Source organism: Phenylobacterium aquaticum, from assembly GCF_022695515.1.
Lineage (GTDB): Bacteria > Pseudomonadota > Alphaproteobacteria > Caulobacterales > Caulobacteraceae > Phenylobacterium > Phenylobacterium aquaticum.
In genome coordinates, this window is record NZ_JALDPT010000001.1 from 56,476 (window position 1) to 114,146 (window position 57,671).

Sequence of the window (57,671 nt, forward strand, 5' to 3'; positions counted from 1 at the left end):
GCCGGCGCGCGGCGCGCAGCGACTTCAGCTCGTGCTCGAGCGCGAGGCCGTAGCCGGACTTGATCTCGACGGTAGTGACGCCCTCGGCGATCAGCGCGTCCAGGCGAGGTAGGGCCTGGGCGACCAACTGGTCCTCGGTGACCGCGCGCGTCGAGGCCATGGTGGAGACGATGCCGCCCCCGGCGCGGGCGATCTCTTCGTAGCTGGCGCCGGCCAGCCGCAGCTCGAATTCCTGCGCGCGGTCGCCGCCATGGACGAGGTGGGTGTGGGGGTCGATCAGGCCCGGGGTGATCCAGCGGCCCTGGCAATCCACGGTGTCCGCGGCGTCGAGTTGCGGGGCGCCGGCCTCCGGACCCGCATATAGAATCCGGCCGTCTGCGGCGGCGACCACGCCGCGGTCGATTTCGCCGAGTAACGGCCGGTCCGGCGCGAGAGTCGCGAGCCGGGCGTTGCGCCAAAGCCGATCGCAGCGCACGGAATCCTCCCTCAAGCCCCGCCTGCGCCAGTCGTAGCCGGGCGTCGTTATATTGTATAGACATAAGCTTGGTGGGTAAGTGTATTTTCAGGCCCGCAGGCGCAGGGGATCCAGGGTGACGACGTTGTGGTTCGAGACGGCCCTGCTGGCCGATGGGTGGGCGAGGGCCGTACGCCTGTCCCTGGCTGGTGGCCGGATCGAGACAGTCGTAGTGGGCGCCGATCCGACGGCCGATGACCAGCGTGGCGGCGTCGCCCTGCCGGGACTGCCGAACCTGCACAGCCACGCGTTCCAGCGCGCGATGGCCGGACTGACCGAGGCGAGGGGACCGACCGCCGACAGCTTCTGGAGTTGGCGCGAGCTGATGTACCGCTTCGTCGGTCGACTGGAGCCGGACGACATCGAAGCTATCGCCGCCCTGGCGTTTATGGAGATGCTGGAGACCGGCTTCACGCGGGTGGGGGAGTTCCACTACCTGCATCATGACCGGGACGGCCGGGCCTATGCGAACCCCGCCGAGATGGGCGAGCGGATCGCCGCCGCCGCCGCCGAGAGCGGGATCGGCTTAACCCTGCTGCCGGTGTTCTACGCCCATGCCGGATTTGGCGAAGCGCCGCCCACCGACGGGCAGCGGCGGTTCGTGACCGATGCCGACGGCTATGCCCGCCTGCTGGAGGCGAGTCGCGCCGCGGTGGCCGGCTTGCCCGACGCGGTCGTCGGCGCCGCGCCGCACAGCCTGCGGGCGGTGACCCGCTCGGAACTAGCCGCGGTCAGTGGCGGCGCGGGTCCGGTGCACATCCACATCGCCGAGCAACTGCGGGAAGTGGACGATTGCCTGGCCTGGTCCGGCGCGCGCCCCGTCGACTGGCTGATGGACAATGCTGCGGTCGACGCCCGCTGGTGCCTGGTTCACGCCACGCACATGACCGCCGATGAGACGGCGCGGCTGGCGCGGAGCGGCGCCGTGGCCGGCCTTTGTCCGATCACCGAGGCCAACCTTGGCGACGGGCTCTTCCCCGCAGCGGCCTTCCTCGACGCCGGCGGCGCGATCGGCGTGGGTTCCGATTCCAATGTGCGGATCGATGCGGCCGAGGAGTTGCGGCTGCTGGAATACGGGCAGCGGCTGAGCGCCCGCGCCCGCAACGTCCTGGCGGGGGGAGCGGGGGCCTCCACCGGCGCGGCGCTCTATCGCCGGTCCCTGGCCGGCGGCGCCCAGGCGCTGGGCCAGCCGACTGGGCTCTCGGAGGGTGCGCCTGCCGATCTGGTAACGCTCGACGCCGGACATCCGGACCTCGCCGGCCGCACCGGGGACGCGATCTTGGACGGCTATGTGTTCGCGGGCGGGTCGCGGCTGGTGAAGGACGTCTGGCGTGCGGGGCGGAAGGTGGTCGAAGATGGGCGCCTTTATGCGCGCGACCGAATCGTCGCCCGCTATCGCCTGACCCTGGAGCGCCTGTTGAGCGCATGACCGAGACGAAGGACGCAACTCTGCACAAGCGAATACGCGCCGAGATTTCGGAGCGTATTCTTTCGGGAACATGGCCGCCGGGCTACCGCATCCCCTTCGAGCACGAGCTGATGGCCGAATACGGCTGCTCGAGGATGACGGTGAACAAGGCGCTCGCGCCATTGGCCGAGTCTGGGCTGATCATCCGCCGGCGCAAGGCGGGCTCTTTCGTCTCGCGACCGCGAATCCACTCCGTGGTGCTGGATATCCCGGACATCCCCGCCGAGGTGAAGGCGCGGGGCGAGCCTTATGCCTATGAGTTACAGTCACGAAAAGCGCGGATTGCGAACCGGCGTGACCTCGAAGAACTCGGGTTGGAGCGGCCGGCACGGGTCCTTGCGCTACGCTGCCTTCATATGGCGAGCGGTCGGCCCTTTGCCCTCGAGGAGCGGCTGATCAATCTTGAGACCGTGCCCGAGGCAGAAGACGTCGACTTCGCGCGCGCCGCGCCAGGCAGTTGGCTTCTGGGGCACGTGCCGTGGACCGAGGCCGAACATCGGATCAGCGCCGCTAATGTGACGCGACCGGTGGCCGCACTGCTGGGTATCGAGACTACGGCCGCATGCTTAGTGCTCGAACGCCGCACTTGGCGAGGTGATGACCGTATCACCCATGTGCGCCTGGTCTTCCCGGGCGAAGCCTACGACCTAGTGGCGCGCTTCGCACCGCAGCCGACGCCCCATGGCGATGCGGACGCCTTACGACAGACGCCTTTGGCGTCGAGGCTCAATCCCTGAATTAGCGTCCAGCGCTCCTAAGTGCCGCCTGCCCTAAACTCCGGCCTCTAGGCACGCCGCTCGCAATGCCGCCAGCCCTAGCGGCTTATCGACCACTGGGTAGGGGCAACCCAGCCGCAAATGTTCAGAGTTGCCAGTGATCATTACGGCGGGCAGGGGGCCAAGGGCTCGAACAATGCCAGCAATTGCGTCCAGACCTGTCCCGCCCATGATGCGGAAATCAAGGGTCACCAAGTCCGGCCGCTGCTCACATGCCGCCCGAAGCGCCGCATCGGGGCTATCCGCGTAGTCGAATGACGAATAGCCAAGCTCTCGGAGCTGAGACTCGATTTCCAAGGCGATGACCATTTCGTCTTCGACGATCAGTACATGCCCGCTTGCCGCCCCCATGGCGCGCCTCCAGCCAAGCGTCCCTTCGAATCAGTGCGCGCCGGGAATGTTACTAGACCATTATCGCCACCAAAGTCGGAAGTTGGCAGGCGGCGACCGACGCGACGAAGGGCGAACTCGGAACCGCGGGCGCTTACAGCGCGTGCGGCTCCCTTGCGGCGACGGCTGGCGGATGACTGCGCGAGAGGGCGACGAGATCTCGACGCGCTCCAGTGACCAGGGCGTGGACTTCGGGATGCTCCTCCCGCCAGATCAGACGTTCCACTACGGCCAGTTTCGCGACGACCGAATCCAGGCTGATGGAGCCGGTTACTGAAATCGATTGCAGCAAGGCCTCGCGCTGCTCGAACAGCACGTCTAAGCAGCCGTCGATGTCGCTGAGCTCCTTTGCCCAGGGCAAGGCCTGCTGCTCGACAGGGCTGATCTGCAACCAGGCGTGTTCTCTTACAAGCCAGCTTTCAAGTCTTGCCCAACGAGACTGGAGACGCTCGATCTTGGCGTTCAAGGCCAGCCAATTCGCGCACCGCCTAGCTCCTTCGTCCGAAAAGACCGGCGCGGCGATGGACGTTAAGGCGGCCGCCTCGCCGGGCTTCGCCGCTCCAAAGGCTGCTGCCGATGCTCCCGCCAGAACCGCGCGCCGCGAGAGTTCAGGCAGACGCACGCTTCCGTCGCCCGCCTTTTGACGCGAGCCCATGACCACAGCCTTCTAATCACCTATGATGATTTTATCATCGAACCTGGTCCGGGCGACGTCAACATGAAATCATCTTCTGCGATAATAACATGATCACTTCATGCTGACTGCAGCGCAGATTCGGGCCGCGCGCGCATTGCTCGGTTGGAGTCAGCCCGTCTTGGCGAAGACGTCGGGGGTGTCGCTTCCAACCATCGTCCGCATGGAGGGTCCGGTTGGCCCTGGCCGCAGCTCGGCCGCCAATGTCGACGCCGTGCGACGGGCCCTGGAGAACGCCGGCGTCATGTTCCTGGAAGGCGATGATGCCGGCGCGCTAGGACCTGGCGTACGGCTGCGGCCAAACTCCTAAAGGACCTCGGTTTGCGGCCTTTCGCACATCGTCGAATGGACCAATTTAAGCCCTTCGGCCGATGAATCGAAGAATGCTGCGAGGTCCGCCGGGGGGCCAGCAGGGAGCGCAGTCTCGTTATTTTCTGGAGATTTCGTCCCGAATACGACGGCCGAGAACATCGTCCATCAACGGCTTTTCGATCAGCGGCGCATTGGCCGCCAACGCCCCTCTCCGGCACTCGAGCGTGGGATTGCTGGCGATGATAATGGCCGGGCATTTGAGTCCGCGGCGCCGGAGCGCCCGCAGAAGGGTGATGCCGTCCATCTCCGGCATGGCGTAGTCGATCACCAGGCAATCGGCGCCCGTGATCTTACGACTTCTCAGGGCATCGCGGCCACGCTCAAAGGGGCATACCGCATAGCCTTGGGTCTGAAGCGTAAACTCAAGCGCATCTAGGACCGCGCGGTCATCTTCGATGACGGCGATGAGGCGTGAATGCTTGGGCGAAGGCATGGGCAATCATGCCGTGGCGGAGAGCGGCCCGGCTTTGATCTGAAGCAAACCAGATCGACCTATGCCTCGATGTCGCCAGCCTGCAGCGCCATGCGCACGAGATCGGCGAAGGCGCCCGCTTCCATCTTCTCCATCAGCTTGGCCCGATAGACCTCCACGGTGCGCGCGCTGATCCCCAGTTCCCAGGCCACGGTCTTGTTGGCTTGACCGTTTACAAGACGCTTGAGGACCTGCCGCTCGCGCTGCGACAGTCGAGCGATCCGCTCACGGGCGTCCGACTGTTCCTTGCTGACCGGCCGGCCTGCGTCATATTCAAAGGCGCGTTGCACGCTGGCGAGCAGGCGCGCTTCCTCGAAGGGCTTCTCCAGGAAGTCCTGGGCGCCCGCTCTCATGGCCTCGACAGCCAGAGGAACGTCCCCATGGCCGGTAATGACGATCACCGGGATCTGGACGCCGCGATCCCGAAGGGCGTGCAGCAGATCGAGGCCGCTCATGTCCGGCATTCGTACGTCGGTGACGATGCAGCCAGAGGGCTCCGGTCCAAGCTCTTCCAGGAAGGCGACAGCCGATACATAGCTGCGGACGGGGATCTCAGCGGTCTCGAACACCCACTCCAGCGAGTCCCGCACCGCCTCGTCATCGTCGATCACATGGACCAGAAGTTCAGCCGACATGGGCCAATTCTTCCGCTGACGCCTGCCGCACGGTCAAGTGGAATGCCGTCCCGCCGCCGGAATTGGGCTCGGCCCAGATCTGTCCGCCGTGGGCCTCGACAATGGTGCGACAGATCGAGAGTCCGACCCCCATCCCATTCGCTTTGGTCGTAACGAACGGCTGAAACAATTTCGCGGCCACATCCACGGCGATGCCTGGGCCGGTGTCGACGATGCTGATGTCGACCATGCCGTCTGGCCGCGGGGCGCTGGCCACCGTCAGCTCGCGCCGCGGGCTGTCGGCCATCGCCTCCACGGCGTTGCGGATCAGGTTCAGCACGACCTGTTGGATCTGGACCTTGTCGACGAGCACATGGTCGGCCTGTTCGGCCAGGTCGAACACAACCCGGACGCCCAATTGCCGGGCGCCGACCAAGGCCAGCGCGCTCGCTTCCTCGACCAGCTTGGCCACACTCTCGGCCCGGTGCGCAGTCTCCCCGCGCGCCACGAATTCGCGCAGCCTCCTGATGATCTCGCCAGACCTGAGCGCCTGTTCGACGGCCTTGTTCAGCGCCACGCTGACCCTCTTGGAGGTTGGGTCCTGCTGGCGCGCCAGCAGCCGCTGCGCCCCGGTCAGGTAGTTGGCGATGGCCGAGAGGGGTTGGTTCAATTCGTGCGCCAGGGCGGAGCTCATCTCACCCAGGGCGGTCAGGCGGGAGATATGGACGAGTTCGCTTTGCAATTCGTGCAAGCGCTGCTCGGTAAGCTGGCGCTCCGACAAGTCACGGACGAAGCCGGTGAAGAAGCGGCTCGTGCCGGACTGCATTTCACCCACCGACAACTCCATCGGAAAGGTCGAGCCATCCTTGCGCTCGCCGACGACGACGCGGCCCTTGCCGATGATCCGCCGCTCGCCCGTCCGATTATATCGCTCCAAATAGCCGTCGTGGTTTTCGCGATAGGGCGAGGGCATGAGAAGTTTGATGTTCTTGCCCACGACCTCCGCCGATGAATAGTCGAATAGGCGCTCCGCCGCCTTGCTGAACGACTGGATCAGGCCCTGGCTGTCGATCACGACCATGGCGTCGGGCACGGTCTCCAGGATCGAGCGAAGGTGAGCTTGCTGGGCCGTGAGATCAGCGTTGGTCTTTTCGCCGGCACGGATCGCGATTCGCCGGCGCGCCCCTACCCAGGCCGCGCCGAGACCGATAACCACGAACACCGCCCCCCGGGCGAGCGTTACCGACGGGGGTTCGGATGAATGGACGCTCCCCCAGAGAAGCCCATAGGCGACGCCGACTGCCGTCGCCAGCCCGCCGGGCGCTGCACCGCCGTAGATGCCGGCGATGCCCACGGCCGCCGTCATGAACAGGTAGGTCGCCATTCCTTCAGCCTTCGCGGCGAAGGCCAGCTCGGCGACCGCGGCGGCGCTCACCAAGCCGAGCGCAATCAAGCAGCGCAGGGCCAAGCTCCCTGTCCACTGCTCAGCCGCGAGAAGTTTCCTAAGCTTCACCTCAGCCCGCAAACCACGACCCCGCCCACCTCAGACACCCCAACAAGTTACATCGAATTGCGGAAACTTGGCCTTACGTAGAATCCCCAGTGTGTGATCTCCCGAATTTAGTCCGAGGCCTGGTCCGCCTACCCATGGCTCCAACGTCAACATGCGTCCAGGAGCGAACCGATGCATCTCCAATCTTCCCTCGCCGCGACCCGGACCATCCTTCGCGATGATTTCAAGGGGCGCTCGGCGCTGACCGACCAAGCGTCGGGATCGTCAGCGGACCACCTCGGCGTGGCCGGGGTGCGGATGACCTGGAGGCGCAACGAAGAGATCTTCGGCGAAGGCGAGCCCGCTACCTGCGTCTACCGGGTCCTGAAGGGCGTCGTGCGCACCTACCGGATTCTGGCCGATGGTCGCCGCCAGATCGCCGAGTTCTTCCTGCCGGGCGAGGTATTCGGCTTGCATGCCCGCGCAGTGCATCAGGCGTCCGCCGAGGCGGTGACGGATTGCGAGGTGGTCGCCGTTCGGCGCGGCCAGCTCTCCGAACGGGCCATGACCGACGGCGCAACGGCCCATAAGCTCCTGGCCCTGACGCTGCACCAACTTCTCCGCAGTGAGGAACACATGCTGATCCTCGGCCGCAAGACGGCCTCAGAGCGCCTAGCCTGGTTCCTGATGGATATGGCCGAGCGAATTCCCGCGCCGAACCGGGTCGAGCTGCCGATGTCGCGCCAAGACATCGCCGATTACCTGGGCCTCACCATTGAGACGGTCTCGCGGACGATGACCCAACTGCAGGACGACGGCGTCATCGAGCTTCCGACCCGCCGCCAGGTCGTCCTGCGTGAGCGTCAAACCTTGATGGACCTCGCCGCCTGAGGCTCCCGACGCCTCCGCGCGGGCATCGATGCGGGGGCGGGAGATCGGGCCCATGATCGGTGCGCGTGGACGCCCACGTGGCCCCGCGCATTTGACTCGGATCAAGGCGCGCGCATCGCGTTCTGTTGCACGGGACCTTTCATGCTGAAGACCTATGCGCTCTTCCTTCGCGGCGACGGCGACGAACCGCAGAAATTCCAGGCGGCGACCTGCAAGACCGACGCCGAGGTCCTGCAGAGGGCGCGCGCCTTACTCGTGAACCACCCCGAGTGCGAAGCTGTCGATGTCTTCTTTGGCGACACGGAGCTGTTCCGCGTCAAACAGGAATCGAACCGTTAGTCGGCGCGGCCGCCGGCGCGGGAACCCTCAGGCTAGCCAAGCTCGTCGCATAGCGAAGGTGCAGCTAGGGTCAAGAATCCAGCGCCGCGACCCCGGGCAAGGTCTTTCCCGCCATCCACTCGAGGAAGGCGCCGCCGGCGGTCGAGACGAAGCTGAAGTCATCGGCAAGGCCTGCAGCGCCTAGCGCCGCCGCCGTGTCTCCGCCGCCGGCCACGGCGATCAGCTTGCCCGACTTGGCGAGGGCGGCGGCATGGCGCGCGACCTGCAAGGTTCCGGCGTCGAAGGGCGGAACTTCGAAGACTCCGAGCGGCCCGTTCCAGATCAGGGTCGCCGATTCGTTTATGGCCGCCAGGATCTGCCTGAGGCTGACGGGCCCCAGGTCGAGAATGCGCTCCTGCGGCCGGATCTGGTCGAGCTCAATGACACGCGATGGGGCGCCCGGGTCCAGCGTCTCGGCCACGACCACGTCTGTGGGCAGCAGCACTCGGCAACCTAGGGCCTGGGCCCTGTCGAGGATTTTCAGGGCGATCTCGGCCAGCTCCTTCTCCGCGAGCGAGGCGCCCACGTCATGGCCTTGGGCGAAACGGAAGGTGTTGGCCATGCCCCCGCCGATGGCGAGGTAGTCCAGCTTGCCGACCAGATTGTTCAGGAGGTCGATCTTGGTCGAGACCTTCGCCCCGCCGACCAGAGCGATCACCGGCCGCTTGGGCGAGCCCAGAGCCCTTTCGAGGTGCTCCAGTTCCGTCTGCATGGAGCGGCCGGGGTAGGCGGGCAAAAGGTGCGCGACGCCCTCCGTCGAGGCGTGGGCTCGGTGCGCCGCCGAGAACGCGTCGTTGACGTAGAGATCGGCCAGCGCCGCCAGGGCGCGGGCGAAGGCCGGGTCGTTCGCCTCCTCGCCCGGATGGAAGCGCAGGTTCTCCAGCAGGAGAACGTCGCCATCGCGGAGCTTGTCGACAGCCCCCAAGGCGATCGGCCCGATGCAGTCCTCTGCGAAAGCGACAGGGGCGCCGATCAGCTGGGACAGGATGGGCGCGAGCGGGCGAAGGCTCATAGACGGGACGCGCTGGCCCTCGGGCCGGTCAAAGTGGGAGATCAAAATCACTCGCCCGCGCCTTTTGCGTAGGTCTGCAATGGTGGGAAGCGCCGCCTTCACTCGAGCGTCATCGACAATGCGACCGGCCTCCACGGGGACATTGAAGTCGACCCGGACCAGGATTCGCTTACTCGCGACGTCGGCGTCGCCCAGTGTTCGAAAGCCCACGGTTCTTGCGCGCCTTTACTAGCCAATGCATGTAGCTGGGCAGCTCAAGCTTAAGAGGCCAGGTCGCCCTGCAGGCCTCCGGTGCTTAGGTGAGGAGACGCGTGATCGGTCCAACCCATTACGCCGGGAGGGTTTTCGCGTTGTGGGCCCGTCGGCCCGGACGGGTCGTGGTGCGGCCGATGGGGCGGAGACGCCATGCGGCAAGCAGGAACACTCGCCCATCTAAACCGAACGCCAATGCGTCAGAATCTGGTCGTTCCACTCCCTGGCGGCCCATACTTGATCGGGCTCGGCCTGGTAATACCTGCCAGCTTCAGGGCGTCACCTCCCTAATTGGCCCGTCGAGGTTTCTGGATGTCAGCGAGTCGCAGTGAAGCCCTCATGGCCGCGAGGAAGCGTCTTCGGACGTTCGGCAGCGCGCCTGACCCGAAGAAACAGGCGCGCGAGTTGTATTCCGAACTCGTCCGGGCCGACGGGTGGACCCCGCGTGAGCGCGACGCCATCGAAACCTTTGGAGGGTGGTTAGGGGATTACCCAGCCGCCTCGGAGTTGAGACTGCGTTGCGAGCAGCTGCTTGCCACGTTGGCGGACAATTAGGTCCGGAAATTCAATCGTCTGACCCAGATCCTGAGCGCGGGCGCATCGGGATCGGAGGATCCGGAGCTGTAATCGCGCCGGCGGTGCTGCGTCCGTACCTGCCTGAGCAGCCTCCTCGGCGTCGGCCTCTTACACAAGGACCCACCATGCTCCATCTGACCAGCCTCGGCGGCGCCGGCACCGTCACGGGCTCCAAACACCTGCTCGAGAACGACGGCCGCTCGATCCTGGTGGATTGCGGGCTCTTCCAGGGTCAGAAGGCGCTACGCGAGCAGAATTGGGCGCCGTTCCCGGTCGCTCCGGGCGGCTTGGACGCCGTCGTCCTCACCCACGCCCACCTCGATCACTCCGGCTACCTGCCGAAGCTCGTCAAGGAGGGCTTCCGCAAGCACATCGTCAGCACCCATGCGACGCTGGAACTCAGCGACATCATCCTGCGCGACAGCGGCCACATCCAGGAGAGCGACGCCGAAAATGCGAACCGCCATGGCTATTCAAGGCACAAGCCAGCGCTTCCGCTCTACGGCGTGCGAGACGCCGAGCGGGCCATGGAGTTTTTCTCGCCCGCCGAGGTCCACAAACCCGTCGAGCTGCCCGGCGGAGCGCGCCTGACGCTACGTCGCGCCGGTCACATCCTGGGCGCCGCGACCGCGGAGATCGCTTGGGCCGGCCAGAAGGTGGTCTTCTCCGGCGATCTGGGGCGTTACGATGACGCCATGATGCGCGATCCGGAGGTGGTGCCCGAGGCCGACTACCTGATCGTCGAGTCGACCTACGGGAACCGGCGCCACGAGCGGACCGATCCGACCGATGCCCTGGGCCGCGTGATCGAACGCACCGTTCAACGCGGGGGCACCGTCGTCATCCCGGCCTTCGCGGTCGGACGCGCGCAGTCGCTGCTCTATCACATCTGGAAGTTGAAGCAGGCCGGCCGCATCGGGCTGGTGCCCGTCTACCTCGACAGTCCGATGGCCATCGACGTCAGCGATCTGCTCTGCAGCCACCTGGACGACCACCGGCTCACGCCGGAGGTCTGTCGCGCCGCCTGTGCGGTGGCGACCTATACCCGCGACGTGGAAGCCTCGAAGGAGATCACGCGCAACACCATGCCGAAGGTGATCATCTCCGCCAGCGGCATGGCGACCGGCGGGCGGGTGCTCCACCACATGAAGGCCTACGGCCCGGATCGACGCAACACGATCCTATTCTCCGGCTTCCAGGCGGCGGGCACCCGCGGCGCGGCGCTTCTGGGTGGCGCCAAGGAAGTGAAGATCCACGGCCAATGGATCCGGATCGAGGCGCAGGTCGAGAACCTGCCGATGCTCTCGGCCCACGCCGACGCCGACGAGATCCTGCGCTGGCTGGGCGGCTTCAAGCGGCCGCCCAAGCGCACCTTCATCGTCCACGGCGAACCCGACGCGTCGGAGACGCTGCGCACCCGGATCGAGGGAGAGCTCGGCTGGTCGTGCACCGTGTCGGCGCCGATGGAGAAGTACGAGCTGTGAGCCCATCTCTGGAGCCTGCGGACGCGATCCCCCAGGCGCCGCCACTCAAGGTGCGGCGGCTGGGATTGGTCACTCAGCATGAAGCCATCGTCCTGATGCGCACCGACTGCCACGTCTGTCGGGCCGAAGGGCTGACGGCCCGCGCGCAGGTGACGCTCTCGGCGAACGGGCGGGAGGCCTACGCCACGCTCTACCAGGTCGACGCCGATTGGCTGGGCCACGATGAGGCGGGTCTCTCGGAATCCCTCTGGAGCCTTCTTGGCGTGGAGGAGGGCGCTGCGGTCACGGTCCGGCACGCCCCCGCTTTGGAGTCGCTGTCCAGCATCCGCCGGCGGATCTATGGCCAACGCCTCTCCGCCGAGGCGTTCCAAGAGATTGTCACCGATGTGGTGGCGGGCCGCTACACCGACATTCATCTGGCCGCGTTCCTGACCGCCTCGTCCGCCCTGCCGCTCGATCATGACGAGACAGTCGCCCTGACGCGCGCCATGGTCCACGCTGGAGAGCGCTTGACCTGGTCGGGCGGAATCGTCGTCGACAAGCATTCGGTCGGGGGCCTGCCGGGCAACCGTACGACGCCGATCGTGGTGGCGATCGTCACGGCTTTCGGCCTGACAATGCCCAAGACATCGTCGCGGGCGATTACCTCGCCCGCCGGGACCGCGGACACCATGGAAACCCTGGCTCCGGTCGATCTGGACCTACCGGCGATCCGAAGGGTGGTCGAGCGGGAAGGGGGCTGCATCGTCTGGGGCGGCGCCGTGAAGCTCAGCCCGGCCGATGACGTCTTCATCCGCGTGGAGCGGGTGCTGGACGTCGACACCGAGGGCCAGCTGGTCGCTTCGGTGCTCTCCAAGAAGATCGCGGCGGGCTCAACCCACGTGGTGCTCGATATCCCCGTGGGTCCCACCGCGAAGGTGCGCAGCGAGGCGGCCGGCCTCCGGCTGGCCGAGACGCTTGGTCGCGTGGCCCAGGCGTTCGGCCTCACCACCCAGTGCTTGATCTCCGACGGCAGCCAACCTGTCGGGCGCGGCATCGGCCCGGCTCTCGAAGCCCTGGATGTCCTGGCGGTCTTGCAGGGCGCGGCGGACGCCCCCCGCGACCTGCGCGCGCACGCCTGTGTTCTGGCCGGCGCCGCCCTGGAGTTCGGCGGCCTGGCGAAGCCCGGCGAGGGCGCTGCGCTCGCGGCCCAGGCGCTCGACGACGGCCGGGCGTGGACGAAATTCCAGGCCATCTGCGAGGCCCAGGGCGGACTGCACACCCCGCCATCCGCCGCGCAGACGCAACCGCTCGGCGCCCAGCGCGGCGGGCGCGTGGTGCATGTCAACAATCGCAAAGTCGCCCGGTTGGCCAAGCTGGCCGGCGCACCAGAGGCCAAGGCCGCTGGCGTAGCCATGAAGGTGCGGCTTGGCGACGAGGTGGCGGCGGGGCAGCCGCTGATGATCGTGCACGCCCAGTCTCCGGGCGAACTCGCCTACGCCCTCGACTACGCCAACCACAACGCGGACCTTGTAGAGATCGAACCGTGACCCGCCAGCTGCTGCTCGTCATGCCCGGCAACGAGGCCTTTGGGACGCGCCTGGCCACGGCGCTTGAGATCGAAACCACGCCGCTGGAGACGCGCCGCTTCCCGGACGGTGAGAGTTACCTGCGGTTCACCGGCGACGTTGCTGGCGCCGAGCTGGTCGTGGTTTGTACGCTGGCGGCGCCCGATCCCCAGTTCCTGGGTCTGGTGTTCGCCGCGCGCACCGCGCGCGAACTTGGCGCGGCCAAGCTCACCCTGATCGCGCCCTATCTCGCCTATATGCGCCAGGACAAGCCGTTTCATCCCGGCGAGGCCGTGACCTCCACGCACTTCGCGCGCCTGCTCTCGCAGGAGTTCGACCGCATCATTACGGTGGATCCCCACCTGCACCGGCGCAAGAGCCTGTCAGAGATCTACAGTATCCCCGCCGACGTGGTGCATGCCGCCCCGGCTCTCGCCGCCTGGATCAAGGCGAACGTCGCACAGCCATTGGTCATCGGTCCGGACGTCGAGAGCGAGCAGTGGGTCTCGGAGGTCGCCGAGGGCGCGGGCGCACCAGCGGTGGTGCTTCGCAAGGAGCGCTTCGGGGATCGCGACGTCCGAATCTCCCTGCCGGACCTCCAAGCCTGGCGTGGCCGTACGCCCGTGCTCGTCGACGATATCGTCTCCTCGGGTCGAACCATGATCGAAGCGACACAGGGGTTGATCGCCGCGGGCTTCGTTGCGCCGGTCTGCGTCGGCGTCCACGCCCTCTTCGCCCAGGACGCCTATCAGCGCCTCACCGAGACGGCGCAGCGGGTCGTGTCCACCGATGCGGTTCCCCACCCGAGCAACGAGATCTATCTCGCGGATCTGCTGAGCACGGCGTTGCGCGTCTGAACCCGACCGCCGATCTCACGCGGGCCTGGGGCTCTGGGAGCCCGCTCGCCTCGCTACCGGCCTCGGGCTGCAGACCCCTCTGCTCAGCTCGGCTCTCCCAATTCTGGAGCGTGGGGAGGCCGAAGGGCATCCCAGTGCGTAAGGCTCAGCGGTGTGCGGCGTCGTTGTCGGGAGAGTGCGCCTTCGCCGACCGTGGATGATCGGACCGCACCTAACACCTTGGAGAGACGCCATGGCCTGGCTTTCGCAAAACTGGATATGGATTCTCGCGGGTCTCGCCTTCGTGGCGCTTCACCTGTTCGGGCATGGCGGCCATCAGGGCCGCGGCGGCCATGGCCGCAGTGATCGCGGCGAGGGCGGCGCTCACGTGCACGGCGGCGATAGCCCGGCGCCACCGGCGGATCGCGTCGCATCGGGCGACCCGCGGCGTTGACGTGACACTCGTCTCGGATCTGCGGCGGGCGCATGGCTCCCGCGCTGGACCTGCGGGCGGCAAACCACACCATCGCACGTCCAAACGGTGGGACGCGCTGAACAATCAGCAATGGGAGACGCCTACATGAAACTGTCCAAAATCATGCACCTGATGAGCATTCTCATCGGCATTGTCGGCGCGCTGGCGCTTTTCGGGGCCTGGGCCGCGCAGGAGAACGGGACCTTCCTCGGACTCTCGCAGGGCCACCTCTTCAACGACGCCATCGTGCTCGAGCTGATCGCCATCGCCGCGAGCATCTGCACCCTGGTCCGCATCGAGCTCGAGAAGGCTAACCCGGGATCCTCGCCACTGCTTTAGCGGCGAAGGCCGGTCGAGCCCGAGCGCCGTGTCACGCGCCGCGCCACGAGGGGCGTCTCCACGCTTGTTCGGCGGACGTACAGGACGGGTTCGGCGCGCGCAGCCTCTCCGGTGTGTTCGCCGGATCGCATCTTTATACGCTCTCAGAGAGCCTGCGGTCCGCTCGCCTTCGCAGACCAAATCGCCGGGGGTGAGGACACGACATGGGCTCAGTGCTTTTCACTCAACTGGGACTCGGCACCGTCACCGTGGCCGTTACGGTGCTCACCCATCTGCTCGGCCTGAGCGGCCTCATCGCTCTGATGCGCCTGCACACACAGCGACTGATGACAGCGCAGGCGCGTTTCAACCAGGCAGCGATCTTGGTGGGCGCCGCCTTTGGTCTCTTTGCACTCCATACGCTGGAGATTTGGGGATACGCGGCCCTCTACTGGGTCTTGAAGGCGGTCCCCACCTTTGAGGAGGCGTTGTATTTCTCCACCGTCACCTATGCGACGATCGGATTCGGGGACCTGATCCTGCCGCGCACCTGGCGCATCCTCGGCGCCATCGAAGGTGTAAACGGAGTCATCCTCCTGGGCTGGTCGACCGCCTTCTTCGTCTCGGTTGTGTCTCAGATCCGCGCCCTCGAGCACGACTGGGTGGCGCGCTGAGCCCGAGAACGAAATCGACGCAACCAGGATAGGACGAGCGAGGCGCTGGCCGTCTCCGATGACGGTTTGGGGCGTGGTCTCGATCCGTCGGGGCTCAGTCCCGCTCACGCGCCATGCGGCCCGCCGGAATGAGCGCCAGCCCCAGGGCGAGGCTCGCAGCCCCCCATAGCGCGATCGGGCTGCCGACCGACTGCGACAGGCCCGTCGCCAGGGCGGCGATCAACTGGCCGGCGCTGGCCGCGGCGGCCTGCAGGCCGAGGCCTGCGCCCTGGGCGCCGGATTGAAGGCGCGAGGTCAGGTAGCTCGCCAGAACATTCAGAGCCGCGGCGGCCGAGGCAACGGCGCTGATAGCGAGGGCCTGGAGCCAGAAGCCGGCCAGCAGCGGAGACGCCGCAAGCACCAGCGCAAGAAGGATCAGCAGGGGACGCATCAGGCCGGTCGCGCGCGCCGCCGCGTTGCGTCCGGCGAAGATCACCACCTCGGTCAAGAACATGACGCCGCCGCAGAAGCTCAGCAGCAGAGCGGCCGAGGTTCGACCACCGGCGCTGCCCAGCGGCATCACGGCAAGCTCTTGGGCGACAACCGCCCCCACGGCGATGGCTGAGAGGGCAAGGAGGTAGGTCCGCGCGCCCAGCGGTCCGCGAGCGCGCAACGCCTGACGGGACCGTAGTCCTGGGTCCGGCTCCAGGACGATCATCAGGGCCGCGCCCACCGTCGCCAGCGCCCCCGGCGCGATGACGGGCGCGAGTTTCCCCACCCCCGCCAACACTTCGCCCATCAAAGGTCCCGCGAGATAGCCCGCGAGCACCGAGGCGTTGAGCCAGGCGAATCGCCGCGCACGCGCGTCAGGCGCCGGCCAGCGGTCGGCGAGATATGCCAGGGCCGTCGGCGCAACGGCCGCCGTGAAGCCGCCGTCGAGGCCGCGCGCGATGTAAAGGCCCCCGAGGTTGCCGGCGAGTTCCGTGGCCACGAGCCCGATCGCGAAACCCCCAGCTCCAATCGCCAGGATGCTGCGCCGCCCGAATCGATCGGACAGCCGACCCCAGAGCGGCGCGGCGAGGAGCGCTGAGGCGAAGTAGGTAGCGGTCAGGCCGCCGACATGGCGCGCCAACCACGCCGGCCCACCGGCCCCGGGCAGCGCCTCCAACAACTCCGGTAGACGGGGCAGGGCGATCCCGTAGCCGGTCGCCGCGGCAAAGGCGGCGAGCATGAGGACGGGCAGGGCCCAGGATCGCAGCCTTGACGGCGGCTGGCTCAAGCCGGCCGCACGGCAGGTTGGACAGGCGGCGCAGGCCGCACATGCTGCCGGGCCTGTCCCAACCGAGTCCGCTTGAGCAGCAGCGCGTTGACGGCGACCAGAGCGGAGCTTCCCGACATGGCCAGGGCGGCGATCTCGGGGCTCAGGGTGACCGGGTAGAGAACGCCGGCCGCGAGCGGGAAGGCGACGACATTATAGCCCACCGCCCACCAGAGGTTCTGGTGCATCTTGCGAAGGGTGGCGCGGGACAGCTCGATGGCCTTGACCACGTCCAGGGGGTCGCTCCTCATCAGCACCACGTCGGCGCTCTCGATCGCCACGTCGGTGCCAGCGCCGATGGCGAAGCCGACGTCAGCCTGGGTTAGCGCCGGGGCGTCGTTGACCCCGTCCCCGACCATGCCGACCTTCTCACCTTTCGCCTGCAACGCCTTGATCTTGGCGGCCTTGTCGCCGGGTAGGACGTCGGCGAGCACGATGTCGATACCGAGTTCGTCGCCGATCCGCTTGGCGGTCCCGGCATTGTCCCCAGTGAGCATGGCGACCTTCACCCCCAGAGACTGCAGCTGGCGGATGGTCTCCCCGGCGGTCGGGCGGGCGGCGTCGGCGATGGCGATGAGGCCCATGAGCTGGCCGTCGCGGGCCAGGTGTACGACGGTGCGGCCGGCGCCCTGCAGGCGGGCGGCTTCATCGGTGAGCGGGCCCAGCGCCACCTTGCGCTCATCCATCAGCCGACGGTTCCCGAGGAGGACCATCTGGCCGCCCACGCGCGCTTCAGCGCCGCGGCCTTCCAGCGCCTTGAAGTCGGCGGCGGCGGGCATCGTCAGTTGACCGGCGCGTTCCAGGATCGCCACCGCCAGCGGGTGTTCCGAACCCTTCTCGATGGCGGCGGCGGCGGTCAGCACGGCCGTCTCGTCGAGTCCCTCGGCCGGGACCACCTGGACCACCTTGGGCTGGCCCATGGTGAGAGTGCCGGTCTTGTCGAGCACCACGACGGTGAGCTTGACCGAATTTTCGAGGGCGCCGGCGTCCTTGATCAGGATGCCATGGGCGGCGCCCAGCCCGGTGCCCACCATGACGGCCATCGGCGTGGCCAGCCCCAACGCATCAGGGCAGGCGATGACAAAGACAGTGATGGTGAGCGTCAGCGCAAAGAGCAGCGTCTGGCCGAGCAGCCAGAACCAGACGCCAAAGGTCAAGAGACCGATCAAGATCGCCGCCACCACGAGCCACTGGGAGGCCCGGTCGGCGAGCAGCTGCGCCGGGGCTTTGGAGTTCTGGGCTTCCTGGACCAGCTTGACGATCTGGGCCAGGGCGGTATCGGAGCCGACCTTGGTGGCGCGATAGCGGAAAACGCCGGCCTTGTTGATCGATCCGCCGACGACCCCGTCGCCGACCCCCTTGGAGACGGGCATGGACTCCCCGGTCAGCATGGATTCGTCGATCTCCGAGGCGCCGTCCTCGATCGTGCCGTCCACCGGGACCTTGCCGCCCGGCCGCACGATCAGCAGATCGCCAACCAGGACCTCGGCGGTAGGGACTTCCTTTTCGACGCCGTCGCGCACGACCATGGCCATCGGCGGCGCCAGGTCCATCAGCCGGCGGATCGCCTCGGAGGCGCCGGCGCGAGCGCGCATTTCCAACCAATGCCCGAGCAGGATGAAGACCAGCAGGAGGGCGGAGGCTTCGTAGAACTGCTCGGCCTTGAAGAAGAAGGTCGCGCCGATGCTGAACAGGTAGCCGGTGCCGACGCTCAGCAGCACCAGCACGGCCATGTTGAAGACGCCATGGCGCAGCGCCCGGACAGCGGCGATGAAGAAGGGCCAGCCCGGATAGAGGATGGCGGCGCTGGCCAGACCGAACAGCGTTAGGTTGAGATCCCAGCCGAAGGGCGGTTTCACCCGCAGGGCGTCCATGCCCATGGGCGCGAGGAAGAAGATCGGGACGGTGAACGCCAGGGCCACGAGGAAGCGATTGCGCATGTCGCGCGCCATCGCCTTCATATCGGCTCCGGGCCCGTGGCCCATCGCCGCCATGTCGTCTTCGGCGCCGGCGGCGTGTTTTCCGTGCGCCGTGTGCTCTGCTCTGGGCGCCGGCGGGCGGTCTTTCCCCCGCGCTTCCCTCGCGGGCTCGGCGCCTGGCGATGCGCCGTGCATGTGCGCAGCGTGAGGGGCGGCTTGTGCCGGGGCCTTCGGATCCTGCGGGCTGACGGTGTCCTCGTCCGGCGCACAGAGGTGGCGGGGCACCACCTCGCCACGGCAATGGAACCCGCAGTCGCGCACCGCTTGACGGAGCGCCTCGACCGTGGTCAGCCCCTCATCATAGGTGACCGAGGCCGAGGCGGAGGCGAAGTTCGCCGTCGCGGCCTTGACCCCCGGAAGGCCGCGCAATTTTCGCTCCACCACCAGCGGGTCGAGCGGCGTGCGGAAGCTGGTGACGTCGACGGTCGTCGTTCTCAAGGCGGTCACTCACTCTTGGGGCGCGGGATCAATGCGCCGCCGCGGCGGATCGCGATCGGCCCAGGCGCGGGATGAAGGCGGGCGTCTTGCGCATGTAGGCGCGATAGGCGTCGCCGAACCGGGCCAGAGTGTCACGTTCCTCGGCGACGGCGAGCCGCCAATACATGACGACTAGCACCGGGAACATCAGCACGGTCAGGATGGTCGGCCATTGCAGCAGGAACCCGAACATGATCAGGACGAAGCCGTCGTACTGCGGGTGCCGGACCTTCGCGTAGAGCCCGCTGGTGGCGAGGACGCCTTCGCGCTGGGCCTTGTAGAGCACCGGCCAAGCCGCCGAGATCAGCCAGAAGCCGCCGCCGATGAAGATGAAGCTGAGGATGTGGAACGGCCCGAAGTGGGGGTTCGCCCTCCAGCCGAACATTTCCTCAAGCAGGTGCCCCGCGTCGTGCGACAGCCAATTGACGTTCGGATAGCGGCTCTGCAGCCAGCCCGAGAACAGGTAGATGGTCAGCGGGAAGCCGTACATCTCTGTAAAGAGGGCGACGACGAAGGCGCTGAAGCCCCCGAAGGCCCGCCAGTCCAGCTTGGTCCGCGGCTTGAAGAAGCTGAACGCGAAGAAGATGAACAGGACGGAATTGAGCACTACGAGGGCCCAGAGCCCGTAGGCGGGGGTGTTGTCGTGCATGGCGGACCTCAGTGGCGATGTGGGGAAGGCGGCGCCGGGGTCGTGGGCGCGGTGTCGTCAGACGCGTTCCCGCCATGCCCACCGTGGCCGCCATGCATGGACATGTGGAGCAGCGGGCAGAGCAGCAGCAGGAGCAGGGGCGCCCAGCCAAGCACATGCATCCGATGTTCGGTAAACAGCAGCGCCACCAGGGCGAGCACAAAGACCCCGATCACGATCTTGCCGGCTGTGCCGGTCCAAGATTTCCCTGTCTGTGACATGGTTCGCCTCCCTCTCATCACGCGCGCAGCGGCCGATGGACCGCCGGCCTCCGCTAGTTCGATCGCTCATAGGCGAAGACCGCCTTGGCCGGGTCGTGTTGGCGGCCGGCGCGCGCCACGTTGAAGGTCAATCGATATTGTCCCGGATGGCGCAGGGACACATAGCCGCCATAGGTGGTGTCGCCGTTCACCGTCATCGGCTCGAGCGGCATGGTATTGTGCCCCGGATGGCCTGGGCCCTGGACGCTCAGCAGGACTGTGGCGTCATCAACGCGGGCGTTGGTCTTAGAATCAACCACAGCCAAGGTGATATGATCGGTTCCCTCTGGCGGCCCCCCGTGCATCTGAGCCTCGGTGTGATCTTGGGCGTGCGCGGCCACGACGCTGCTGTCGGTGACGCCGTAGTCGAGCCGAAGGCCTTCGACGACTTGCGACGGCCCCTCGACCGGTTTGGGCTGGCAGGCGGCGAGCGCAAGCCCGACGAAGGCGCCAAGGAAGAGGGTTGGCGTCTTGTCACGCAATCTGGTGACGTTGGGCATCGGCATCTCACGTTCCTCCAAGGACACCGCGGCGGGCTGTGGCCTTCGACGCCGAACCGGCCAGAGCATTACACCCTTCATCCCTCCGCGCCGTCGCCGGCGAGCTGGTGGAGGCGGGCCTTGGCCCAGCAGTCGGCGAGGGCGCAGGTGTGGCACTTCTCACTGAGGGCCTGGCGCAGGGCGGCGCGGGCGCGGTGCAGGCGGACGCCGGCGTTGTTGGTGGTGAGGCCAAGACCGCCTGCCACCTGCTTGAGCGGACGCTCGGCGAGATAGGTCTGCTGCAGCATCTGGGCGTAGTCGGGCTTGAGGGTCGCCAGCAGGCCCTTCAGGCACTCGGTCGCAGCGGCCAGGTCCTCTTCCTCGCCGGGTCCGTCGGGGGCGGGCTGGGCGGCCAGGGTTTCGGCCAGGCGGCGGCGGACGGCGGCGCGGCGGTAGCGGTCGACCACAATGCGGCGCAGGGAGACGGCCATCCAGGCCTCGGGCCGCTCGGCGGCCTGCAGGGTCCCGGCGTGCTGTAGGAACTTGATGGAGGCGTCCTGCCAGGCGTCCTCGGCGTCTTCGTGGGAGGGCAGGCGGCCGCGCAGGAAGCGGACCTGTCCGGCCCGCTCGGCGGCGAGACGGCGGCCCAGGCGCTCGGCCGCGGGATCAGTAAACCCGCGCGCCGCTGAAGGTTCCAACGGTTGTAATGTTGTAGACGCAGCGGCGTCTGGATCCTGTGTCGTGGTCAGTCGAAGCATCGGTCGGGTCCCTCGAAGTCTCCGCCAACAACACTGGCCGCGATCCTGCGGCGTCGATTTGACCCAGATCAATCGGCTTCTTCTTGTCGCAGATAGAAGAAAGTCTTAGGGATTTCTTCTTCTGATGCGTATTGCCTTTCCCAATGCAGCCGGCCCTACCCGGCTTGCTGGCGCATGAGCTGTAAGGTCCCGCGCACAGCGGCGTCTTTGAACGAGCCCGGCAGGGCGCGGACGGTTCGCCGGGAGGGGCAGGGTGAAGATTCAGGCACGACAGGTGACGCTGCTGGTGGCGTTGGGCCTCGCGCTTCTGGCGGCCGGCTCAGCGATCGCCTATTGGCGGCTGAAGCCGCCGCCGGCGCCGGCCCAGGTGATCTACGGCAGCGGCCGCATCGAGGCCGACGAGGTGCGGGTGGGCCTGGAGTTGGGTGGGCGCCTGGTGGAGAACCGTGCGGTCGAGGGGGCGACCCTCGAGCTGGGCGCGCCCCTGGCGCGCATCGAGCCCGCGGACGTGGCGCTGCAGTCGGAGCGCGCGGCCGCGCAGCAGGCGGCGGCGGCGGAGACGGAAGCCCAGATCGTCAGCCAGATCGGTCTGGCGCAGCACCACACGATGACGGCGCGGGCCGACCTTGATCGTTACGAGAGCCTGGCGCGCGACGGCTACGCGCCGGCCCAGCGCCTCGACGTCGTGCGCAACGCCTATCAGGCGGCGGCGGATCAGGTCGCGGTGCTGAAAGCGCGGCGCGCCGAAGCGGCCGCCCAGGCGCGAGCAGCCGGTAAGGTGCTCGAGCTTAGCCGCTCGCAGCTTGCGAAGACCAGCGTCGCGGCCCCGATCACCGGGGCGGTCCTGCAGCGTCTGGCCGAGCCCGGCGAGGTCGTGGCGGCGGGCCAACCGGTCGCGGTGCTGGCCGACCTGACGCGCGTGAAGCTGCGCGTTTTCGTCGGCGAGCGGGATCTGGGCAAGGTCCGGTTAGGCGCGCCGGCGCGGATCCGGGTCGACGCCTTTCCGGGGCGCGACTTCACCGCGCGGGTGGCGCGGGTGGACGCCCAGGCCCAGTTCACGCCCCGCGACATCCATATGCAGGATGAGCGCAGCCGCACGGTGTACGGCGTGACCTTGGAGGCGCCGAACCCGCAAGGCGTGCTTAAGCCCGGCATGCCGGCGGACGCCTGGATCCTCTGGGATGCCCGTGTCGGCTGGCCAGCCCGCCTGGCCGCGCCGCAGTAGGGGCCCCAGATGAGCCAACCCGTCGTCGTCGCTGAAGCATTGGGTCGGCGTTATGGACGCCGCCAGGTGCTGGACGGCGTAAGCTTTGAGGTCGGGCCCGGCGAGGTGTTCGGCGTCGTGGGACCCGACGGCGCCGGCAAGACCACGCTGTTGCAGATCCTGGCCGCCATCCTGCGGCCGACCACGGGGAGCTGTCGCGTCCTGGGGGAGGACGTGCGCCGCGCGTCCGAGCGGGTCCAGGCGCGCATCGGCTATATGTCCCAGGGCTTCTCGCTCTATGACAAGCTGACCGTGGCGGAGAACATCGCCTTCGCCGCGGATATCCGCGACGTGCCGCCGGCGGCTCTGGCTGAGCGGCGAACGCGGCTGCTGGCGATGGCCGGGCTGGAACGGTTCGAAGCGCGGCGCGAAGGCCAGCTCTCCGGCGGCATGCGCAAGAAGCTCGCGCTCTGCGCCAACCTGATCCACGAGCCGCCCCTGCTCATTCTCGACGAGCCCAGTCTCGGGGTCGATCCGCTGTCGCGCCGCGAGCTCTGGCGCATCCTCGACCAGGCGAAGGCCGATGGCCGCTCCATCGTGTTTGCGACCTCCTACATGGACGAGGCCGACGCCAGCGACCGGGTCCTGCTGCTTCGCGACGGCCGTCCGCTCGCGATCGGTGCGCCAGCCGACCTGAGGAGCCAGGCGAAGGGCCGCGTTTACCGCGTGGTCACCGCCGATCCGGGCCCGACGGAGCGCCAGCTCAGCGCCAACCCCGAGGTGATCAGCTTCCAGCGCCGGGCCGGCGATGAACTGCGGGTGCAGATGCGATCCCAAGCGCCGCCGAGGCTGTCGGGGGACGCGCGCGCCGAGGCCGCGGAGCCCAGCATGGAAGATGTCTTCACGGTTGCGTCCGCTCCGCCGCCAGCGCCGGTTGGGACGGCGGAGCCGGCGCCGCCTGAGCGACCGGCCACGACTGCGGCGCCGGACGTGATTGTCGCCGAAGGGGTGGCCCGCCGGTTTGGTGATTTCAAGGCTGTGGACGACGTCACCCTTAGCGTCGCGCCTGGCGAGGTCCTGGGACTGCTCGGCCCCAATGGCGCGGGAAAGACGACCCTGATCCGCATTCTGTGCGGGCTGCTGGCGCCCAGCGCCGGGCGCGCCCGGGTGGCCGGGTTTGATGTCGCCGGCCAGAGCGAGGCGGTGCGCGCCCGCATCGGCTACATGTCGCAGCGGTTCTCGCTCTATCCGGATCTCAGCGCCCGGGAGAACCTCCTGTTCTTCGCCCGCGCCTACGGTGTGCCTCGCGCCGAGCTCAAGGCGCGGATCGCCTGGGCGGCGGCGCGCGCGGGGCTCGAGGGCGAAGGGGAGGAGACCGTCTCGTCGCTCTCGGGGGCGACCCGCCAGAGATTGGCGCTCGCCTGCGCCATGGTCCACCGCCCGCAGGTGCTCTTCCTCGACGAGCCCACCTCGGGCGTCGATCCGCTCTCCCGGTTCCGCTTCTGGCGGCTCATCGCCGCGCTCGCCGCCGATGGCGTCGGGGTGGTGGTCACCACCCACTATCTGGAGGAAGCCACCTTCTGCGATCGGCTTGGGCTGATGATGGACGGGCGGTTGATCGCTCTGGGGCCGCTGGCGGATCTGACCGCCGAGCTGGGGCTGGAGACGGCCACGGTGGAAGACGTATTCTTAGGGTTCATCGCCCGCGAGCGGGCCGCGAGGCGTGCGGCATGAAACTGCGTCGTCTGCTGGCCTTCTCCCGTAAGGAAGTGATCGAGATCTCACGGGATCGCTTCACCATCGGGGTGGCGCTGTTCATGCCGGTGATGATGCTATTCCTGTTCGTCTACGGCATCACCTTGGACGTCGAAAATGCGCCGTTGATGGTGGTCGACCACGACAAGAGCGCCGCCAGCCGGGAACTGCAGGCCAGGTTCGTCAACTCGGGCTATTTCATGCTCAAGGCGGCCCCTGAGGACGAGCGCGCCGCCGAGCACGCGCTGATGCGCGGCGAGACCCGTGCGGCGTTGTTCATTCCCAAGGGCTTCGCGCGTCGTCTGGGCCGCGGCGACGGTGCGCCGGTGCAGTTCGTGGTGGACGGCACCTACGCCAGCACGGCGGCGATCCTGTCAGCCTATGGCCGGGCGATCCTCTATGCCTTCCCGGGCGAACTGCGCCTTCCCGTCCAGCCAGAGGTGCGAGTCTGGTATAATCCGCAACTGCGCAGCCGAAATTTCATCGTTCCCGGCCTGTTCGCGGTCATCCTGATGGCGTTTCCGCCGCTGCTGACGGCTCTGGCCGTCTCGCGCGAGAAAGAGCTGGGCACCATCGCCCAGATCTACGCCTCGCCGCTCACCCGCGGCGAATTCATCGCCGGCAAACTGCTGCCCTATGCGGGCATTGCCTTCCTGGAACTTTTGATCGTGGTGATCGGCGGCCTGGTCTGGTTCCAGGTGCCGGTGCGCGGCAGCCTGACGCTGCTGCTCGCCGTCGGTCTGTTATACGTTGTCTGTACGGTCTCCATCGGCCTTCTGGTCTCCACCTTGGTGCGCACGCAGCTGGCGGCGATGCTCACAGCCTTGATCGTCACCCTGATGCCCGCCTTCCTGTTTTCCGGCTTCATCTATCCGATCTTCACCATGCCGGCCGGCTTCCAGATCTACGCCTCGGCCTTCCCCACCCGCTATTTCCTCGAACTGTCGCGGGGGATTGTGCTTCGGGGCGCCGGTTTGCGAGAGCTCTGGCCCAACGTGGCGGTGCTGGCGGCCTACACGGTCGTGGTGTTCGCGATCGCCGCCTGGCGCTTCCGCAAGAGGATCGCCTGATGCTGGGCCGCCTGGCGGGACTGCTGGCCAAGGAGTTCGCTCAGTTCCTGCGCGACCCAGTGATGCTGTTCATCGTCCTCTTCCTCTACACCGCCGAGCTCGTGATGTGCACACTGGCGCTGGGCTTCGACGTCCAGGACCTGAAGCTCGGGGTCATCGATCACGATCGGTCCGCCGCCAGCCGCGCCCTGGTGCAGGACCTGACGACCGGCGGAAACTTCGTCCTGACAGACCAGTTCTCGAGCTTGCAGCAGGCCCAAGGCCGGCTGCAACGGGGCGCGCTCGACGTGGTGGTTGAAATCCCGCCAGATCTGAGCGCGCGGCTGGCCGGCGGTCGCCAGGCGTCGCTGAGTGTGGTGGTGGACGGTTCGAACGGCAATGTCGCCGCCCGGGCGCGAGCCTATGTGATCGAGATCCTGGCGCGGTTCGCCCAGGCCCAAGCGGTCGCAAGGCCCCGCGCGCCATCGACCCAGGCCGGCGTCCGATCCGAGGTGCGCGTCTGGTACAACCCGGATCTGACCAACACGCGGTTCATGGCCTTGGCGATGCTGGCCCAGGCGGGCTTGATGTTGGGCGTGGTCTTGCCGGCCGCCGCCATCGTACGCGAGAAGCAGGGCGGGACCATCGAGCAGCTTCGGGTCACCCCGGTCCGCGCCCATGAGCTCTTCATCGCCAAGGTGACCCCGACCATAGTCATCTGCACCGGCGCGGTCTTTCCGGCGCTGCTGATCATGACGCTGATGGGTGTGCCGATGCGCGGGGACGTGATGACGCTTCTGGCGCTCACGGCGGTCTATCTGCTGAGCGCGGTCTCCTTGGGGACCCTGGTGGGCGCTATCACAGAGACCCTGCAACAGGCCATGCTGCTGGGCTTCTTCAGCCTCTTCCCGCTGCTGTTCCTGTCCGGGACCATCGCCCCGATCGAGAGCATGCCCGGATGGTTGCAGACGGCCTCCCTGGTCAGCCCCCAGCGGCACTATGTGGATATCGTCTCCGGCCTCTTCCTGAAGGGGGCGGGACTGGCGGAGCTCTGGCCGCATGTTCTGGCGCTGGTGGGGATCAGCACGGCGATGTTCCTGGGTGGATGGCTGCTCTTTCGGCGGCAATGGTGAGTTGATTCGGCGGAGACGGTCCGATGGAGATTGTGGTCTTCGAGGCGGAGGAGTGGGAGGTCGCCGCCTGCGCGCGGCTCTCACCGGAGCATCGACTGACCTGCTCGCCTGAACCTTTGCGGGCGCAAGGGGTGGAGGCGTTCGCTCAGGCGGAGGCAATCAGCCCCTTCGTGCAGTCCGACCTCAGCGGCGACATCCTCCGGCGCCTGCCGCACCTGAGACTGATCGCCACGCGTTCGACCGGGTTCGACCACATCGATCTCGACTATTGCCGCGACGTGGGCGTGACCGTCTGCAACGTGCCGGACTATGGGGACCATACGGTCGCGGAGCACACCTTCGCCCTACTGCTGGCGCTCTGTCGGCGGATTCCCCAGGCGGTGGACCGCACGCGCCGCGGCGACTTCTCACAACAGGGTCTGCGCGGCTTCGAACTGAGCGGCAAGACGCTCGGCGTGATCGGGACCGGCCGGATCGGGCGGCGCGTGGTGGAGATCGCCCGCGGCTTCGGCATGCGGGTGGTCGCCTTCGACAAGTCCCCCAACTCCGCAGCGGTCCAGACTCTGGGCCTGCGCTATGCGCCCTTGCCGGAGCTTCTCGCCGCCTCCGATGTGGTCACGCTGCACGTTCCCGGCGGGTCCGGGCTGCTGCTCGGCGAGGCGGAGATCGCCCAGATGAAACCTGGGGCGGTGCTGATCAACACCGCCCGGGGCGGGGTGATCGATACTGCGGCGCTCGGTCGCGCCGTGGCTGAGGGCCGCCTGGCCGGCGCGGCCCTCGATGTCATCGCCGAAGAACGCGCCCTGCGGGACGAGGCGGAAACCTTCCGGGCGGAGGCGTATGACCTGGAGCGGCTGCGCCTCATGGTCGCCGACCAGGCGCTCCTGCGGCGCCCGGAGGTGTTGATCACGCCGCACATCGCCTACGACACCGAAGAGGCGGTCCGGCGCATCATCGACACCACCTTGCGGAACATCGAAGGCTTCATCCGCGGCGCACCGCAAAACGTCGTGCAGGGCCCGGCCGCGCCGTCCAGCTGACAGCTGAAGCGCGAAGGGGAGCGGAGAATCGCCGAGCGTAAGGTCAGGCCCGGGGCGACGTCAGAGGTGAGACGCTGGAATAGTCCATTGCCCCCGCACACCCACCCGCCACCGCCGCCACCACGGGCCCTGATCTCCGGCGCCGCCCTGCTGGCGCTGGCGCTGGTGGCGCTGCTGGTTCCGTTCGCGCCCGCCTCTGTGGCGCTGGCGGTCCTGGGCGGGGTCCTGCTGGCAGGCGCCGCTGTCGGTCTGCTCACCCTCACCGGGGGTGGCGGCGCGGCGCGCGCCCTTCGACTGGCCTGGGCTGTCGCTGCGGCCCTGACGGGAGCCGCCGTGCTGTGGCATCACGGCTCCGGCGTCGGCTCCTTGCCCCTGCTCGTGGGCGTCGGGGTCGTCTTCATGCTCGCGATCACCCTCGCCGAAGCCTGGCGCCAGCACCGGGAAGGGCCGGTACGGTGGGGCGGGCTGGCGGCGGGGGCCCTGCTGCTGGCCGGGTTGGGTTTGCTGATCGTCCGCGCCGCGCCGCACGCGGGGCTCATGACCCTGGGCGTCTTCCTCGCGGCCAGTCTCGGCGGCTTCGGCCTGTCGCTGATCGCACGCACGCTCATCGACCGGCTCGGCGCCTGGTTCCTCTGAGCCTTCGCACGAGCCGCTGCGCGTGTCCGGGAGCGGGCCCTTGCAGGCCCGCTCCCGGCGCGAAACCGGCGTGTATGCCGGCAGACGGATGAGCGGGGGGCGGGGGGGCGCGGGATCGCTCATCCGATGTTCGAGGCCCGCCGCCGCGGCGGCGGGCCTCGTCGCCCTATCCCTGACGCGGATGTCCGTCTGCGCTTACAGCCGCAAGGACGTCCACCTCAAGGAGTGGGTTGCGCCCTGCCGACGTGGCCGATCCGCCGAAGGCCCGCGCCCGGCGGTGCGCAGGTGTAACGCCTTGAGTGGGCGTGCGTCTGGCAAGAACGGCGCCCCGAGGTCGAACCAGGGGCGTGCGCGTTCAACCGAAGGTGCGGAGGTCCAGAGGCGGTGCCGTTCGATTGGGTGGCAGATACAATCCTGAGGCCGACTCCGCTCTGGCGCGATTCCGCGCCTATTCGAGAGGAGCTCTTCAGCCCGGAACGGCTGGAGAGCCACGCCCGCAGTCTCGCCGCAGCCCAGCCCGTCGCCCCCGGACCCCGATCGGGTCGGCCGCTCGACCGGCGCTTGGCCGACAACCAGCAACGACTCGTGGCCGCCTTCCAGATGCTGGGGGCCGCCGCTGCGGCCGGCGAGGAGGTCACGCCCGCGGCGCAGTGGCTGCTCGACAACTTCCATCTGGTCGAGGAGCAGGTGCGCGAGATCCGCCGCGACCTGCCGCGCAGCTACTATCGCCAGCTCCCCAAGCTGATCTCGGGCCCCTTCGAAGGCCTGCCGCGCGTGTTCGGGATCGCCTGGGCGTTCGTCGCCCACACCGACAGCCGCTTCGAGGCCACCGGGCTCTTGCGGTTTGTGGGCGCCTATCAGACGGTCCAACCGCTTTCGATCGGCGAGCTTTGGGCGGTCGCCATCACCCTGCGACTGGTGTTGATCGAGAACCTGCGGCGGATCGCCGATCGGCTGGTCAGCAGCCGCGAGTCGCGCCTGGCGGCCGACGAAATGGCCGATCGCCTGTTAGGGGCCTATGGCCAGGCGCCGGAGCCGGCGGAAGCCGTCCTGCCCGCGACCGAGGCGGCGCCCTTGTCCGACGCCTTCGCCATGCAGCTGTTGCATCGCCTGCGCGACCAGGACGCCAGCGTAGCGCCCGTACTGACCTGGCTCGACGCGCGCCTTGGGGCGCAGGGGAGCACAGGCGAGGCGGCGGTGCGCAATGAACACGAGCGCCAGGTCGCCGCCACGGGCACCGTCCGGAACATCATCACCAGCCTGCGCCGCATCTCTGAAGTGGACTGGCTGCAGCTCTTCGAGGCGATGAGCCCGGTGGACGCGGCGCTGAACCTGGACGGCGCCTTCGCGGCGATGGATTTCTCGACGCGCAACCTCTACCGCGATGCCGTCGAGACCCTGGCGCGGGGCGGCGGCTGCGAGGAACTCGAGGTCGCTCGCGCGGCGCGCGCGGCGGCGAGTCAGGCCCAGGAGCCGCGTCACCGGGATGTAGGATACCATCTGATCGGGCCCGGCCGACCCGAGCTCGAGCGGACGATCGGACTGAAGCCCGCGTGGCGCGCCAGGGTCCGCCGGGTCCCGGCGCGGCTGGGGGTCTTCGGCTATGCCGCCGCGATCCTGACGGTCGCCGCGGGCCTGCTCGCCATGCCGTTGCTGGCGCTGAGCGCCCTGGGCGGCGGCGGCGGCTGGTTGAGGTTGATGGCCGTGCTGGGCGCCGTCCCCGCCCTCGAGGCCGCCGTGGCGTTGGTCAACGCCTTCGTCACCCACAGCTTCCGGGCAACCATCCTGCCGGGCCTGGAACTCGCCGCCGGGGTCCCGTCCGAGCATCGCACCCTGGTGGTGGTGCCCATGCTCCTGACGAACCCCGATGCGGTCGGGCGCCAGGTGGACGCGCTCGAGGTGCATCACCTGGCGAGCCTCGAAGGCGATCTTCACTACGCCCTGCTGTCGGACTGGACCGACCAGGGCGCCGAACACGCCGTCGATGACGAGGTCCTGCTGCGGCGGGCCGCTGATGGCGTGGCGGCGCTGAACGCGAAGTATGGGCCAGCCCCCGGTGGCGATCGGTTCCTGCTCTTCCATCGGCGACGTGTCTGGAGCGAGCGCGAACGGGTCTGGATGGGTTGGGAGCGTAAACGCGGCAAGCTCCATGAGCTGAACCGACTGCTGCGCGGCGCGCAGGACACCAGCTTCATCGCGCCACCCGGCGGGGCCCTGCGCGTCCCGGCGGACGTACGTTATGTGGTCACGCTCGACGCCGACACCCGGCTTCCGAGAGACACGGTGCGGCGGCTGATCGGCAAGCTGGCCCATCCCTTGAACCGGCCGCGTGTCGATCCGGCCACCGGTCGGGTGGTCGAAGGTTATGGCTTGCTGCAACCGCGCATCACCCCCTCGCTGCCGATCGGCGAACAGGGATCGATCTTCCAGCGGCTGTTCTCGGCGGCCAGCGGACTCGACCCCTACGCCGCGGCGGTGAGCGACGTCTATCAGGATCTCTTCGGCGAGGGCTCGTATGCGGGCAAGGGCATCTATGATGTCGACGCCTTCGAGGCGGCGCTGGCCGGCCGGGTCCCGGAGGGGACGCTGCTCAGCCATGATCTCTTCGAAGGGATCTTCGCCCGCGCCGGTCTCGCCTCGGACGTCGAGGTCGTCGAGGACGCACCGGCCCGCTATGACGTGGCGGCGCTGCGGCATCATCGCTGGGCTCGCGGGGATTGGCAGCTGCTTCCCTGGATCCTCGGCCTGCCGCCGAGCCGGGGCTGGCCACGGCAGCCCCTGCCGCTAATCGGCCGGCTGAAGATGCTGGACAATCTGCGTCGCACCCTGACCGCGCCGGCCGCGGTCGCGGCGCTCCTGGCCGGTTGGAGCGGGGCGCCGGCCATGGCCGCCGTGTGGACCCTGTTCGTCCTGGCCGCGGTCAGCACGCCGACGCTGATGCCGCTGATCGATGATCTGGCGCCCCGGCGCGGCGGCGTCCGCTGGCGGGACCGCTGGGCCGCCATACGCGCCGACCTGCGCCTGGCCGGCGGCCGCGTGGCGCTGCTCACGGTCCTGCTCGCCCACCAGGCCTGGCTGATGGCCGATGCGATCCTACGCACGCTCTGGCGCTTGTCGGTCAGCCGCCGGCGCCTCTTGCAATGGATCCCGGCCGCGGAGCTGGAGAGCCGGCTGGGTTCAGGGGCGCCTGCCGTCTATCGCAGCATGGCCGGCGGGCTGGTGGCCGCCGCCGCCGCCGGCCTTGCGGCAGCCACCTGGGGACGAACGTTCTGGCCGCTCGGCGTGCTGTTTGCGGCGATCTGGACGATCGCGCCGGAGGTCGCCCGCCAGGTCAGTCGTCCGCGGCCGGCGCCGGAGGCGCGTCCGGCGTCCGACGCCGACGCGGCGCGCCTCCGGCGGGTGGCGCGGCGTACGTGGCGGTACTTTGAAACCTATGTCTCGGCCGAGCAGAACCACCTGCCGCCAGACAACGTCCAGGAGGACCCGCCTGCGGTCGCGCACCGCACCTCGCCCACCAACATCGGGCTCTACCTGCTCTCGGTGGCCACGGCGCGCGATCTCGGCTGGATCGGCGTCGTCGAGGCCGTCGATCGTCTGGAAGCCAGCTTTGCGACGCTGGCGCGGCTGACGCGGTTCCGCGGGCATTTCCTCAACTGGTACGACACCCACGATCTTCGGCCGCTGGAGCCGCTCTATGTCTCCAGTGTCGACAGCGGCAATCTCGCGGGCCACCTGATCGCGCTCGCCAACGCCTGCGCGGAGTGGCGCCAGGCGACGCTGGACGAGCGGGTGGCTGCGGCCGGCGCCGCCGATGCGCTGGGTCTCGCGCTGGAGGCGCTGGCGCCGCTTTGCCGGAAAGCCTCGGCGCACGAAGCCTTGCGCGGCTTGGAGGCCGACATGGCTGCGCTCGCGGGCGAGCTGCGGCAGCTGACGGTCGGCTCGGCGACCGTGCTGGCCCGTGTGGCCGCGCTCACCGTGGTGGCAGAAGGCTTGCTGTCGGAGGCGCCGACCGGCGGCGAGATCCTGGTTTGGTTGGCGGCGGCCGTGCGAAGCCTCGAGAGCGCTGGCCGCCTAGACGAACGGCTCGACGCACGACTGGCGAGCCTCGAAGCCGCCGCCCGCCGCTACGTTCTCGACATGGACTTCGCGTTCCTGCTCGACCCGGAGCGGAAGCTGCTTTCCATCGGCTACCGCGTCGCCGAGGCGGCGCAGGACGCCAACTGCTATGACCTGCTCGCCTCCGAGGCCCGGCTCGCCAGCTTCGTGGCGATCGCCAAAGGCGATCTGCCCGCCCGCCATTGGTTCCGCCTCGGCCACGCGGTCACCGCGACCAACGACGGACCCACCCTGATCTCCTGGTCGGGCTCGATGTTCGAATATCTGATGCCCGCCCTGGTGATGCGCTCCCCCATAGGCAGTGTCCTGGAGCGCTCGCTGCAGACCGTCGTGCGCCAGCAGATCGCTTATGGGCGCGCCCACGGGCGGCCCTGGGGCGTCTCTGAATCGGCGTTCAACGCACGCGACCTCGAGCTCACCTACCAATATTCGAACTTCGGCCTGCCGAGCCTCGCGCTCAAACGCGGGCTCGACGAGCAGGCGGTCGTGGCGCCCTATGCGACCGCGCTCGCCGCCATGCTCGATCCGGCGGCGGCGCTCGCCAACTTCGCCGCTCTGGAGAGCGCCGGGGCCGGCGGCGCGCACGGGTTCTTTGAGGCCCTGGACTATACGCCTTCGCGTGTCGCGGAGGGCCGGGCCAACGCGGTCGTCCGCGCCTTCATGGCGCACCACCAAGGCATGACGATCGTCGCGCTCGCCAACGTGGTCCTGGAGGGCCGGATGCGCGAGCGCTTCCATGCTGAGCCCATGGTGCAGGCCGCCGAACTTCTGTTGCACGAACGCATGCCGCGCGACGTGCGACCGCCGAGCGCCGCCCTCGCGCAGCCGCCAGCTGTTCTCAGTTCCGCAGAGGCTGGCCCGGTGCTCGGGCGACGGTATGACAGCGCCCAGACCGGGAGGCCCGCGGTCCATCTGATGTCGAACGGCCGCTACAGCGTCGGGTTGACGGGCGCGGGCGCGGGCTTCAGCCGCTGGCGCGACCAGGCGATCACCCGCTGGCGCGAAGACGCCACCACGGATGGGTGGGGCAGCTTCGTCTACCTGCGCGACGTGCGCAGCGGTCAGATCTGGTCGGCCGGCGCGCAGCCTGTGGGCGAAGGCGCAGAGGCGTATGGCGTCAGCTTCTTCGAAGACCACGCCGAGATCTGGCGACGCGACGGAGAGATCACCACGCAGTTGCAGGTTCTGGTCTCGCCCGAGGATGATGCGGAGCTGCGTCGGCTGTGCCTGACCAACGGCGGCGACGTCGAGCGTGAGATCGAGGTCACCTCCTATCTCGAACTGGCGCTGGCCGAGCCCGCCGCGGACGCCGCCCACCCGGCGTTTTCCAAGCTGTTCGTCGAGACCGAGCATCTCCCAGGCTGCGGTGGCGCCCTGATCGCGCGCCGCCGTCAGCGGTCGCCCGACGAGCCGCAGGTCTGGGCCGCCCATCTCTTGGTCACCCAGGCCGAGACGGTGGGAAAGCTGGAGTTCGAGACCGATCGCGCCCGGTTCCTGGGACGCGGGCGCACCGCGCGCGCGCCTCAGGCGGTCACGGAGGGCCGGCCGCTGACGGGACAGGTCGGAGCCGTCCTCGATCCGGCCTTTGTGCTTCGGCGGCGGCTGAAGCTCGCGCCCGGCGCGACGGCGCATCTCTCCTTCTGGACGTTCGCCGCCGCTTCGCGCGAGGCGATCCTTGACCTGGTCGACCGGCACCTCGATCCCTCGTCGGCAGAGCGGGCGATGGCGCTCGCCTGGACCCACGCGCAGGTGCAGCTACGGCACCTTGGCGTCAGTCACCAGGACGCGCAGACGTTCCAACGGCTGGGCGGGCACGTGCTCTACGCCTCGCCGGCCCTGCGCCCGCCGTCGGAGGTGATCGTGGCGGGCGCGGGCGGACAGCCCGACCTTTGGCGCCTTGGGATTTCCGGGGATCTGCCTCTGGTGCTGCTGCGGATCGCCGACATCGAGCATCTGGAGACCGCGCGCGAGCTCCTGCATGCCGCCGAATACTGGCGCCTGAAGCGGCTGGCGGTGGACGTCGTCGTCCTCAACGAGCGCGCGGCGTCCTATGTACAGGATCTCCAAGTGGGGCTGGAGATGCTGGTCCGCTCCACCCAGTCGCGGCGCCCGCCTGGGGAGGATCAACTGGCCGGCCAGGTCTTCGTGCTGCGCGGGGACCTCTTGCCGGATGATCTGCAGGCGAGATTACTGTCCTGCGCCCGCGTGGTGCTTTCTGCCCAACGCGGGCGCCTAGGCGAGCAGTTGCAACGGCTCGGCGAGGCCGCGGCGCCGTCGCCGTCGCAGCCGGCGCGTTCCGCGCCAGCGCCGGCCGGACCGCCCCTGCCGCGCCCAGACCTCGAAGCCTTCAACGGGTTCGGAGGTTTCGCCCGCGACCGCGCGGAATATGTCGTGGTGCTGGGGCCGGGACAGACCACCCCGGCGCCGTGGACCAACGTGATCGCCAACAAGGAATTCGGCTGCCTCGTCTCGGCGGAAGGTTCCGGCTTCAGCTGGGCGCTGAACAGCCGCGAACACCAGATCACGCCCTGGTCGAACGATCCGGTCTCGGACCGGGGTGGCGAGGCCCTCTATCTGCGCGACCGCGACTCAGAAGAGATCTGGAGCCCGACAGCTTGGCCCGTGCGGGTGCCGACCGCGACCTACGTCTGCCGGCACGGCCGTGGCTACAGCCGCTACGAGACCAGCCTGGGCGGGCTGGCGGTGGACCTTGCGGTCTATGTGGCCGCCGATGCGCCGGTGAAGATTTCGCGCCTGAGGATTCGCAACGACTCTCCCCGTCAGCGCCGCCTCTCGGCGGTGTCCTATGCCGAATGGGTGCTGGGGCGGGATCGTGCACAGACCGCGCCGTTCGTCATCACCGAGCTGGACCCAGCGTGCGGGGCGATCTTCGCGCAGAACAGGTGGGATCCGGCGTTCGCGACGCGGGTGGCCTTCCTCGCGTCTGACGCGCCGCCGGACGCCTGGACGGCGGATCGGCGGCAGTTCATCGGCCGCAACGGCGATCTCGCAGCGCCCGCAGGCCTGACCGGCGCAGGCGGTCTGACGGGCAAGGCCGGAGCCGGCCTGGATCCCTGTGGCGTGCTGCAGCGCGATCTTGAGCTGGAACCCGGCGCCACCACAGAGATTGTCTTCCTGCTCGGGGAAGCGGAGGACGCGCAGACGGCCCGGGCCCTGGTCGACCGCTGCCGCGCGATGGATCTGGACGAGGCGCTGGGCGCGGTCGAGCACGGCTGGGCGCGGGTGCTGGACAAGGTGCAGGTGGAGACGCCGGATCGGGCGCTCGACCTGATGCTGAACGGCCGGCTCCTCTATCAGACGGTGTCCAGCCGGCTATGGGCGCGGACCGGTTTCTACCAGGCCAGCGGCGCCTACGGGTTCCGGGATCAACTTCAGGACGCCATGGCCGTGGCCGCCGCGGCGCCCGAGCTGGCGCGCGAGCAGATCCTGCGGCGCGCCGGCAGTTCCCCGAGGGTGACGTCCAGCACTGGTGGTTGCCGCACTCGGGCCAAGGGGTGCGCACGCGGATTTCGGACGATCGAATCTGGCTACCCGTGGTGGTCGCCCACTACCTCGCGGCGACCGGAGATGACACCGTGCTCGGCGAGCTCGCGCCATTCCTGGAGGGCGAACCGTTGAAGCCGCAAGAGATGGAAAGCTTCTTCCGCCCCGGCCTCGGTGAAGCCGCCAGCGTCTTTGAGCACTGCGCCCGGGCGCTGGACGCCAGCCTCGCGCTGGGCGGCCACGGTCTGCCGCTGATCGGCGGCGGCGACTGGAACGATGGGATGAACCGGGTTGGTCGCCAGGGCCGCGGCGAGAGCGTCTGGCTGGGCTGGTTCCTGCACGCGGCGCTTACGCAATTCGCCCCGGTCGCCGAACGGCAAGGGCAGGCGGAGCGTGCGGCGCAATGGCGCGCCCATGCGGCCGGACTTGCGCGCGCGCTGGAGAGCCAGGCGTGGGACGGGGACTGGTACTTGCGGGGCTGGTACGACGATGGCGCGCCCTTGGGGTCTGCGGCGAGCGAGGCTTGTCGCATCGACGCCATCGCCCAATCCTGGTCGGTGCTGTCAGGGGCCGGCGATCCGATCCGCAGCCGCGCCGCGCTGGACGCAGTCGAGCGCGAGCTGATCGACCCGGACGCCAGCCTTGCGCTGCTGTTTGCGCCACCGTTCGACGCTGGCCTCGAGGACCCGGGCTATATCAAGGGCTATCCGCCAGGCGTTCGCGAGAATGGGGGACAGTACACCCATGCGGCGGCCTGGACGGTGATGGCCCTGGCCGGCCTGGGACTGGGCGACCGCGCCGGCGCGCTGATGGCCATGTTGAACCCGATCAATCACAGCCGCACACGCTCGGAGGCGCAGCGCTACAAGGTCGAACCGTACGCCGTCGCAGCGGATATCTACGCCCATGGGCTGCACCGCGGCCGGGGCGGCTGGACCTGGTACACCGGGGCGGCGGGATGGCTCTACCGGGCCGGCCTGGAGAGCCTGCTGGGCCTGCGGCGGCGCGGCCAGGCGCTGGAGATTGATCCGTGCATCCCGCATCACTGGGCCGGCTTCAAGGTGCGATACCGCCATGGCGCCAGCGTCTATGCGATTACCCTGGAGAACCCCCAGCAGGTGTGCAGGGGCGTGGCGCAGGCGGACCTCGACGGCGCGCCGCTGGAGACCCGGCCGCTGCGCCTGCCTCTCCTGGATGACGGCCAGACGCATGAGGTGCGGGTGCGGCTGGGACCGCTGTCGGAGAACGACGATGCGGGCTGATCCCGATCCCCGCGCCGGCCGCCGATTGGCCGAGGCCGATCTCATCGATGTCGCGCGTCTCCTCACAGCCTACGAGGCGGAGGCGCCGGACCCGGCATCGCCCTTGGAACAGGTCGCGTTCGGGACCTCGGGACACCGGGGCTCGGCGTTCACGCGGACGTTCAACGCCGCCCACGTGCGCGCCATCTGCGAAGCGATCTGCGACGTGCGGGCTGCGCGCGGCGTGGATGGGCCGCTGTTCCTGGGCTACGACACCCATGCGTTGTCACGGCCGGCTTTTGAGACGGCGGTCGAGGTGTTCGTCGCGGCCGGCGTGGCGCTGCGGATCGATGCGCGAGGCGGGTTCACCCCGACGCCCGCCGTATCGTTGGCCATTCTCGAGCACAACCGTGACCGGGTGAGCGGTTGGGCGGACGGCGTGGTCATCACCCCGTCGCACAATCCGCCGCAGGACGGCGGGCTGAAGTACAATCCGCCGCATGGCGGCCCGGCCGAGCCGGCCGTGACCTCGATCATCGAGCGCCAGGCGAATGTCCGCCTGGCCGCGGCGCCGCGGCCGCGCCGATCGTTCGCACTGGCGGTGCGCAGCGGGAGCGTCACCGGCCACGACTTCCGGGGACGCTTCGTCGCCGGCTTGGCCAGCGTCGTCGATGTCGAGGCCATCGCCGCGGCGGGGGTTCGCATCGGCATCGACCCGCTGGGCGGCGCGAGCGCCGACTACTGGCCGCTGATCCTCGAGCGCTACGGGCTGGCGGGCGAAGTCGTAAACCCGGTCATTGATCCGCGTTTCGCCTTTATGCCGGCCGATCATGACGGCCAGATCCGCATGGACTGCTCCTCGCCCTACGCCATGGCCCGGCTCGTCGAGCTGAGATCTCGCTTCGACGTCGCCTTCGGCAACGACCCGGACGCCGACCGCCACGGCGTGGTCACGCCCAGCGAGGGGCTTCTCGCGTCGAACGCCTACCTCACCGCGGCGGCGGCCTTTCTGTTCGCCCACCGCCCGCAGTGGGCGCCCGAGCTGGGACTGGGCAAGACGGTCGTCACGACCGAGCTCCTGGCGCGGCTGGCGCGGCGCCTCGGCCGATCCAGCCTGGAAACCCCCGTCGGTTTTCGCTGGTTTGTCGAGGGCCTCAGCGCGGGCCGGCTCGCCTTCGCCGGCGAAGAGAGCGCCGGCGCCGTATTTCGTCGTCGCGACGGGCGGCTCTGGGTGACCGAAAAGGATGGCTTCAGCCTGGGGCTGCTCGCCGCCGAGATGCTGGCGCGGACGGGCGAGGACCCGGGCGGCGCCTACCGCCGGGTCGCGGCCGACGTCGGCCAGTCTTTCTATGCGCGGATCGACGCACCCGCGTCGCCCGCGCAGAAGGCGCGGCTGCAAGCCGTGCGGCCCGAAGACGTCAAGCTCGTCCGGGTGGCGGGCGAGCCCGTGCTGGCGGTGGAGACGACGACAGCGGCGGGCGAGCCGATCGGCGGCGTGAGGGTTCGGACCGCGGACGGCTGGTTCGCCGCCCGGCCCTCCGGCACCGAACCGCTCTATAAGCTCTATACGGAGAGCTTCCGCAGCCAGGAGCACCTCGCGGCCTTGCAGGACGAGGCGCAGACGGCGATCCACCGCGCCCTTGGCGAGGGGTGACCGGCGCGCGCAACTGAGGCCGCCGATCATGTTTGCATCCCGGACCATCTCGAGCGCCAGGGTGGCGACATCGGCGGCGCGGGCATGGCGACCGCGCCGGTTGCGACGCAGGTCAAGCCGCCCAGGACATGGAAGCCGACGACGAGAAAGACCGGCGAGGTCGACGGTATGGGGATGCCCGCAACGACCGTGACGCCCTCAGCAATTCGACGACTATCTCACCGCGACGGCGGGATCACCACCTCGCCATCTTCCTTGGTGAAGCCGGGCTTACGGTCCAACAGAGCGAGGACAACCTCGGAGGGCCGCGAGAGCTTGACCCCCTTGGGGGTCGCCACGATGGGCCGGTTCACGAGGATCGGATACTCCACCATGGCGGCGAGGATCTGCTCGTCCGAAACGTCAGGATCGAGCAGGCCAAGGTCGTCGGCGGGCGTGCCCTTCTCGCGCAGGATGTCGCGCAGCCTCGCCGCCATGCGGGTCAGCAGGTCGCCCAGTTGCGGCCGCGTCCAGACGCTCTTCAGATCCTCGACGACCTTGAGCGCATAGCCCGCCGCCTCGATCATGGCCAAGGTGTTGCGCGACGTGCCGCAGGCCGGGTTGTGATAGATGGTGATCCGAAAATTGTCGCTCAGGGTGGCAGGTCAGTCCTGGTCGCACAGACAATGCGTCTTAGAGACTTAATTCCCAAAAGTTTGCAAAAATACGAGCTTAAACCCCATTTATTTGCTAATCGGGGCTTTGGGAGTCCAGTTCATGCCCAAAAATCCGATCGACGCGCTTCCCGAGGTGTTCGTCTCGACGACGGAACTCTCGACGACCGTGTCCCGAGGCGTGCGCCAGGGCAGGCTTCGGCAGATTGGATCGAAACTCTACACCAAGAACCTCAAGGACGCACCGGAACAGATCATCCGGCGCCACCTCTGGCCGATGGTGGCGGCCTACGTGCCCGGCGCCCTGATTGCCGACCGCACCGCCATCGAGAACGTCCCGGCCGCGGATGGGTCCATCTATGTGATCTCGGATCGCAAGCGCGACATCGTGCTTCCGGGGGTGACCATCAAGCCGCGCAAGGGACCTGCGCCGTTGGACTCGGACCAGCCGTTCATCGGCGGCCTTTTCCTGTCTTCTGTGGCCCGCGCCTACCTCGACAACATGGCCCCCTCCCGTCGGCGCAGCGGCGAGGTCAGCCGCACACTGAGCCGGGAAGAGATCGAAGGGCGCCTGGACGACCTGGTCCGGCGCAGCGGCCCCGACGCCTTGAACCGCCTGCGAGACGAGGCCCGGAAGATCGCACCGCTCATCGGCCGCGAGGCCGAATTCGAGGCGTTCGAGAGGCTGGTCGGCGCCTTGCTCGGCACGCGGGAAGAGTCGCTTCTCACCGATCGCGCCCAGGCGCGCCACGCGGGCGCGCCCTACGATCCCGACCGGCTGAAGCTGTTCGAGCTGCTGCATCGCGAGCTCCGCGCGACCGCGCCGGTAAGCCGTTCGGTGCGGGAACGCGATGGCGAGGGCCGTGCGACCCTGGCCTTCTTCGAAGCCTACTTCTCCAACTTCATCGAAGGCACCGAGTTCGAGGTGGGCGAGGCCGCCGATATTGTCTTCCGTAACGTCATCCCCCGGGACCGGCCGCAGGACGCTCACGACATCCTTGGGACTTGGCGGCTAGTCTCCGACCCGGTCGAGATGGTGCGCACGCCACGCGATCCCGCGACCTTGTTCGACCTGCTGAAGACCCGCCACGCGGCCCTGATGGCCGCCCGGCCGGACAAGGCCCCGGGGGTATTCAAACGGGAGGCCAATCGGGCCGGCCAGACGCTCTTCGTCGATCCGGCGCATGTCGAGGGGACCCTGGTCCGCGGCTTCGATCTCTACCCCAGCCTCGAGACTGCGTTCGCGCGCGCCGTCTACATGATGTTCCTGGTCTCCGAGGTGCATCCCTTCGCGGACGGGAACGGCCGCATCGCGCGCATCATGATGAATGCTGAACTGGTCGCTGCGGGTGAGGAGCGGATCGTCATCCCCACCATCTTCCGCAGCAATTACCTGAGCGCGCTCAAGGCGCTATCCAACGTGAACAACCCGACGACCTTGGTGCGCACCCTGGACTTCGCCCAGCGGTGGGTGTCAGCCGTGCCTTGGGGAGACCTGAACCAAACCCGGGCGGTCCTGGACAGCTCCAATGCATTCATGGATCCCGTGGAAGCGGACGACCGGGGGATCAGGCTCAAGCTGCCCGATGCTTACACCACCTAAGCCGTCAGCGAGGGCTCGAGCCTTGGCCGGGCCTAACGTGCAAGGGGCGCCGCCCAACGCCCGACCGGGGCACGCCGGAGCTGCGGACGGCGACCCCGTGGGGACGTAGACGCGAGGGGTGTAGTTGATGATCTCGACGAAGCGGCCGAGCACGGTGAAGGCCGAGCGCTGCGAGGCCGCGCCGACGATCTCCAGGCGATGGCCATCCATCACCTTCGCCCCGCGCAGCCACAATCCGCCCGCCAGCGCGATCGAGCTGTCCCCATGAGCACGATCGCGCTGGCGCGGCGCTATCGCCGGCGGCGCTCGCCGTATCGGTCAGGCCCAGGGCAATCTTCACCCCGGGGACCTGGCCACCGTCGAGGACCCGGCCGAGCCAGCGCTGGCCGTCGGGGGGCTTGAGGCGCCGGACGCCGGTCTGCTTGGCCGGAGGCTGTTCCAGACCGGCAGGAGCAGTCCGGTCACCAGCACCAGCTGGCGGGTATGCCAGGGATCGGCCTGGGCCACCTCGGCGTCCCAGGCCGCCCGCCAGACCGCCTCGACCGTCTCCAGGTCGGCCTGATGCGCGGGTGTCAAAGGCATCGCCACGCCACCGGACAAGGACGCCCGCCAGAATTCCCCGCGTCAGTGGCTGAACAGCACGGCCGCGCTAGACTGCTCAAGGAGGGTCTGGGTCACGCCGCCGAGGAGCCACTCGCCGGCTCTGCTGTGCCCGAACGCGCCGGCCACGATCAGGTCCGCTCCACCAGAGGCCGCGAAATTGACGAGCTCGTCCCCAGGATCGCGCCGGGTAGAGCGGACCTCGGCGCGCGCCGTGACACCGTGGCGGGCGAGGCGGTCCATGAGATTGTCGACGGACGCCTTCGTCACGGCCATCTCGGAAGGTGTCGAGGCGCTCACGACAGTCACGTCACGGGCCCGCTGCAAGAGCGGCAACGCATCGCTGACGGCGCGCCGCGCCTCGCGCGTGTCCTTCCAGGCGATGAGGATGCGCCCATAAGCGATCTCCGAATGCTGCGCGGGAAGCGCGATCACCGGCAAACCGACCCGCAACACCGTTTCGGCAGGATTCGGCGCAAAGTCTCGCGGGGCGTGTTCCAGCCCTACGATGACGAGGTCGGCCCGCGCTGCGTTGTCGCAGAGTGCGTCCGTCGGATACCGCGCCGCCGGGCGCCAGATTGCGCCAGGCGCCAGCTTGCGGAAGCTGGCCTCGGCCTCGGCGAGCAGACTCGCGTCGGCCTCGGCGCAGGCCTCTACACCATAGGCCCCGCCGAAGTCTGCGGCGAGCGGCTCAACCGCGATCAGCGGCTCGCGCCCGCCGACGCCGACAAGCTCGGCCTGCAGCTTTGCCGCCAGCCCGACCGCCGCCTGCAGCCGCGCTTCCGACGCCGGGCTCGGCTCCACGTGAATGAGGATGGTCTTGTAGCTCATCTGATCGCCTGTCCATGGGTGTGTAGGGATCGTGGCTGCGCCCGCCACCGCCAGTCTTGCGCCGACGAGGCGTCGCCGCGTTGCGCGAGATCAAGCCTGTCGCAAACCTCACCACTATTGGTTCTGCCCCTGCGGCGGCGGCTCGCGGTGGCCGCCGAACGCGGCGCGCATGGCCGACAAGAGCCGCTCGCCGAAAGTGTGATCTTCGCGCGACCGGAACCGGGCGAAGAGGGCGGTGGCCAGGACATCCGCGGGCACCGCTTCCTCGATGGCCGCCTCGACGACCCAGCGGGCTTCGCCGCTATCGGCCACCCGGCCCGAGAAGCCGTCCAGTCCTGGGTTGGACGCCAGCGCCTGGGCCGCCAGATCCAGCAGCCAGGAGGAGATCACGCTGCCGCGCCGCCAGGCCTCGGCGATGTCGGCCAGGTTGAGGTCGAAGCGGGCCTCGGCCGGCAGAACCTCCGAGGCCCGCCCGCGCAGGATGTCGAAGCCCTCGGCATAGGCCTGCATCAGGCCATACTCGACGCCGTTGTGCACCATCTTGACGAAGTGCCCCGCGCCCACGGGCCCTGCGTGGACGTAGCCGAGTTCCGGCCGCAGGTCGGAGCCTTCGGCGCGCGCGGTGCGCTGCAGGTCGCCCGGGCCGGGCGCCAGGTCGCGCAGGATCGGGTCCAGATCCGTGACGGTGGCGGCCGGTCCGCCGACCATCAGGCAATAGCCGCGCGTCAGGCCCCAGACGCCGCCGGAGGTCCCGACATCCACGTAGCTGATGTGGCGCGCGGCGAGCTCGCGGCCGCGTCGGATGTCGTCGCGAAAATCGGTGTTGCCGCCATCGATGATGGTGTCGGCGGGCGCCAGCATCTCACCGAGGGCTGCGATGGTAGCCTCGGTCGCCGTGCCGGCCGGCAACATGACCCAGATCCGTCGCGGCGGCGTCAACTGGCGAACCAGGTCGACCAAGCTGTCGGCCGCCACCGCGCCTTCGGCGACCAGGCTCGATATTAACGTCGGATCGATGTCATACACGACACAGGCATGGCCGGCGCCCAGCAGCCGTCTGGTGAGGCTCGACCCCATGCGGCCAAGACCAATGATGCCAAGCTGCATGTCGACGACTCCGTTCTTATCAGTGCGCGAGAGGCGACGGGTTTAGTGGCTCAACAGGACGGCTCGATCCTCCTGGGCGAGCAAGGCCTTGGTGAAGCCGCCAAACACCCATTCCTGCAGGCGGGTGTGGCCGTAGGCGCCGGCGACGATCAGGTCGGGGCGAACCTCGTCGGCAAGTTCCAACAGTTGGTCGGCCGGGCCGACGCCTTTCACTTCGAGGCTGACCTTGGTCGATGCACGCACGCCGTGGCGTTGCAGATAGTCGGAGACCTGTTCAAGCCGCGCCGCCGTCGCGGTCTCCGCCTCGTGGGGACAGATCCCCGCCACAATGACGCGATCGGCGCGCTTCAGCAGCGGCACGGCGTCCATGACGGCCCGGCGCGCCTCCCGCGCATCCTTCCACGCCACGAGCACCGTCTGTAGCTTGAGTTCATGCTTATGACGCGGAGCGATCAGCACAGGCCTACCGGCCTCGAGCACCAGCCCAGCGAGGACAATGCCGGCTTCGGCGGCGTGCGATCCACGGCTGGTCACTATCAGGTCGGCCGCGCAGGCCTCGGCGGCGACCTCGTTCAGCGGCCAACGGACCGCCTCAAGCCACGCCGAGCCTGCCGCCACGGCGCCCGCCGCGGCCTTGAACCGACGCTCAGCGGCGTTGAGGTCCGCCTCCGCTTGAGCCTCGCCCGCCGCGATGAGTTCGCCGACGCCGTAGCCGCCGTCGAACGGTGCGGCGAGGATGGGAGTCCGCCACATTTCCGCGCCGACGCCGATCAACCTCGCCTGGAACCGGTTCGCGAGCGAGACCGCGAGCGCGAGCCGAGAGTCCGCGGCGGGATCGGCCTCGACCGGGACGAGCAGACTGACATAGGTCATGATTGGCTCTCCGAAGTTGTTCCAGACGAGGCCGCACGGCGTGCGAACGGATCCACGAGGCTCGATCAGCGGCGGAGCACTTGGGGATCCCCGACGCCGGTGACCGCTTCCAATTCGGGTCCTGACAGCAGGTCCGAGGGAGGGAGCTCGAGCAGGCGCGCAGCCTGAAGAGCGATGTGCCCCCAGGTGCATCGATTGGCGAACAGCAGGCCGAAGGTGTCGAGCGTGCCGCCCCGCCCGATGTAGCCCACGACGCGGGTCCGGGCGGGTCCACCGTCGAGCCGCCGCAGCAGCCCGATCATCGGCGCCGGCCGGGTGTGCGAGACGATCAGCCGGCGCTGGTCGGCGGGAAAGAGCGCCTCCAGGCCCCGGTCGGGCAAGGTGAAGGCCTCTTCCAGTTCGTCGCGTGGCTCGCGCAGACGTCCAGGCTCCAGGATCGCGGTGACGCAGACGGTGTCGCGCCAGGCCGTCAGCCGCTCGGCGGCCTTGAGTGCTTCCTGCAGCTGGTAGGCGCCGACCGCGACCAGCTGCAGGTCGCAGGCTTTCGAGTCGCCCAGGACGTGGACCGCCCCTTGGGCGAAGCCTGCGCGGGCCTGCGCGCCGGACAGCGCCGGCGGGATCGGACGCTTGGGGGCGACGATGCAGCCGATCGCGCCGCGGTCGCCGTAGACCTGCCGAAGCGCTTCCACGGCGCTGTTCCCATCGACCGGGAACAGCACCCGCGCGGTGTCCGACATCTCGCCCAGCAAGGCTTCCGGCAGGGTGGGGTCCTGGTGGGATTGCTCATTCTTGGCGTTCTCCCAGGTGTGGGAGGTGACCACGAGCGGCACGCCGAGCCAGCCCGGCGGCCGGCCGATCTCCTTCTGCCGCCGGGCGAAGAGGATCTCCTGCCGTAGGCCGCCCAGCATTTTGGCCGCGAAGGCCTCGTAGCTGACGATCAGATTGAGGCCGCCCTTGTTGCCCAGCGCCGCGCCGGCGACAGCCTCCTCATTGAGGGCCGTGATGACCGCACCCGTGGTGGATTCCGCGGCGCCCGGCTCGGGCCGGTTCACCCGATGACGCAGGCGATCGAGGGCTCGTCCCATCTGATTGCTGCGCATTTCGTCAGGGTTGCCAACCCGCACGCGAAGCGCCGGGTTGGCGTCGATCACCTCGACGAAATAGTCGTCGAGCGCCTTCATGGGCGAGTGCGGCGGCGCATCGGGCGCGGCCCAGGCGGGTTCCGGCAGCCGCGGGGCGGGCGGATGCCGAACCGCCAGCGGGTGATCGCGTTCCCGCGGGCGGCCTTGCGCCTCGTGCAGATTGAACGCCGCTGCGGCGGTGTCGAGCTCCTCGGGCGGCACGAAGAGCCGCCGCGCGCCGGCGTTGAAGGTGTCCCGCGCCGCCGCGTCGTCGTGGGGATTGGCCGGCAGCGGCAGATTGTGCGCAAGGTTGGTGCCAGCGCCTGGAAAACCGAAGCCTTTGATCGTGCGCGCGACGACGTACGGCAGGGGGGCGGGATAGCTCCCGCCCCCCGTCGCAAACGCGGCCAGCCGAGTCTCGGTTTCGAGGACCGCCCAGGCGAACGCCGCCGGATCTCGCCCGTCGATCTCGAAGGGCGAGAAGCCATTCATGGCCAGGTGGGACTCGAGCCAGGACGCGCCGCCCTCCTGGGCGATCTCGGTGCGTTGTTCGATGCGGCGTCCGTTGAGGATCATGATCGGGACAACAGCGCCGCTGTCCTCAGCGCGCCACCAGCGCGGCGACCAGTCCGCGCCCCGTTGCTCCTCGAAGGCCCCGTCGCTCAGGAAGGCGACCAGGGTTTCGCCCGGCAAAGGCATGTGGACATACTGAACCTCGGCGAAGCCGAGGTAACCTCCTTCCGAGACGCCGCCGGCGGTGTGTACGCCGACGTGGCTGCCGATCGGCGCGGCCGGCCGTCCCTGCGGATCGACCGCATAGCCGTAGAAGTCGGTGACCAGGCGGCTCAGGCCTGCGGCGCTGCGATCGTAGCGGCCCTCCTGCGCCGGCGAGAGATTGCCGATGAGCGTGTTCACGGCCTCTATGGCTGCCACGCAATGGCCCTGGCCCATGATCCAGGAGCGCGTGGTCCCGGTCAGCGCGTCGGCGGCCAGATAGCCGATATAGGCCGGGACCATATTGAGCGAGCCGCCGGTGTGGCCTTCCGGGGCAGCCTTGAAATCATCGGCGGACAGCGGCGCGCCGAGCGGATCGACACGGCCCGCATAGGTCATGTGGACGACCAGCCACATGGCGGCGTTCGCGAGCCGATCGGCGGCGGCCAGGATGCGGAAGACCTCATCGCGCTCGGCGACGGCGCCGGCGGCGACGAGACGGTCGGCGAGGGCATCGATGCGGACCCTGGTGGTCACGTCATGCGCAATGACGCCAAATCCAGCGCGCCAGACGTCACGGTCGGAGGCGGCGTCGGTCGGGGGCGTGGGGGTTTCCACAGGCGTTCTCCTGCGAGGCTGCGGGCTTGCGAACCAGACGCCGCCGCGGTCCTCTGCTTACAGCGGCGCGACGCCCGGGCGCCGAAGGATCCTCCGGCCATCACCTTCTCGGTGAGCTCAGGTTCTTCAGCACGAGGCCCGTCGGATCGATCCGCGGTGTCCGAGGCCGAGCCAGGGGAGGAGCCGAACCCAACTGCCGTCGTCGCCGTCGCCAGAGGTCGGTGCACAGCCGATGCGCGAATCGGGCGTGTTGGGCCGTAAGCTCGTGCGCCGGCAGACGTCTTAGGCAAGGCCTCGGCTTGTCTGTCATCCACTGGGGTTTCCATCCGCGCCCCACAGGGAGTCCCCAAATGTCTCAGCCCGATCGAAGCCAGACGCGGGCCTATCTCGTAGGCGGCGGCATCGCCTCGCTCGCCGCCGCCGCGGTCCTGATCCGCGATGGAGACTTGGTGGGCCGAAACATCACCATCTTCGAGGCCCTGTCGCGTCTGGGCGGCAGTCTCGACGGCGCGGGCGACCCAGAGCACGGCTATATGATCCGCGGCGGGCGGATGCTGGAGCCCAAGTATCTCTGCACCTACGACCTCTTCGCCAGCATCCCCACGCTCGACGAGAGCCGCACGGTCACGCAGGAGATCTTCGAGTTCACCGAAACGCTGAAGACCCACTCGACCGCCCGCCTGGTGCGTGACGGACGACGCCTTGATGCGCCGGACTTCGGCATGCAGGAACGCCATATCCTGGCGCTTGAGAAGCTGGTTCTGGAACCGGAACGGCTGCTAGGGGACAGCCGCATCGCCGATCATTTCGACGCCGCGTTCTTGGAGACGAACTTCTGGTTCATGTGGGCCACGACGTTCGCGTTCCAGCCGTGGCACAGCGCCGTCGAGCTTCGCCGCTATCTGATCCGCTTCGCGCACCTGGTTTCGGGCTTCAATCGCCTCGAAGGCATCATGCGGACGGTCTACAACCAACATGACTCGTTGGTGCGGCCGTTGCGCAAGTGGTTGGAGTCGCACGGCGTACGCTTCGAACTGGACACCCAGGTCACCGATCTGGAGTTCGTCGACGCCGGCGGGGGGCAAGCGGTCGCGGCGCTACGTCTGGCGCGTCGGGGCAGGACAGGGCGTCGCGCGGTCGCCCCCGGCGACCTGGTGTTCGTCACCCTGGGCTCGATGACCGACGCCTCGAGCGAAGGGTCGATGGACCAGCCCGCGCCGCCAAAGGCAAAACAGGACGGACCCGCCTGGGGCCTCTGGGAGCGGATCGCCGTGCGACGGCCCGAACTCGGCAATCCAGCCGCGTTCTGCGACCGTGTCGAGGAATCCCGATGGCTCTCCTTCACAGCTACGCTGAGACGACCGGAGCTTCTCGAGGTGATCCGCGACTTCACGGGCAATGTGCCAGGGGAGGGCGGTCTGGTGACCTTCGCCGATTCCGCCTGGTTGATGTCGATCGTCGTGCCGCACCAGCCGCATTTCTTGAGCCAGCCCTCTGACGTGGCGGTCTTCTGGGGCTACGGCCTTCGCGTCGATCGGCCCGGTGACTTCGTCAAGAAGCCGATGGCGCAGTGCTCGGGACGGGAACTGCTCATCGAGCTGATCGGCCAGCTGGGCCAGCGGGCGCGAACCGATGCGCTGTTGGCGGACGCCGTCTGCCTGCCCTGTATGATGCCGTTCATCACCAGCCAATTTCTCAGGCGGCGGCCTGGGGACCGGCCCCAGGTGCGCCCCGAGGGCTATCTCAACCTGGGCCTTCTCGGCCAGTTCGTCGAGCTGCCGCACGACGTGGTGTTCACGGTCGAATACTCCGTGCGCTCGGCGATGGCGGCCGTGTACAGTCTCCTCGGCCTCGATCGCGAGCCGCCGGCGGTCTACAAGGGTCACCTTGATCCCCGAAACTTGGTGGCCGCCTTCCGCGCGCTGCACAGCTGATCGAGATCGAGGATCCGGCCACAGCCGCGGCCTTAGCTGTTCTGCGCTTCGCCGCGTTCGAGGGCCTGGAGCCGTCGCCGTCGCCGGCCAGGCCGCCAAGCGTCGCTGACGTCTGCCGGGTCGCCGATGTGGTAGGTGGTGATAATCCGATCGGCCAGGTTCCGGCGCAGGGCCGGGATCGGCTTTAGCCGTTGTGCGGCATTGAGGCTGTCGATCGCCCGCCCGAGGCCGCCGTGTCGCGCCCGCGCCCGCGCGACGATCTCGGGAGCGACCCCGAGGAAGTGTCCCACCAGCCGATCGCGGAGCTCTTCGACGCCGGCTTGCGCGGCCGCGGCGCTCGCCTCGACGCCAAGTTCGCATTCGCTGTCGAACCCGAATGAGCGGTTGTTCAGGTTCGCCGAGCCGACGCGAAGGACCCGGTTATCGAAGATACTGCACTTGGAGTGCACGATGATCTCGCGACCGCCAGACGTGGTCGGCGAGAACGCCCGGAACCGGCCAAACCGGTCGGCGGCACGCAACCGCGCGAGCATGGCGCCGCGCACGCGATCCATGGTCAGGCGATCGAACCAGCTCGGGGCTTGTCCCGTCGTGATCAGCACGACTTCCGGCCCGTTCGGTTCCGACAGGCGCTTGGCCAGAGCGTCGGTGACCACGGGCGAGGTGAAATATTGGTTCTCCAGATAGATGGCTTGGCGGGCCTGGGCGATGCTCTCGAGTGTCAACCGGCGAATCTCGTCGACGCGCGCCTGCCCGCGCCAGCCGGGCAAAGTTCGCGAAATGGCGATTTCCAAATTGGCGAGATCCGGAGACACCTCAGGCGGCCACAGGTCGGGGCCGCGCCGCGGCGCCAAGGCCGGCGCTTCACCCGCGACACGCCGCCAACGCTCTCGGAACAGCTCGCCCAAAGATCGGGCGGCTGCGCCGTCCACCATCAGCATCAGTTCGTGGCGTGGCGGATGAAACAACCGCGTCGGCAGGATTCGCCGCAGGTCCTCCTGGAGGTGCATGGACGTGTCCCAGCGATCGACGCTGATGTCACCGCTGCCGCAGAAGGCCAGGCGGTCGTCGATCACCAGCACCTTCTGGTGCTGACAGGCGCCAAAGGGGATCTGATCGTCGAGGCAGAATTTTATTCGCGTGCCGGAGAACCAGCCGCGAGCCGCGTGTGGAAAGAACTGCTGGGTGGCCGCGACCGGCAGGGCCGATTTCCAGATCAGCAGCCGGATGTCGAGGTGTGGACGGGTTTCCGACAGCCGCAGCAGCACGCGTCCGATCTCGTCGGGCTCGTCGGAGCCCATCTGGCCGTCGGGCGCCAACCGGGTCCGCGGATCGAACGTCCACCCCAGGAGCAGGATGGAATGGCGCGCCTTCTCCATCGCGCGCAGCGCGGCCGTGAAATAGGGTTGGGACGCCACCAGCAGCGCGGCTCGATCGGCTGACGCGACCCGCCAGCAAGTCTCCCCAGCCCTGAACATGGTCATCGTGGTTCATTCCCCGCGCCTTGGCGAAAATGGCGCCGACCGCTCGCTTGTCCCGCCCGCTGCGGCCCTGTCGGCGGCGCTCGAAGGGCTTTCAGGTGACCGCCGCGCGTCTCCGGCTGCAGGGCGATCACCGGAGGTCGGCGGCGACTTGCATCCTCGCTCACCCCGGGGGCGTTCGCCAACGCCACCCGCCCGTCGCGGCCCAGCCTTTGGCGAGCGCCCGCCGCAAACCACGCCTTCGCTGCCGACACAGTCCCTTGGCTATGCGAAGCTATGAAGATTGGGCGGCCGGATAGCCCTGCAGCATGCGGATATAACTGTCCCGCGCAAGCCCGGCTGCGTCGCCTAGAACATGCTCGCTCATCCGCCCGCGCACCTGGTCCACCCGATCGACACCCCGCGCGGTGAGCAAGTCCCCTAGCCCCGCCACGAGCGGGCCCATGTGGCGCGGCCCGTGGCGCAGTAGGGCGGAGGTGGTCATCACTGCGTCCGCGCCCGCCAACAGGTATTTGAACACGTCCTCGGCCGACTCGACGCCGGTGCTCGCCGCGAGGGAGGCCCCCGTGCGGCCATGCAGGATGGAGGTCCACATCAGCGGCAGCCGCATCTCGGCCGGGGTGCTGAGGTCCAAATTGAGCGAGCGCCGCAGCGTCACGATGTCGATGTCCGGCTGATAGACGCGGTTGAACAGCACCAGCCCGTCGGCGCCGGCCGCCGCCAGGGCCAGAGCCATCGCACCCGGGGCGCTGAAGTAGGGGCCGATCTTCACCGCCACGGGCGTTTGGACCGACGCCTTCACCGCGCGCACAGCGTCCAGATGGCGCTGCTCGACCGCCGCGCCTGTTAGCGACAGCTCGGCGGCGACGACGTAGATATTGAGTTCGATCGCATCCGCGCCGGCCGACTCCAGGTCGCGGGCATAGTCGGCCCAGCCGTCAGCTGTCACGCAGTTGAGGCTGGCGATCACTGGGATGGCGAGCGCCGCCTTGGCGCGGCGGATCGTTTCGAGGTAGCGCCCCGGCCCGAAGCCGTAGCCCCCGTAAACCGGAAAATAGCTCTGCGCCTCGGCGAACCCGCTTGCAGAGGGCTGCATGAGCTGCTCCACGTGCCGTTGCTCCGCCACGACCTGTTCTTCGAAGATCGAGGGCAGGACGACAGCGCCGGCGCCGTAGTCCTCGAGCGCCCGCAAGGTGGAAAGCTCGCCATTAAGCGGCGAGGCCGAGGCGATCAGCGGGTTGCGCAGCCGAAGGCCCAGATAGCGGGTGGTCAGGTCCATGGCGGGTTTCCCTCTCGACGCCGCGTCAGACCGGCCGCCGATCAGGACCGGCATGGCCGCAGTCCGGATGGAAGCACTCGCCCCCACGACTCGCGAGCTCTTCGTACTGGCGGTACTTCTCGGTTACGACCTGCTGCGCCTGGGCGAGCAGCGTTTCGGCGGCGGCGGGATCCGTGCTGGCGAGGGCGCGATAGCGAAGCTCGTTGTAGGCATAGGCCTTGAACGGGATCGTCGGACGTGGCGAGTCCAGCCGGAACGGCCGCTCTCCGGCGCTGCGCATAGCGGGATTGAATCGGAACAGCGGCCAATAGCCGCTCGCCGCCGCCAGGTCCTGCTGCTTCATGCCGTAGCGCAGGTCGAAACCGTGCGCGATGCAATGGCTGTAGGCGAGGATCAGCGAGGGTCCCGGATAGGCTTCGGCCTCGCGGAAGGCGAGCAGCGCCTGCTGGGGATTGGCCCCCATCGCCACCTGCGCGACATAGACGTCGCCATAGGCGATGGCCTGGAGCGCCAGATCCTTGCGGGCCACCCGCTTGCCGGCCGCCGCGAACTTGGCGACCGCGCCCAGGGGGGTCGCTTTGGAAGCCTGGCCGCCGGTATTGGAATAGACCTCGGTGTCGAGCACCAGCAGATTGACGTCGCGGCCGCTCGCCAGCACGTGGTCGAGCCCGCCATAACCGATGTCGTAGGCCCAGCCGTCGCCGCCCACGATCCAGATGCTGCGCCGGACCAGATGGTCGATCACGGACAGCAGGTCGCGCGACATCTCGTCATCGAAAGCGGCAAGCCTCTGCTTCAGCGTCTCGACGCGAGCGCGCTGGGCGCGCAGTTCGGATTCGCGGTCCTGGGGCGTGGCCAGGATCGCGCTCGCCAGATCCTCGCCGACGCGAGGCGCCAGTCGCCGCAGCAAGGCTCTCGCCACGTCCAGGTGCTTGTCGGCGGCGAGCCGGAAGCCCAGCCCGAACTCCGCATTGTCCTCGAACAGCGAATTGGACCAGGCAGGGCCGCGGCCGGCGGCGTCCTTGGTCCAGGGCGTGACCGGCAGATTGCCGCCGTAGATCGAGGAACAGCCCGTCGCATTGGCGATCTGCAGCCGGTCCCCGAACAGTTGCGACAGCAGCTTGAGATAGGGCGTCTCACCGCACCCGCCGCAAGCCCCGGAGAATTCGAACAGCGGTTCAAGAAACTGCACGCCGCGAACATTGGCGAAGTCGACGGCCGTACGGTCATTGACCGGTAGGGTCTCGAAGAATGCGATGTTGGCTCGGCCGCTTTCGAGAATGGGCGCCTTGTCGGTGAGATTGATCGCCTTGCGGCCGGGATCGATGGCGCTATGTGCGGGGCAGGCCTCGACGCAGACGCCACAGCCGGTGCAGTCTTCCAGATAGATCTCCAGCGAGAACCGCACGTTCGGATTGCCCCGGCTGTTGACCGGCGCCGACTTAAAGTTCTCCGGCGCCGCCGCGAGCGCGTCCTCGTCATAGTACTTGGCGCGGATGACGCTGTGTGGGCAGGCGAAACTGCACTGGCCGCACTGGACGCAAAGGTCCGGATCCCAGGCCGCCACGATGTCCGAGATGTTGCGTTTCTCGAAGGCCGCGGTCCCGCAGGGGAAAGTCCCATCGACGGGCATCTGGCCGACGCGGATGTCGTCGCCGCGGCCGCGCATGATCTGGGCGGTGATGTCATGGACGAAAGCCGGGGCTCGGGCGGGCACGATGGGCGGCTGGTCGAAAGCGCTGGTGACCGCGCTGGGAACCTTCACCTCGAAGAGGTTGGCCAGCGCCTGGTCGACGGCCTCGAAGTTCTGGCGGATGACCTTCTCGCCCTGGGTGGCGTAGCTTTCCTCGATGGCGTGCTTGATCCGCCGGATGGCCTCCTCCCGCGGCAGTACGTCGGAGATGGCGAAAAAGCAGGTCTGCAAGACGGTGTTGATACGGCCGCCGAGGCCTACCGCACGGGCGACCTGGGACGCATCGATCACGAAAAATCGCAGCCGCTTGTCGACAATCTGCGCCTGCAGCCCGCGCGGGAGGTGGTCCCAGATCGCGTCGGGTCCATGCGGGGTGTTGAGCAGGAAGACCCCGCCCGGCGCGGCCAGGCGGAGCACGTCCAGGCGATCGAGGAAATTCGCCTGATGGCAGGCAATGAAGTTGGCCGATTCGATCAGATAGGGGGCGCGGATCGGCGCCTTGCCGAAGCGCAGGTGGGAGATGGTCTGGGCGCCCGACTTGTGGGAGTCGTAGACGAAATAGCCCTGGGCGAACCGGTCTGGATCGTCCGCCAGGATCTTGACGCTGTTCTTGTTGGCTCCGACCGTGCCGTCCGCCCCTAAGCCGAAGAACAGGGCGCGCACGACATCGTCCCGCTCCAGCGAGAAATCGGCATCCACTCTCAGGCTCGTGTGTGAAACATCGTCGTCAATGCCGACGGTGAACCCTGTCTGTGGCGCCGCCCGGCCCAGCTCGTCGAACACCGCCTTCGCCTGAGCGGGGCTGAAGTTCTTCGAGCCCAGGCCGTAGCGGCCGCCGATCACCCGCGGCAGCGTTCGGCGCCGCCCGCCGGCCACCGCCTGGGCGAGGGCGGTCACGATGTCGAGGTAGAGGGGCTCCCCGGGCGCGCCGGGCTCCTTGGTCTGCTCAAGCACCGCCACCGCGCGGCACGTTTCCGGCAGGGCTTCCAGGAAGCGCTCGACGGCGAAAGGCCGGTAGAGGCGCACCTGCAGCACGCCCACCCGCTCGCCCGCCTCCGCTAGCGTTGCCGCGGTCTCGCGGGCGGTCTCCGCGCCGGAGCCCATCAGCACGATCACCCGTTCGGCGTCAGCGGGTCCCTCATATTCGAACAGCCGGTAGGCGCGGCCGGTGAGGTCGGCGAAGCGATCCATCGCCGCCTGCACGATGGCGGGCGTCGCGGCATAGTAGGGATTCACCGTCTCGCGGGCCTGGAAAAAGGTGTCCGGATTGTGCGCGGTGCCACGGATGAAGGGATGCTCCGGGCTGAGCGCGCGCCCCCGGTGCGCACGCACGAGGTCCTGGTCGATCATCGCCCGGATCTGCGTGTCGGACACGAGCTCGATCTTGTTGACCTCGTGCGAGGTGCGGAACCCGTCGAAGAAGTGCAGGAACGGCACCCGCGACTGCAGGGTGGCTGCCTGGGCGATCAGGGCCGCGTCGTGGGCCTCCTGCACCGAGGCCGAGGACAGCAGCGCAAACCCGGTCGTCCGCGTCGCCATGACGTCGGAGTGGTCGCCGAAGATCGACAGGGCCTGGGTCGCAAGCGCCCGCGCCGCAACGTGGAACACGGTGGAGGTCAGCTCTCCGGCGATCTTGAACATGTTGGGCAGCATCAGCATCAGCCCCTGGGACGCCGTGAAGGTCGTCGTCAGGGCGCCCGACTGCAGGGCGCCATGGACCGTGCCTGCGGCGCCGCCCTCGCTCTGCATCTCCTGGACAACCGGGATATTGCCCCAGATGTTGCACAGGCCCTGGGCGGACCACTCGTCGGCGAGCTCGGCCATCGTCGAGGAGGGCGTGATCGGATAGATCGCGCAAATCTCGTTCACCCGGTAGGCGACATGCGCGACCGCGGTGTTGCCGTCCATCGTCTGGGTGCGTGGCGCCTCGATGGGAGTCGGCATCTTCAGCCTCGCTCCGGCTCGGGGATCATTTCGATCGCGTGGACGGGGCAGGTCTCGAAGCATACGGCGCAGCCCGTGCAGCGGTCATAAAGGAAGCGGTAGCGCAGGCCCGGGCCGAGTTTCTCGATGGCCTGCTCCGGGCAGGCCGCGTAGCACTGGTCGCACTCGAAGCAGGCGCCGCAGGAGAGGCAACGCTTGGCCTCGTAGCGCGCGTCGTTCTCGCCGAGGCCGGCCTGCACCTCCGCAAAGCCGGTCCGGCGCTCGGCCAGCGGCAGCTCGGTCTGAACTGACCGTGCGGCGTCGCTGTAGACGGGCAGGTGCAACATATCAAAGGACACCACGGGCGGCGTCTGCGCCTCCGGAGCCGGGTGGGCGCGCAGCCAGGCGTCGATGCGCCGCGCGGCAGTCTTGCCGTGGCCGACCGCGGCCGTGACGGTCCGAGCGCCCGGCGCCATATCGCCGCCGGCGAAGATCCCGGCGTGCCCCGTCATCATGTTGCGATCCACAACGACCGCGCCGTCCGGCTGGAACGTCGCGCCGGGAATGTTGTCCAGCAAGGCCCGCTCGACCTGTTGGCCCAGCGCCAGCACCACGGCGTCGGCCGGAAGGGTCTCAAATTCCCCCGTCGGTTGCGGCCGCCCCTCGGCGTCGAGCGCCATGCGCTCCACCGTCAGGTCGGCCCCTTCGAGCGCATTGATACGCGTCAGCCACTTAATCTTGACGCCTTCCTCGACGGCCTCTTCGGCCTCGAAGGCGCGGGCTTCCATGTGCGCGCGATCTGAGACGAACACGACGAGGGCTTCCTCCGCCCCGAGCCGCTTGGCGCTCCGCGCGGCGTCCATGGCGGTGTTGCCCGCCCCGTACACGACCACGCGGCGGCCGAGCTTGGGCGCCTCGCCGCTGGCTGCGCCGCGCAGCAGGCTGACCGCGGTCAACAGCCGTGAGGCGTCCTCGGCCGGGATGTCGATGCGCTTGCCGATCTGCGCGCCGATCGCCAGGAAGACGGCGTCGAAGCCGCCGCTGGCTTGCTCGGCGAGCACATCCTCGACCTTGTGGTTCAGGATGATCCTGACGCCCATCGCCTCAATCGCCCGGATCTCCTTCAGCAGATGGTCGCGCGGCAGCCGATAGGCTGGGATTCCGAACTGCATCATCCCGCCAGGCAAAGAGCCGGCCTCGTGGATCTCGACCTCATGCCCAAGGCGGATCAGGTGATAGGCGGCGGAAAGCCCGCTCGGCCCCGCCCCGACGACGAGCACGCGCTTGCTGGACGCCGGCGCTACGATCGGCAGGGTCCAGCCCTCCTCGTGGGCCCGGTCGCCGAGGAAGCGCTCGACGGCGTGGATCGACACCGCACTGTCGACGGCCGCCCGGTTGCAGCTGCTCTCACACGGGTGGTAGCAGACCCGCCCGTGGACGGAGGGGAGGGGATTGTCCGCCACGAGGGTTTGCCAGGCTTCGCGATACCGTCCGGCCTGGGCCAGGGCGAGCCAGGCCTGGATATTCTCCCCGGCCGGGCAGGCATTGCTGCATGGCGCCAGGAGCTCGACATAGACTGGCTGCCGCGTTCGGACCGGTCGGCGCCGGGCTCGGCCGCAAGGTCAATCAGACGGGTGAAATCGAGGTGCTGTCCCGAACTCATCTACACCGGTCCATGGCTGGTTCAGTCTCCCACCGCGCTCGCCGCCGATCAGGCCGCGATGATCACCTTCAGCGCCTGTGTGTCGGCCGCCCGACCGAAGGTGTCGTAGGCCTCCAGGATCTGGTCCAGGGTGAAGCGGTGGGTGATCAGCAGGCTCGGATCGAGCCTTTTCGACTGCACCGTCTTCAACAGCATCGGCGTCGTCACCGTATCGACCAGCCGGGTGGTGATAGCGATGTTCTGCGCCCAGAGCCGCTCCAGGTGCAGGTCGGCCTTGCGGCCATGGACTCCGACGTTGGCGATGATCCCGCCCGGCGCCACCAGGTCCTGGCAGAGTTCGAACGTCGCGGGCAAGCCGACCGCTTCGATCACGGTGTCGACGCCGCGCCCTGACGTCAGGGCCATGACGGTCTCGGCGGCGCGGCCGTCGGCGCTGTTGATGGTCTGGGTGGCGCCGAACTGGCGCGCGATCCCGAGCCGGTTGTCATCGAGATCGATCATGATGATCTCCGCCGGCGCATAGAACTGAGCCGTGAGCAGCGCGGCCAGACCGACAGGCCCGGAGCCGACGATCGCCACTGTCGAGCCAGGGGCGACCTTGCCGTTGAGCACCCCGCATTCGAAGCCGGTCGGCAGGATGTCGCTCAGCATGACCAGCGCCTCCTCGTCGGCGCCGGGGGGGATCGGATAGAGGCTGGTGTCGGCGTGCGGTGTGCGAACATACTCGGCCTGGGTGCCGTCGATCTGGTTGCCGAGAATCCACCCCCCCGTCGTGCAGTGGGAATACATGCCGCGCCGACAATTCTCGCAGCGCCCGCAGGCCGAGATGCAGGAGATCAGCACGCGATCGCCCACCTTGAACGCGCTCACACCCGCGCCGATCGCGTCGATCACGCCGACCCCCTCGTGGCCCAGTATCCGGCCGGGCGCGCAGGTGGCGACGTCACCCTTGAGGATGTGCAGGTCCGTGCCGCAGATGGTCGTCCTGGTGATCCGCACGATCGCGTCGCCGGGCGCCTGGATCTGCGGCTTGGGGCGATCCTCAAGCGATTTCACCCCCGGGCCGCCATAGA

General features: G+C 68.5%; 45 protein-coding genes and 1 pseudogene (2 of these 46 only partly in view). 22 read left to right on the plus strand and 24 right to left on the minus strand.

Annotated features, from left to right (window positions below):
• A protein-coding gene (gene hutI / locus MQH10_RS00265; RefSeq protein ID WP_242562071.1) for an imidazolonepropionase crosses the window boundary here: on the minus strand, positions 1–475 show its start. It extends 731 nt beyond the left edge of the window; 475 of the gene's 1,206 nt are visible here — the first part of the coding sequence; its start codon is at positions 473–475; its stop codon lies off the left edge, out of view.
• A 115-nt stretch (positions 476–590) separates the two neighbouring features.
• Here hutI and MQH10_RS00270 point away from each other — a divergent pair, with 115 nt between their 5' ends.
• A complete protein-coding gene (locus tag MQH10_RS00270; protein ID WP_242562072.1) occupies positions 591–1,943 on the plus strand; it encodes a formimidoylglutamate deiminase in 1,353 nt (450 codons plus the stop codon).
• Positions 1,940–2,719: a histidine utilization repressor gene (gene hutC / locus MQH10_RS00275; protein ID WP_242562073.1), complete on the plus strand. Its 780-nt coding sequence runs from the start codon at positions 1,940–1,942 to the stop codon at positions 2,717–2,719. The genes MQH10_RS00270 and hutC overlap by 4 nt, the downstream gene beginning before the upstream one ends.
• A gap of 33 nt (positions 2,720–2,752) precedes the next feature.
• Here hutC and MQH10_RS00280 read toward each other — a convergent pair whose 3' ends face one another.
• Positions 2,753–3,109: a response regulator gene (locus MQH10_RS00280; protein ID WP_242562074.1), complete on the minus strand. Its 357-nt coding sequence runs from the start codon at positions 3,107–3,109 to the stop codon at positions 2,753–2,755.
• 133 nt (positions 3,110–3,242) lie between these two features.
• Positions 3,243–3,803, minus strand: a complete 561-nt coding sequence (locus MQH10_RS00285) for a helicase (RefSeq protein WP_242562075.1) — start codon at positions 3,801–3,803, stop codon at positions 3,243–3,245.
• A gap of 178 nt (positions 3,804–3,981) precedes the next feature.
• Between MQH10_RS00285 and MQH10_RS00290 the strand changes: the two genes are divergently transcribed.
• Positions 3,982–4,152 carry a hypothetical protein gene (locus tag MQH10_RS00290; protein ID WP_242562076.1) on the plus strand — a complete coding sequence of 57 codons (171 nt, stop codon included), beginning with the start codon at positions 3,982–3,984 and terminating at the stop codon, positions 4,150–4,152.
• A 117-nt stretch (positions 4,153–4,269) separates the two neighbouring features.
• Here MQH10_RS00290 and MQH10_RS00295 read toward each other — a convergent pair whose 3' ends face one another.
• From MQH10_RS00295 to MQH10_RS00305, 3 genes are read right to left on the minus strand one after another with little or no spacing between them, the layout of a single operon-like run.
• Positions 4,270–4,647 carry a response regulator gene (locus tag MQH10_RS00295; protein ID WP_242562077.1) on the minus strand — a complete coding sequence of 126 codons (378 nt, stop codon included), beginning with the start codon at positions 4,645–4,647 and terminating at the stop codon, positions 4,270–4,272.
• Between the two features lie 59 nt (positions 4,648–4,706).
• Positions 4,707–5,321: a response regulator FixJ gene (fixJ, locus tag MQH10_RS00300; RefSeq protein WP_242562078.1), complete on the minus strand. Its 615-nt coding sequence runs from the start codon at positions 5,319–5,321 to the stop codon at positions 4,707–4,709.
• Entirely contained in the window at positions 5,311–6,768 is a 1,458-nt protein-coding gene (locus MQH10_RS00305) for a PAS domain-containing sensor histidine kinase (protein WP_419720743.1), read from the minus strand. The genes fixJ and MQH10_RS00305 overlap by 11 nt, the downstream gene beginning before the upstream one ends.
• Positions 6,769–7,095: 327 nt before the next feature.
• Between MQH10_RS00305 and MQH10_RS00310 the strand changes: the two genes are divergently transcribed.
• Entirely contained in the window at positions 7,096–7,683 is a 588-nt protein-coding gene (locus MQH10_RS00310) for a helix-turn-helix domain-containing protein (RefSeq protein ID WP_242562079.1), read from the plus strand.
• Positions 7,684–7,824: 141 nt separating this feature from the next.
• Positions 7,825–8,022 carry a hypothetical protein gene (locus MQH10_RS00315; RefSeq protein ID WP_242562080.1) on the plus strand — a complete coding sequence of 66 codons (198 nt, stop codon included), beginning with the start codon at positions 7,825–7,827 and terminating at the stop codon, positions 8,020–8,022.
• Between the two features lie 70 nt (positions 8,023–8,092).
• On the opposite strand, the gene MQH10_RS00320 is transcribed toward MQH10_RS00315, so the two are convergent.
• On the minus strand, positions 8,093–9,283 hold the full coding sequence (locus MQH10_RS00320; protein ID WP_242562081.1) for a phosphoglycerate kinase: 1,191 nt from the start codon (positions 9,281–9,283) through the stop codon (positions 8,093–8,095).
• A 743-nt stretch (positions 9,284–10,026) separates the two neighbouring features.
• On the opposite strand from MQH10_RS00320, the gene MQH10_RS00325 reads away from it, so the two are divergent.
• The 6 genes from MQH10_RS00325 to MQH10_RS00350 all read left to right on the plus strand — a co-directional run bounded on the left by MQH10_RS00325 (position 10,027) and on the right by MQH10_RS00350 (position 15,235).
• On the plus strand, positions 10,027–11,385 hold the full coding sequence (locus MQH10_RS00325; RefSeq protein WP_242562082.1) for an MBL fold metallo-hydrolase RNA specificity domain-containing protein: 1,359 nt from the start codon (positions 10,027–10,029) through the stop codon (positions 11,383–11,385).
• The gene (locus tag MQH10_RS00330; protein WP_242562083.1) at positions 11,382–12,914 is read left to right on the plus strand and encodes a thymidine phosphorylase family protein; all 1,533 of its coding nucleotides are present in this window, start codon (positions 11,382–11,384) and stop codon (positions 12,912–12,914) included. The genes MQH10_RS00325 and MQH10_RS00330 overlap by 4 nt, the downstream gene beginning before the upstream one ends.
• Positions 12,911–13,789, plus strand: a complete 879-nt coding sequence (locus tag MQH10_RS00335; protein WP_242562084.1) for a ribose-phosphate pyrophosphokinase — start codon at positions 12,911–12,913, stop codon at positions 13,787–13,789. Before MQH10_RS00330 ends, MQH10_RS00335 begins: the two co-directional genes overlap by 4 nt.
• Positions 13,790–14,021: 232 nt before the next feature.
• The gene (locus MQH10_RS00340; RefSeq protein WP_242562085.1) at positions 14,022–14,222 is read left to right on the plus strand and encodes a DUF2933 domain-containing protein; all 201 of its coding nucleotides are present in this window, start codon (positions 14,022–14,024) and stop codon (positions 14,220–14,222) included.
• 126 nt (positions 14,223–14,348) lie between these two features.
• Complete coding sequence (locus tag MQH10_RS00345) at positions 14,349–14,582, plus strand: hypothetical protein (RefSeq protein ID WP_242562086.1); 234 nt, start codon at positions 14,349–14,351, stop codon at positions 14,580–14,582.
• Between the two features lie 203 nt (positions 14,583–14,785).
• Positions 14,786–15,235: a potassium channel family protein gene (locus MQH10_RS00350; protein WP_242562087.1), complete on the plus strand. Its 450-nt coding sequence runs from the start codon at positions 14,786–14,788 to the stop codon at positions 15,233–15,235.
• 94 nt (positions 15,236–15,329) lie between these two features.
• On the opposite strand, the gene MQH10_RS00355 is transcribed toward MQH10_RS00350, so the two are convergent.
• From MQH10_RS00355 to MQH10_RS00380, 6 genes are all read right to left on the minus strand, one after another.
• Positions 15,330–16,445 carry an MFS transporter gene (locus MQH10_RS00355; RefSeq protein ID WP_242562088.1) on the minus strand — a complete coding sequence of 372 codons (1,116 nt, stop codon included), beginning with the start codon at positions 16,443–16,445 and terminating at the stop codon, positions 15,330–15,332.
• Positions 16,446–16,489: 44 nt separating this feature from the next.
• Complete coding sequence (locus MQH10_RS00360; protein WP_242562089.1) at positions 16,490–18,958, minus strand: heavy metal translocating P-type ATPase; 2,469 nt, start codon at positions 18,956–18,958, stop codon at positions 16,490–16,492.
• A 19-nt stretch (positions 18,959–18,977) separates the two neighbouring features.
• Positions 18,978–19,637 (minus strand): methyltransferase family protein, encoded by a 660-nt coding sequence (locus MQH10_RS00365; protein ID WP_242562090.1) that lies wholly within the window; start codon positions 19,635–19,637, stop codon positions 18,978–18,980.
• An 8-nt stretch (positions 19,638–19,645) separates the two neighbouring features.
• Positions 19,646–19,897: a DUF2933 domain-containing protein gene (locus MQH10_RS00370; RefSeq protein ID WP_242562091.1), complete on the minus strand. Its 252-nt coding sequence runs from the start codon at positions 19,895–19,897 to the stop codon at positions 19,646–19,648.
• A 53-nt stretch (positions 19,898–19,950) separates the two neighbouring features.
• Positions 19,951–20,442, minus strand: a complete 492-nt coding sequence (locus MQH10_RS00375; protein ID WP_242562092.1) for a hypothetical protein — start codon at positions 20,440–20,442, stop codon at positions 19,951–19,953.
• Between the two features lie 71 nt (positions 20,443–20,513).
• Positions 20,514–21,113, minus strand: coding sequence for an RNA polymerase sigma factor (locus MQH10_RS00380; RefSeq protein ID WP_242562093.1), 600 nt, complete (start codon positions 21,111–21,113; stop codon positions 20,514–20,516).
• A gap of 313 nt (positions 21,114–21,426) precedes the next feature.
• Between MQH10_RS00380 and MQH10_RS00385 the strand changes: the two genes are divergently transcribed.
• From MQH10_RS00385 to MQH10_RS00420, 8 genes and pseudogenes are all read left to right on the plus strand, one after another.
• A complete protein-coding gene (locus tag MQH10_RS00385; protein ID WP_242562094.1) occupies positions 21,427–22,398 on the plus strand; it encodes an HlyD family secretion protein in 972 nt (323 codons plus the stop codon).
• 9 nt (positions 22,399–22,407) lie between these two features.
• On the plus strand, positions 22,408–24,111 hold the full coding sequence (locus tag MQH10_RS00390; protein WP_242562095.1) for an ATP-binding cassette domain-containing protein: 1,704 nt from the start codon (positions 22,408–22,410) through the stop codon (positions 24,109–24,111).
• Positions 24,108–25,202, plus strand: coding sequence for an ABC transporter permease (locus MQH10_RS00395; RefSeq protein ID WP_242562096.1), 1,095 nt, complete (start codon positions 24,108–24,110; stop codon positions 25,200–25,202). The genes MQH10_RS00390 and MQH10_RS00395 overlap by 4 nt, the downstream gene beginning before the upstream one ends.
• Positions 25,202–26,314 carry an ABC transporter permease gene (locus MQH10_RS00400; RefSeq protein WP_242562097.1) on the plus strand — a complete coding sequence of 371 codons (1,113 nt, stop codon included), beginning with the start codon at positions 25,202–25,204 and terminating at the stop codon, positions 26,312–26,314. Before MQH10_RS00395 ends, MQH10_RS00400 begins: the two co-directional genes overlap by 1 nt.
• A gap of 23 nt (positions 26,315–26,337) precedes the next feature.
• The gene (locus MQH10_RS00405) at positions 26,338–27,354 is read left to right on the plus strand and encodes a hydroxyacid dehydrogenase (RefSeq protein WP_242562098.1); all 1,017 of its coding nucleotides are present in this window, start codon (positions 26,338–26,340) and stop codon (positions 27,352–27,354) included.
• An 87-nt stretch (positions 27,355–27,441) separates the two neighbouring features.
• A complete protein-coding gene (locus MQH10_RS00410; protein WP_242562099.1) occupies positions 27,442–27,990 on the plus strand; it encodes a hypothetical protein in 549 nt (182 codons plus the stop codon).
• Positions 27,991–32,127: 4,137 nt separating this feature from the next.
• Positions 32,128–36,872: pseudogene (locus MQH10_RS00415) on the plus strand (glycoside hydrolase family 94 protein).
• Complete coding sequence (locus MQH10_RS00420) at positions 36,862–38,505, plus strand: phosphohexomutase domain-containing protein (protein WP_242562100.1); 1,644 nt, start codon at positions 36,862–36,864, stop codon at positions 38,503–38,505. The pseudogene MQH10_RS00415 and the gene MQH10_RS00420 overlap by 11 nt, the downstream one beginning before the upstream one ends.
• 218 nt (positions 38,506–38,723) lie before the next feature.
• On the opposite strand, the gene arsC is transcribed toward MQH10_RS00420, so the two are convergent.
• On the minus strand, positions 38,724–39,140 hold the full coding sequence (gene arsC / locus MQH10_RS00425) for an arsenate reductase (glutaredoxin) (protein ID WP_242562366.1): 417 nt from the start codon (positions 39,138–39,140) through the stop codon (positions 38,724–38,726).
• Positions 39,141–39,261: 121 nt separating this feature from the next.
• Here arsC and MQH10_RS00430 point away from each other — a divergent pair, with 121 nt between their 5' ends.
• Together MQH10_RS00430 and MQH10_RS00435 are read left to right on the plus strand one after the other, a co-directional pair.
• Positions 39,262–40,761: a Fic family protein gene (locus tag MQH10_RS00430; RefSeq protein WP_242562101.1), complete on the plus strand. Its 1,500-nt coding sequence runs from the start codon at positions 39,262–39,264 to the stop codon at positions 40,759–40,761.
• A 127-nt stretch (positions 40,762–40,888) separates the two neighbouring features.
• On the plus strand, positions 40,889–41,029 hold the full coding sequence (locus MQH10_RS00435) for a hypothetical protein (RefSeq protein ID WP_242562102.1): 141 nt from the start codon (positions 40,889–40,891) through the stop codon (positions 41,027–41,029).
• A gap of 68 nt (positions 41,030–41,097) precedes the next feature.
• On the opposite strand, the gene MQH10_RS00440 is transcribed toward MQH10_RS00435, so the two are convergent.
• The 5 genes from MQH10_RS00440 to MQH10_RS00460 form a co-directional block, all read right to left on the minus strand.
• A complete protein-coding gene (locus MQH10_RS00440) occupies positions 41,098–41,343 on the minus strand; it encodes a hypothetical protein (RefSeq protein WP_242562103.1) in 246 nt (81 codons plus the stop codon).
• A 42-nt stretch (positions 41,344–41,385) separates the two neighbouring features.
• Positions 41,386–42,192 (minus strand): universal stress protein, encoded by an 807-nt coding sequence (locus MQH10_RS00445; RefSeq protein WP_242562104.1) that lies wholly within the window; start codon positions 42,190–42,192, stop codon positions 41,386–41,388.
• Between the two features lie 114 nt (positions 42,193–42,306).
• A complete protein-coding gene (gnd, locus tag MQH10_RS00450) occupies positions 42,307–43,299 on the minus strand; it encodes a phosphogluconate dehydrogenase (NAD(+)-dependent, decarboxylating) (protein ID WP_242562105.1) in 993 nt (330 codons plus the stop codon).
• Between the two features lie 42 nt (positions 43,300–43,341).
• Entirely contained in the window at positions 43,342–44,172 is an 831-nt protein-coding gene (locus MQH10_RS00455; RefSeq protein WP_242562106.1) for a universal stress protein, read from the minus strand.
• Between the two features lie 65 nt (positions 44,173–44,237).
• Positions 44,238–46,625 (minus strand): phosphoketolase family protein, encoded by a 2,388-nt coding sequence (locus MQH10_RS00460; protein ID WP_242562107.1) that lies wholly within the window; start codon positions 46,623–46,625, stop codon positions 44,238–44,240.
• A 350-nt stretch (positions 46,626–46,975) separates the two neighbouring features.
• Here MQH10_RS00460 and MQH10_RS00465 point away from each other — a divergent pair, with 350 nt between their 5' ends.
• Positions 46,976–48,559, plus strand: a complete 1,584-nt coding sequence (locus MQH10_RS00465) for an oleate hydratase (protein WP_242562108.1) — start codon at positions 46,976–46,978, stop codon at positions 48,557–48,559.
• Positions 48,560–48,591: 32 nt separating this feature from the next.
• On the opposite strand, the gene MQH10_RS00470 is transcribed toward MQH10_RS00465, so the two are convergent.
• The 5 genes from MQH10_RS00470 to MQH10_RS00490 all read right to left on the minus strand — a co-directional run.
• The gene (locus MQH10_RS00470; RefSeq protein WP_242562109.1) at positions 48,592–50,043 is read right to left on the minus strand and encodes a phospholipase D-like domain-containing protein; all 1,452 of its coding nucleotides are present in this window, start codon (positions 50,041–50,043) and stop codon (positions 48,592–48,594) included.
• A gap of 271 nt (positions 50,044–50,314) precedes the next feature.
• Complete coding sequence (locus MQH10_RS00475; RefSeq protein ID WP_242562110.1) at positions 50,315–51,319, minus strand: dihydroorotate dehydrogenase-like protein; 1,005 nt, start codon at positions 51,317–51,319, stop codon at positions 50,315–50,317.
• A gap of 25 nt (positions 51,320–51,344) precedes the next feature.
• Positions 51,345–54,956 (minus strand): pyruvate:ferredoxin (flavodoxin) oxidoreductase, encoded by a 3,612-nt coding sequence (nifJ, locus tag MQH10_RS00480; RefSeq protein ID WP_242562111.1) that lies wholly within the window; start codon positions 54,954–54,956, stop codon positions 51,345–51,347.
• A 2-nt stretch (positions 54,957–54,958) separates the two neighbouring features.
• Positions 54,959–56,497: an NAD(P)-binding protein gene (locus MQH10_RS00485; RefSeq protein ID WP_242562367.1), complete on the minus strand. Its 1,539-nt coding sequence runs from the start codon at positions 56,495–56,497 to the stop codon at positions 54,959–54,961.
• A gap of 149 nt (positions 56,498–56,646) precedes the next feature.
• Positions 56,647–57,671, minus strand: the 3' portion of a protein-coding gene (locus MQH10_RS00490; RefSeq protein WP_242562112.1) for a zinc-dependent alcohol dehydrogenase family protein. It continues 13 nt past the right edge of the window; the window shows 1,025 of its 1,038 coding nt (coding positions 14–1,038); the start codon falls outside the window, past its right edge; the stop codon is at positions 56,647–56,649.

Bases quoted from the DNA above. Each gene is read 5' to 3' on its own strand.
- MQH10_RS00475 (WP_242562110.1), bottom strand. From the start codon at position 51,319: ATGGACCTGACCACCCGCTATCTGGGCCTTCGGCTGCGCAACCCGCTG.
- MQH10_RS00315 (WP_242562080.1), top strand. From the start codon at position 7,825: ATGCTGAAGACCTATGCGCTCTTCCTTCGCGGCGACGGCGACGAACCG.
- MQH10_RS00455 (WP_242562106.1), bottom strand. From the start codon at position 44,172: ATGACCTATGTCAGTCTGCTCGTCCCGGTCGAGGCCGATCCCGCCGCG.
- MQH10_RS00285 (WP_242562075.1), bottom strand. From the start codon at position 3,803: ATGGGCTCGCGTCAAAAGGCGGGCGACGGAAGCGTGCGTCTGCCTGAA.
- MQH10_RS00345 (WP_242562086.1), top strand. From the start codon at position 14,349: ATGAAACTGTCCAAAATCATGCACCTGATGAGCATTCTCATCGGCATT.
- MQH10_RS00340 (WP_242562085.1), top strand. From the start codon at position 14,022: ATGGCCTGGCTTTCGCAAAACTGGATATGGATTCTCGCGGGTCTCGCC.
- MQH10_RS00420 (WP_242562100.1), top strand. From the start codon at position 36,862: ATGCGGGCTGATCCCGATCCCCGCGCCGGCCGCCGATTGGCCGAGGCC.
- MQH10_RS00370 (WP_242562091.1), bottom strand. From the start codon at position 19,897: ATGTCACAGACAGGGAAATCTTGGACCGGCACAGCCGGCAAGATCGTG.
- MQH10_RS00390 (WP_242562095.1), top strand. From the start codon at position 22,408: ATGAGCCAACCCGTCGTCGTCGCTGAAGCATTGGGTCGGCGTTATGGA.
- MQH10_RS00445 (WP_242562104.1), bottom strand. From the start codon at position 42,192: ATGAGCTACAAGACCATCCTCATTCACGTGGAGCCGAGCCCGGCGTCG.
- MQH10_RS00395 (WP_242562096.1), top strand. From the start codon at position 24,108: ATGAAACTGCGTCGTCTGCTGGCCTTCTCCCGTAAGGAAGTGATCGAG.
- MQH10_RS00355 (WP_242562088.1), bottom strand. From the start codon at position 16,445: ATGCTCGCCGCCTTTGCCGCGGCGACCGGCTACGGGATCGCCCTGCCC.
- MQH10_RS00465 (WP_242562108.1), top strand. From the start codon at position 46,976: ATGTCTCAGCCCGATCGAAGCCAGACGCGGGCCTATCTCGTAGGCGGC.
- fixJ (WP_242562078.1), bottom strand. From the start codon at position 5,321: ATGTCGGCTGAACTTCTGGTCCATGTGATCGACGATGACGAGGCGGTG.
- MQH10_RS00435 (WP_242562102.1), top strand. From the start codon at position 40,889: ATGATCTCGACGAAGCGGCCGAGCACGGTGAAGGCCGAGCGCTGCGAG.
- MQH10_RS00350 (WP_242562087.1), top strand. From the start codon at position 14,786: ATGGGCTCAGTGCTTTTCACTCAACTGGGACTCGGCACCGTCACCGTG.
- MQH10_RS00280 (WP_242562074.1), bottom strand. From the start codon at position 3,109: ATGGGGGCGGCAAGCGGGCATGTACTGATCGTCGAAGACGAAATGGTC.
- MQH10_RS00405 (WP_242562098.1), top strand. From the start codon at position 26,338: ATGGAGATTGTGGTCTTCGAGGCGGAGGAGTGGGAGGTCGCCGCCTGC.
- MQH10_RS00430 (WP_242562101.1), top strand. From the start codon at position 39,262: ATGCCCAAAAATCCGATCGACGCGCTTCCCGAGGTGTTCGTCTCGACG.
- nifJ (WP_242562111.1), bottom strand. From the start codon at position 54,956: ATGCCGACTCCCATCGAGGCGCCACGCACCCAGACGATGGACGGCAAC.
- MQH10_RS00400 (WP_242562097.1), top strand. From the start codon at position 25,202: ATGCTGGGCCGCCTGGCGGGACTGCTGGCCAAGGAGTTCGCTCAGTTC.
- MQH10_RS00440 (WP_242562103.1), bottom strand. From the start codon at position 41,343: ATGCCTTTGACACCCGCGCATCAGGCCGACCTGGAGACGGTCGAGGCG.
- MQH10_RS00325 (WP_242562082.1), top strand. From the start codon at position 10,027: ATGCTCCATCTGACCAGCCTCGGCGGCGCCGGCACCGTCACGGGCTCC.
- MQH10_RS00375 (WP_242562092.1), bottom strand. From the start codon at position 20,442: ATGCCGATGCCCAACGTCACCAGATTGCGTGACAAGACGCCAACCCTC.
- MQH10_RS00365 (WP_242562090.1), bottom strand. From the start codon at position 19,637: ATGCACGACAACACCCCCGCCTACGGGCTCTGGGCCCTCGTAGTGCTC.
- MQH10_RS00470 (WP_242562109.1), bottom strand. From the start codon at position 50,043: ATGACCATGTTCAGGGCTGGGGAGACTTGCTGGCGGGTCGCGTCAGCC.
- MQH10_RS00295 (WP_242562077.1), bottom strand. From the start codon at position 4,647: ATGCCTTCGCCCAAGCATTCACGCCTCATCGCCGTCATCGAAGATGAC.
- gnd (WP_242562105.1), bottom strand. From the start codon at position 43,299: ATGCAGCTTGGCATCATTGGTCTTGGCCGCATGGGGTCGAGCCTCACC.
- hutC (WP_242562073.1), top strand. From the start codon at position 1,940: ATGACCGAGACGAAGGACGCAACTCTGCACAAGCGAATACGCGCCGAG.